Origin of the sequence: Chryseobacterium pyrolae, from assembly GCF_025153485.1 — a bacterium.
Taxonomy (GTDB): Bacteria; Bacteroidota; Bacteroidia; order Flavobacteriales; family Weeksellaceae; genus Chryseobacterium; species Chryseobacterium antibioticum.
Genome location: NZ_JANZQH010000002.1, coordinates 692,060 through 749,482, shown reverse-complemented (window position 1 = coordinate 749,482; position 57,423 = coordinate 692,060). Strand labels below are relative to the sequence as shown.

The following is a 57,423-nucleotide window of genomic DNA, read 5'->3' as shown; positions in this document are numbered from 1 at the left end:
CGAAAGCGGGAGAGTAGGCCGCCGCCAGTTTTTATTAAAAAGTCTCATACATGTATTTGTATGAGACTTTTTTTGTTATATATCAAACCAAACCAAGGGAATAGGGAATAGGGAATGAAGAACGAAGAATGAAGAATGAAAAATAGGGCGAGGCCACAAATCATTCATCATTCACCATTCATCAATAATCTCTTATCATTTATAACAGGAATAGTGTTTTGGTATAGATGAAAAAAATCGCCTCTAATGAGACGATTTTAGTTTATTATATGCAGATCCATTAAACCTGAATAACTCCCAGATTAAATTTCTCTGTAATAGGAGAATGATTAGCTGCCTCAATACCCATAGAGATCCATTTTCTTGTATCTGTCGGGTTGATGATAGCATCTGTCCAAAGCCTTGCCGCCGCATAGGTAGCTTCTGTCTGCTTTTGGTATCTTTTCGTGATTGTATCTAGAATTTCATTATGCTCTTCTTCAGAAATCTCTTTACCCTGTTTTTTTAAAGTAGATTCCTGAATCTGCACTAAAACTTTTGCGGCTTGTGATCCACCCATTACAGCAAGATCTGCCCAAGGCCATGCCACAATTAATCTGGGATCATAAGCTTTACCACACATAGCATAATTTCCGGCACCGTAAGAATTTCCAGTAATGATGGTGAATTTCGGAACCACAGAATTAGCAACAGCATTCACCATTTTAGCTCCATCCTTAATAATCCCACCGTGTTCTGACTTTGAGCCTACCATAAATCCTGTAACATCCTGAAGGAAAATCAAAGGAATTTTTCTCTGGTTACAGTTGGCAATAAATCTTGTCGATTTATCTGCAGAATCTGAATAGATGACGCCGCCAAACTGCATTTCTCCTTTTCCACTCTTTACAAGTTTTCTCTGGTTAGCTACAATTCCTACAGACCAGCCATCAATTCTGGCTGTCGCACAGATGATACTTTTTCCGTAATCCGGTTTATATTCTTCGTATTCTGAATTATCAACCAGGCATTTGATGATTTCATAGGTGTCATATTGCTCTGCTCTTGAAACAGGTACGATTCCGAAAATATTATCGGGATTTTCCTTTGGGGGAAAACTTTCAATTCTGTCAAATCCTGCTTTTTCAGTACTTCCCAGAGATTTCATGATGTTTTTGATTCTATTTAATGCATCCTTATCATCTTTAGCTTTGTAATCAGTAACTCCTGAAATTGAGCAGTGCGTAGTAGCTCCTCCCAAAGTTTCATTGTCAATACTCTCACCAATTGCTGCTTTAACAAGATAACTTCCTGCAAGGAAAATAGAACCTGTTTTGTCTACAATCATGGCCTCGTCACTCATAATAGGAAGATAAGCGCCTCCAGCAACGCAGCTGCCCATCACTGCGGAGATCTGAACAATTCCCATAGAGCTCATTTTAGCATTGTTTCTAAAAATTCGTCCAAAATGTTCTTTATCGGGGAATATTTCATCCTGCATAGGAAGATAAACACCCGCAGAATCTACCAGATAAATGATCGGAAGCTTATTTTCCATAGCAATTTCCTGAGCTCTCAGGTTTTTCTTTCCGGTAATCGGAAACCAGGCACCTGCTTTTACAGAAGCATCATTAGCGACAACCAGGCATTGTCTTCCTGAAACATAACCCATTACAACAACCACCCCTCCACTTGGACATCCTCCATGTTCCTTGTACATTTCGTAGCCAGCAAATGTGCCGATTTCAATGGAATCTGAACCTTTATCGAGAAGATATTCAACTCTTTCTCTTGCTGTCATTTTTCCTTCGTCACGAAGCTTTTGAAGCCTCTTTTCACCGCCTCCTTTTTTTATTTCAGCGAGCAATTGATTGATATCGGATAATTTTAATCTATTTTGATCTTCCCGTTTGTTGAATTCAAGGTCCATAAAATTTCAATTTTTTACGGCTAAAGATACTATTTTTAAAATGAATCCCAACGGAAGTAAAACAAGTGTTTAATATATTGGTTCTCAGAAATTTGTGAAACTTTTAACAGAAAAATGTTTTTAAATTATTAATATTTTTTCTAACTTTACTAGAGAGTTAAAGGGATAATATTCCCTGTAAAATACTCTAAGTTCCTAGTTTATTTTTTTAATAGTTTATTATTTGAAGGCCCTGAACGTTGAACAAATTTTCAGGGTTTTTTGTGCTTACATCATTAGAAACTCGAAGATCATGATAAAAAAATTAATCTGAGTAATATTTCCTGTATTCGACCATATTGAGAAATGACGATTGAGTTTTATTTTTCTGATACTTTTTATAAGGGATAAAACCTAATTTTTCCGGGATTTTCCTACTGGCCATATTTTCCTGATCAACAGGATAGAGGATATACTTAAAAATGAAATTAGTTTCTAAAAATTCAATAAGGCCCATTATTATTTCTGTTCCGAACCCCATACCCTGTGCTCCCTTTTTCAACCATAAGCCGAGTTCTACCGATTCTTCTGTTATATTATGGATACCGCAACAACCCATGAAGTTGTTTTTAGAGTCAATCGCAACCATTACCAGGTCGGTATTGTTTGAAAGCGACTTTTTTGATTCTTCCACGAAACTTAGAATATCATTTCTATCTCCTTCCGGGTTGAAAGGCATATATCTTGTAATTTCTTCGGTGAAATATGTATTGATATCATCAACATACAATTCTTCTACAGGTCGTAATAACAGTCGATCTGTTTTAATTCTAATATCTTTGTGTAAGGTCATTACTCAAATCTATGATTTTTTTATTTAGAGGAGTGTAATCTCTATCAATTACACGATGAAATAACAACTCCATTTGTTTGGTCTAAAGTTTTGTAAGATCTATATTTTCTATTTTTAACTGATTGTGAGAATTTATTCAGGAAAAATAAGATGAACACGCATTAATTATTTTTTTATTAAAGTAAAATTTATATTTTTTATGAGATTTGTAAAAGCCTATTTGTAAATTTGCCTGTTAAAAATTTATAGAAGTTAGGATATGCAAAAATTAGCACTTTTCAGACTGCATTTGATTGTTTTTTTGTGGGGGTTCACTGCAATTTTGGGAAAACTAATTCATGCCAATGCTCAGATTCTTGTGTTTTACAGAATGTTGTTTGCTGCCATATTTTTATTTGTATTCATCAGAATTTATAAAAAAGAGAGCATCAAAGTATCCTGGAAAATATTTTTTCAACTGGCTGCGATAGGTTGTGCTATGGCGCTTCACTGGTATTGTTTTTTTTATTCTATTAAAGTTTCGAATGTTTCAATAGCATTAAGCTGTCTGTCTCTTTCTACCTTATTTGCATCCATATTAGAGCCTGTTATTTTTAAAAGGAAGATCGATATATCAGAAGTGGTCATGGGTGTGGTGATTGTTGCCTGTATATTAATGATCTTTAAAACGGAGTTTCATTTTAAGGAAGGTATAATTTATGGGATACTTTGTGCTGTGTTTGGGACTATTTTCTCTGTTTTTAACGGGAAAATGTTTGGAAAAACGAGTTCCGGAAATATTATATTTTATGAAATTTTCTGCGGATGGCTGGTTCTATCGATATTTTATATGATTACAGGACAGATTTTTCAGATGGATGAAATAAACTACAGAGATCTGGCGTTAATATGCTTGTTGGCAAGTGTTTTTACAGCTTTTCCAATGCTGGAATCGGTGAACCTGATGAAATATATTTCGCCTTTTACCCTAATTTTAACAGTTAATTTAGAACCTGTCTACGGAATTATACTAGCTTTTTTTATCTTTGGGGAATCAGAAGAGATGAGCCCGATATTTTATGCCGCTTCAGGTGTTATGATACTGGCTATCATTGTGAATGGATTGATGAAATCCAGAAAAATAAAAAAACAAAAAAACTTTAACTAAGCATCAAATTTATATGATGAAGAAATATTTTTTAATTGCATTTTCACTGCTGTTTGGGCTGTCTCAATCTCAGATCATAAGAAAATACTCCAATGAATTTTTAAATATCGGAGCTGGAGCCAGAGGGCTCGCTATGGGAGGTGCCGTGGTATCTAACCAGGACGATGTGTATTCCCCGATGTGGAACCCGGCCGGCTTAATGGCTATTGAAAGAGATTGGCAGGGAGCAGCAATGCACGCAGAATATTTTGAATCTATTGCGAAATATGATTATCTGGCTTATGCAAAAGTATTGGAGGAAGGCGTATTCGGAGTTTCTATAGTACGATTAGGGGTAGACAATATCCTGAACACAACTCAGATGATTGATGCTGAAGGAAATATTGATTATGATAAAATCACTAAATTTTCCCAGTCAGACTATGCAGCCATCCTTTCTTATGCCTTTCATCCTGCCGGAAATACCAAACTGGATGTAGGGGTGAACGCTAAAATTGTTTACAGAAATGTAGGGAAATTTGCCAGCGGCTATGGTTTCGGTTTTGACATTGGAGCCATCTATAAAGCTGACAACGGTTGGAAATTCGGAGGTATGCTACGTGATGCGACTACTACGGTCAACTTTTGGAGCATCAACCAAAAAGAGCTTTCAACAGTCGTTAATGGTGAAGAATTTAACCCTGCACCAAAAGATAAAATGGAACTTACTATGCCTAAACTGAATGTGGGGGCAAGTAAAGTATTCAATATTAACAACAGCCTTTATGTATTACCGGAAGCGGGGATCAATGTGGATTTTGCTAAAACAGCGGCTTTGGTATCTACAGATTTCGCAAGTTTAACGCCATATGCTGGTGCTGAACTTGGATACCAGAAAATGATCTTTGTAAGGCTTGGGGTCAACAGATTCCAGTCTATTACAGATATTGAGGACCTTAAGAGAAAAGTTTCTTTTCAGCCAAGTGCCGGTATAGGAATTAAATACAGAGGACTGACATTAGATTATGCGATCACGAATTCAGGAATCGGAGGATCTAATTTCTATTCTAATTTTTTCTCTCTTAAACTGGATATGGGGCAGTTCAGAAATGATTAACTTTGAAATGTAATTTAAAGACAATGAAAAAGATTTCGATAATTATATTGACGGTTTGTTCAACATTTGTTTTCGGGCAAAGGGTTTCAGATTATAAATATATTTCCGTTCCTCAGACATTTAAAGATTTCGAAAAGGAGTCTTATGATCTTGACAATTCTTTGGCAAAAGCTCTGAAGTCAAAAGGATATGTAGTTATCCAGGAAGGTAAAGACCAGTGGCCGTCGGAGATTGAAAAAAATTCTTGCAGCTTTGCAGTAAGTAATATAAGCAATAAAAGCAGTTTTCTAAGAAACAAAATAGAATTAGAATTCAAGGATTGCAACGGGAAAGTGGTATTTTCATCAAAAGGAAATTCAAATCTTAAAGAATATAAAGAAGGCTATCAGGATGCTCTTAAATTGTCTCTGGTTTCACTTCCAGCTTCAAAACCTGTAGAAAATCTTCCAGTTACAAAAGCTGAAAACGCCAATACTCAGCCTGTCAAAAGGAATGATGAACCTTTATCTTTACCTGTTTCAGAAAGTAAATCTGGAAAATATACAAATGGTAAGCTGAATCTTCAGAAGATACAGGTTGATACCAATCAGTTTATTCTGGCAGACAGCGGTAGTTCTGTGCCATTCGCTGTTTTTAAAACGTCTTCCAAGAAAGAGGTTTTCAGAGTAAAATTGGCAGACGGAACTTATACCATCGGATATTTTGAAAATGGAAATATCGTTATTGATATCCCGCAAGCGAATGGAGACTTTGCCAAAGAAGTATTTTCTTCAAAATAAAATATACATTTAAATAAACCATATATGATCCTTAATTCAAACGCAAGAATGAGTTAAGGATTAATTGTAATATCTATGAAAAAGATTTATGTTTCTGTATTGATAGCACTATCAATATATTCCAGTGCACAAAATGTGTTCAATGCTAAGCTGAATGAAATTAATTTTGGCTCTTCCAGTACCCCTGGCGATTTAATTAAACTGAATGATTTTATCATTTTTCCAGCCACAAGATTTAGTGATGAAGGAAGGGAATTGTGGAGCTTTAATTCTGTGACTCAAAAATCTTCACTGCTGAAAGATATTTTTCCGGGGCACAACAGTGGCCTGTCCGGTTCGCCATCTTTTGTAAACGTAAATGGCAAGATATATTTTGTGGCTCAGCAGAGTTTTTCTGGGTATCAGATTTGGTCAACGGATGGAACTGCTGCAGGAACGGTGAAAGAAAAAGATCTCATCTCAGATTATTCTATCGGGAACCTTGTTGTCGCCGGAAATAAGATTTTCTATTATGTACAGAATGAATTATGGTCATTTGACACCGTATCAAAGGATCTGCTGAAAGTGAAAACCTTTGTGTATTCCGGAGATGTAAAAATGTATTCATTTAATAACGAACTGATTTTGGGTGCAGATGACGGAGTCCATGGAAAAGAGATTTGGAAATCAGATGGAACTTTAGCCGGAACCGTTTTGCTGAAAGATATTATACCTAATCAGTACGGGAGTGTTTCGGGAGATTTTAATATATTACCTCTTCATAATAAGTTTTACTTTATTGCTAGTCTGGGAACCGGATATGGACTTTATGAAAGTGATGGAACAGAAGCCGGAACAGTTTCAGTAAAACCGTTACGTGCACCCCGTTTGAATGGAATTTCAGCAGATAATTATTTTGTATTTGAAGGATTTGATCCTGACGCAGGAGGAATGGAACCTTGGATCTCCGACGGAACTGCTGCGGGAACCAGGATGCTTAAAAATATAATGCCTGGAAATACAAGTTCTATGGCTAACAGTAAATTTATAAAACTTAATAATAAAATATACTTTGATAGCAATGCCAATGGAGTAAGTCCTGCTTACGGCGATTATGTTTGGGAAACAGACGGTACTGAAGCAGGGACCGTTTTATTCAATACCCCACCTGAAACCGAATTGTATGGAAAAAGTTCAGATGGTACACATTTAATCCTTACGAAACCAAACTATGGGAACAGGTATTGGATAACGAACGGAAACCCATCTCAGACATTTGAAATTACGGATATTGGAATGCCTTATAACAATAGCTTTATTGATCTGAATTCTAAAATTTATCTCACCGGATATAATCCAAAGAATGGAACAGAACTATTCTCAGTAAATCCCGTTTCTCAAACTTCTTCTTTAGCTACCGATATCAGCAGGTTTGAAAGCTCTGCGCCGCATTCTTTTGAGGTTCTGAATAATGAACTCATTTTTATTGCTGCAGACCGCCAGTATAACAACCAGCTTTACAAAAGAAATAAAAATACACAACAGCTTGAAAGACTTTCCTCTTTTGGAAACACTTCATTTATGGGAATGTTTTCTGATAATAAAGACACTTTCTTTAAAGTAGGAAATTATCTTTATACTAAAAACGGAACTCCAAATCCAAGGAGTGGTATGTACAGAACAGCTGGTACAGAGATATATTCAGAAGGATTGTCTACATCTCCTGGTACAGTAATCTATGATAATTCTTTTTATGTCAACCTCAATGACAATACCCTTTTATTTTCCGGCTATAATAACGTAATAGGAACAGAATTATGGAAAATTGACAACGATACAGACACAGCGGTTCTGGTAAAAGATATTTCGACGGATAATATGGGAAGTATGTATAATACAGACTCTCAAACGGCGGTTCTGAACGGTTTTGCCTATTTTGTAGCCAAAGAAAATGGAAAGCTGGGAATCTGGAAATCTGACGGGACATCTGCCGGAACTTCAAAAGCCGTTCAGTTTAGTTATCAGGACGGAGGAGATGGTGACATCAAAGTATTGAAAAGTTTCAATAACAAACTTTTTTTCACAAAAAGAAAGGAAAATAATTCAAGTTATTCACAAAATGAACTATGGGCTTCAGATGGAGATCAGGCATCTGCGGTTTTATTAAAAGATCATACGATACCTTTTGGTGATGCTAACATTTCCAGAGAAACCGAAGTTTTAAATAATAAACTCTTGTATATTACTACAGGATATTTCGCAGGTCTTCACTCAACAGATGGAACTGTGGCGGGAACTACTGAGATCTTAAGCAGTAATTTTTTTAGCGAGACTAAATTTAAAAAATGCGGAAGTCAGTTGTTTTTTACCAATAACAATGGTACTCAGCTTTGGAGAACAGATGGAACAACTAGCGGGACGTTCAGTTTAACATCCAATTTATCTTCTGTGAAAGACATGATCTGTGCCAATAACTATCTGTACTTCCTGAATGGAGACTCCCAGAAAGTATGGAAAACCAATGGGACGGTCTCCAACACAATGGCAATGGATATTTTTGTAACCAATGATGACAGTCAGCTGCTTGCGAATGAAAATATAGAAAAATTGGCAACGGACGGGGAAAGATTATATCTATCCATCGCAACAAAAAATCACGGTAGCGAATTGTATGAAATTACGGATGCCCTGCCAGTGTATTTAGCCACTAATGATATTCGTCAAACAGACGGGAAGAATGCCAATGCTGATATTCAGATTTATCCCAATCCCGTTACAGAATATTTCTCTGTGAAGACGAAAGGAGATGATAAGATCCAAACTGTGAAGATATATGATGCTGCAGGAAAATTGATCAGAAATATAACGAACACTACAGAAAAAATTAATGTATCAGATATCTCTTCCGGAATTTATTTCATTAGAATAAAAACTGATAAAGGAGAACATCTTGCTAAGATCATTAAAAAATAACTAGACAAAAGGCTCTTTTTTAAGAGCCTTTTTATTTGCTTTATGTGGTTATGAATTACCGTTAAAATAATCGTAAATCACCTTCGCCTTACTTTTCCCAAGGATCTCTTCCAAAGTTTCCATACTTGATTCTTTGATACGTTTAACAGATTTCAACTTAGAAAGTAACAGCTCAATTGTTTTTTCTCCTACGCCCGGAATCTCTTCCAATTCAGATTTTATGGTTGAATTTTTTCTTCTCGTCCTGTGATGTTTTACCCCAAAACGGTGAGCTTCGTCTCTTACCCGTTGCAGAATCTTCAGTGTTTCAGATTTTTTATCCAGATACAGCGGAATGGAATCTTCAGGGAAGAAAATTTCCTCAAGTCTTTTCGCAATTCCTACAATGGTAATTTTGCCGTAGAGACCGAGCAGTTTTAAACTTTTTACAGCAGAAGAAAGCTGTCCTTTCCCTCCGTCTATAAGGATCAGTTGTGGCAGATCTTCTCCTTCGTCCAGCATTCTTTTATAACGGCGGTAGATCACTTCTTCCATCGTGGCAAAGTCATTAGCGCCTTCTACCGTTTTCGGGTGAAAAATTCTGTAATCGGCCTTGCTTGGTTTTCCGTCTTTGAAAACGACACATGCAGAAACAGGATTAGTTCCCTGAATATTCGAGTTATCAAAACCTTCAATATGTCTTGGTTCTACCGGCATTCTCAGCAATTTCTGCATTTCAGCCATGATTCTGGTGGTATGTCTTTCCGGATCTACGATTTGTACCTGCTTTAATTTTTCTAAACGATATTCCTTGGCATTTTTCTCTGAAAGTTCCACGATCCTTTTTTTATCACCCACTTTTGGAACGATCAGCTTTACATTTGGGATCTCTACAGACAGATGAAAGGGAAGCAGGACTTCTTTGGAATCAGAGCTGAATTTTTGCCGGATTTCAATCAATGCTTCTTCCATAATATCTTCATCAGTTTCCTCAAGGATCTTTTTGATCTCCGTTGTAAAACTTTGGATAATATTTCCGTTTCTGATTTTAAAGAAATTCACATAAGCTGCTGTTTCATCACTGGTCATTCCAAAAACATCCACATCATCAATATTGGGATTCACAACTGTGTTTTTAGCCTGATAATCTTCTAAAATATCCAGTCTCTCCTTGATAATCTGTGCCTCTTCAAACTTAAGATTTTCGGCATGTTTCATCATCTGATTCACCAGATATTCTTTTGCTTTCCGGAAATCTCCTTTGATGATTCCACGGATAGCATCAATCTTTTCATCATAGTCTTCCTTACTTTCCAGATCCTCGCAAGGCCCCTCACAATTTTTAATATGATATTCCAGGCAGACTTTATATTTTCCTTCGTCTATTTTAGCAGGTGCAAGATTAAGATTACAGGTTCTGAGCTTATAAATATGTTTGATGGTATCCAGTAGAATCTTTGCAGGACGTACTTTAGCATACGGCCCATAATATTCAGATCCGTCTTTGATCACATTTCTAGTCAGGAAGATTCTGGGGAAGTTTTCATTTTTAATGCAGATCCACGGGTAGGTTTTGTCATCCTTCAACAATACATTGTAAAAAGGACGGTGCTCCTTGATCAGGTTGTTTTCCAGTAAAAGCGCGTCGTATTCACTGTTGACGATGGTTGTTTCCAGACGGACGATCTTTCCTACCATTATTTTAATACGGTAGCCCGGAAGATTTTTATTGAAGTAGGAGAGAACCCTTTTCTTTAAGTGTTTGGCCTTTCCTACATACAGCAATTGGTCGTTTTTATCATAATAACGATAAACGCCTGGTTCTGATGGTAAAGTTTTAAGCTGCAGTTCTAAAGAAGGATTCATATAACAAAATTACGGAATCCATCCGGGATTTAAAAGAACAAAAAAACTGCAGAAAATTCTGCAGTTTTATTCATATGATGAAATATTTTATCCGTTGGTCATTGCCGTGTATTCATTGATCAGGAAGCTTAAATAATCCCATTCAACAGAATTTTTAGGATATTTTTTCACGAATTCTGCATTGTCACCAAAAAGGAAATCGTAATTATCTTCGAAATCATCCTTGTGAAGCCACAAGACTTTCTCTCCTTTCTTTACATAATAAGATTTGATCACGCCACCTCCAAGCTGAGGGGAACCCATCACAGAGAACCCATTGGTTTCTTTAGCTCTCGGATCATGATATACAGAAATGATATCACTGAATTCAGGATTAATCAGCTGCATCAGGAATTCCTTGTCATCCTTTTTATTTTTCAGAGAAACGGTCTGGTTGACAAAGTGTATCCTGCCACCGGCAGTATTCTTAGTCAGTTTTTTAGTGCCGAAGTTTCTGATGTTTCCCATATACTTCCCAACTTTTGCTATTTTTTCAGCATTGGTAGGGTATACATACATTTCGTTGATCTGTTCAGCATTAAAGACTTCATTTTTCTTTGTAATACTGTCTTTTAAAGAAACCTCATAGATCTGTCCTCTTTTTGTTTCGATCTTACTACAGAAACCTTTGTGAGAGGTTCCGTCCTTTAAAACAATAGTTGATGTTTTCTTGGGAGACGGTGTATTGAAACCCTCGTTGAATAGATAAGTTTCCATTTTTTTGATGTCTTCCTTAGAATATTTTACTTTCTGGGCGAAAGTAGCCGTACCTGCAAGACATAATGTAAGCAGTAGAGTTTTGAGTTTCATAAGTTATTGATAATTGTTTTTAATTTCGGTGGTAAAAATAGCAAATTAATTGGCGTAATGGCAGAAAAATGTAAGACCGTGAAATTTAGCTTTTACAATTATTGTTAAATGCGTAATTTTAAGGAAATTTTTAGAAATGATATACGGTGTAGATGTTTTCACTTTCCATGATGTTCTGGAAATCTGTAAAAAGCCAAGCAAGGCTAAACTTAATAAAGTAGCCAAAGAACAGATCCTAAAATCTCAGAAAAACGTTCAGAAAATAGTAGAATCCGATAGATGTGTCTATGGAATCAATACTGGTTTCGGACCGCTTTGCGATACTAAAATATCAGCTGACGAAACTGCTCAGCTGCAGTACAACCTTATTATTTCCCATGCGGTAGGGGTAGGAAAGCCTATCGATAAGGAATTTTCCAAGATCATGATCATTGCTAAAGTTCATGCATTATCCAAGGGATTTTCAGGAGTTTCCTTGGAAGTGATCGAAAGATTGATCCAGATGCTTGAAAAAGACATCATTCCTGTAGTACCGGAGCAGGGTTCGGTAGGGGCTTCAGGAGATTTAGCTCCTCTTGCCCATCTTGTTCTGCCATTACTTGGATTAGGGCAGGTTTGGGAAGGAGATGAGATCTTTGAAACAATGGACGTTTTGGAAAGACATGATCTGGAGCCATTGGTATTAGGACCGAAAGAAGGTTTGGGGCTAATCAACGGAACTCAGTTTATTCTGGCTCACGCCATCAAAGGCCTGGAGAAATTTGAATATTTACTGAACCTGGCAGATATGACTGCAGCCATGAGTATTGAAGCTTACAGAGGCTCTGAAAGTCCATTCAAAAAAGAACTTCACGAGATCAGACCTTTCGAGGGAAGTAAAAAAGTGGCAGCAAGAATGGTTAAGTTTTTAAAAGGTTCTGAAAATATGAAAGCACATGAAGAATGTGAAAGAGTTCAGGATCCTTATTCTATGAGATGTGTGCCACAGGTGCACGGTGCCAGCAGAAATGCATTTGAACACCTTAAATTGATGGCTGAAACAGAACTGAATTCAGTAACAGACAATCCGATCGTTCTAAGTGCTGAAGAATCTATTTCCGGAGGGAATTTCCACGGACAGCTGATGGCACTTCCATTAGATTATGCGACGCTGGCTGCTGCCGAATTAGGAAACATTTCAGACAGAAGAAGTTATTTATTATTAGAAGGAAAATATGGACTTCCAAGATTATTAACGGAAAGCTCAGGATTGAATTCAGGATTTATGATCCCGCAATATACTTCAGCAGCTTTGGTTACGGAAAATAAAACATTGTGTTTCCCGGCATCAGCAGATTCTATCCCGACCAGCTTAGGACAGGAAGATCATGTTTCTATGGGAAGTATTTCCGGCAGAAAATTCAATCAGGTTTTAGGAAATCTGGTCAATATCTTATCTGTAGAATTGATGTTTGCAGCACAGGGATTAGAATTTAGAAGACCCTCCAAGTGTTCAAAAATCATCGAAGAAAACGTTGCGGTGATCCGTTCCAAAGTTAAAAAACTGGAAGACGACAGACTGATAGGAAAAGATATGCTGGCGATTGCAGAATTAATCAACGAAAGAAAATTCAAAGTTGAAGTTTAATGAAAAAATAATTGTCAAGAGTAGTGGTTAAAATCGCTGCATTAAACAATAAATTCCAAGCTTCCTCTGATAGGGGAAGCTTTTGTATTACAACTTAATCCTTAAATGTTTAAATTGTATTGAATTTTTAAATCAAATAGCGTAAACAATGACTACAAAAAGAACAGACTCCTCCAACATAGATTTTCAGAATTTAGTCAAATTCCTGGATGCCGATCTTGCTGTACGGGATGGGGAAGATCATGAATTTTATCACCAGTTCAACTCAATAGACATGCTTAAAAACTGTGTGGTAGGTTACTCGGATGATCTTGCGGTGGGCTGCGGAGCTTTCAAACCTTTTTCTGAAGATACTGTAGAAATAAAAAGAATGTATACCGATCCTGAAAAAAGGGGGAGGGGATTCGCATCAAAAATATTGAATGAACTGGAAATCTGGGCTAAAGAAGAGGGATATAGCAGATGTGTTTTGGAAACGGGAATTAAACAACCGGAAGCCATTGCATTGTATGAAAAATGTGGCTACATAAGAATTCCCAATTACGGACAGTATATCGGTATTGAAAATAGTGTTTGCTTCGGGAAAGTAGTCTAAGTCTTTAAAAAGTAAAGGAAATGATTCATATTCTTGTAATACTAAATTCACTTTTTCTAAGCTTTTAAGTCACGTTAAAGTGTTATATTGTGGTTCCAAACCATAAAATTATAACTATGAAAAAAAGTGTACTTTACCTATTGGCACTCTTTTTTGTTTTGAATTCTTGTAACAGAGATGAACTTCAAAACGAAAATCCTACAATTGAAAATGTTCAGAAAGATCCTTTAACCGGGAAGCAGATCAATGCTGAAATCAACAGCACGATCAAGAATACCGGGTCTTTCAACTGGAAAAATGCTTCCGATCACTTGCTTTGGAGCGCAATTTTCAGAGGAAACAGAATGGTATCCATCGGATTTGGAGCTTCAAAAGATGATTTTGACCGAAGTCTTTCCGCTGACAGTAAAAGCATGGAAGCTGAAGTTTTAGGTCTGATCAAGCAATACGAAGGGATAGAGCAGACCAGATTTCTGATCTCATCAGATCAGTATCTTAACCAGATGGATGTTATTGTAGAAAAAGAGGAAACTATTACAGCACTGAGAAAGATGAAAAACATCCGGTATGTAGAGCCGGGAGATTATCATTATTTTGAAATTGAAAACAGCCTTAATCCCAATGCAAAGTCCAGCGGTTCCTCATCAGGATGCGGATTTGAATCTACGGCGTTAAATGCTGCAGATTATACCACTACCACCCCCAATGCTAAAGTTCCGTGGGCGTTTACCCAACACAATATTCCCAATGCATGGAGCCACAGCACCGGAGCCGGGGTTACCATAGGACTTATTGATACAGGAGTTTCACCCGAGCAGACGCTATTAGGAAGCAGTTTTAATACCGGAGCTTCTTCAGGAAGAACGATCAACAAATTCGGATCTTACGTCAACGGATCTACCACAGACGGTCCGGCTGACCAGTGCGGCCACGGAACGAAAATGGCTTCCGTGATGGCGGCACCGAAAAATAACGCAGGACTTCCGGTAGGAGTTGCTTACAATGCCAATCTGATCACTTACCGTGCTGCTTCCAATGTTGTATTGGAAACTTCCAGTGAACAAAATGGAGTAAAAACAGCATTTACTGATCTGGCTAATAATACAAGTGTAAAGATTATTTCCATGTCGATGGGGCATGTTTTCTCTGTAGGAAAAATTGAAGATGGTGTGAAATACGCTTATTCAAAAGGGAAACTGATCTTTTGTGCAGGAGGAACTTCCACGAGCTTTACCAATTTCGTAGGCGTTATTTTCCCGGCCAGTATGTCTGAAACACAGGCGGTAACCGGAGTGAAGGAAGGAACCTCCAACCAGAAATGTGATGTCTGCCATTCCGGAAGCCAGATTGATTTTACCTTCCAGATGGAAAGAGCCAATGGAAATACAGTTCCCGTTTTAAGTTATTATAACAATCAGGCTGATTATGTAGGCGGTTCATCAGTAGCTACTGCTGCTACAGCGGGTATTGCAGCTCTGGTTTGGTCTAAAAATCCTTCATGGACAAGAGATCAGGTACTGAATAAAATGAGACAGTCTGCCACCTATTACCCTACAGTAAATTCAAGCTATGGATACGGAAACATCAATGTTCTGAAAGCCGTACAATAGAATATATTTTAATAAAAACCTAAGGGGAATATCTCAGTCTCCAGCTGATAATCCAACGGAAGCATACTTTCAAATTTTATTGTTTGAAAAATTGCCTTCGTTGATGAGCTGGTCCGGGTTGGTGATATTCCCTTTTTTTGAAACCTCAAGTATTTTACCTTCAGGATGCAGAAAAAAAGGAAATCTAGATTATCCTATCCTCACACTTGTCATGCTTAATGACCCACCGATCAGCTCATCATTAAATAATGACAGATTTTCAGCCTGATCTTTTAAACCTAATGTGTAGATCAGTGGAAGATAATGATCCGGTGTAGGAACGGCATATTGCAGGAATGTCCCCTGTTTTTGGTAGTCTATCATATGCTTGAAATTTCCGTCCAGGAGCCAGTTATTGGTCTTTTCCCTTGCTTCCACGGCCCAATCCCAGCCGGCGCCAACAGTATCGATGTTTTTCCAGTCGATCAGGCGTAGATTATGCACAATATTTCCGCTTCCGATAATCAGAATACCTTTTTCACGAAGCTTATTCAGTCTTTTGGCCAGATCGAAATGATACTGTGGAGGTTTTGTATAATCTATGCTTAGCTGGATAACGGGAATGTCAGCTTTTGGATACATATGCTTAATAACCGACCATGCACCGTGGTCAAGTCCCCAGTTGTGATCTTCTTCCACCAAAGCAGGCGCTAAAAGGTCAACCGTTTCTCTCGCCAGTTCCGGACTTCCCGGAGCAGGATATTGTACATCAAACAGAGCCTTTGGAAAACCGCCGAAATCATGGATCGTTCTCGGCATCTCCATTGCGGTAACAAAAGTTCCCTGTGTATACCAATGTGCAGAAATACACAGAATGGCATTAGGTTTCGGGATTTCCTGCGCTGCTTTTCTGAATCCCTGTACAAACTGGTTTTCTTCAATAGCATTCATCGGCGAACCGTGCCCGAGAAATAAGACGGGCATTCTTTGGGTATTTCCAAAACTGTTGCTGATGTTTTGCAGATCGTTTAGATTCATAAATAGGAGGTCATTAAAAAAGGTTCAAGGCTTTTAGAAAATCCCTGAACCTTTTATGTTATGAATTGGATCATTTTTTGTTTAATAGGATTGCGTCCTATTTTGGGCTAAGTCGCCATTTCATGGCTCCTTTTTACACCAAAAATCCGTTTTTATTATGCCTGCTTTACAAACTGTAATTCTCCGGCAATTTTTACTTCGTCGCTTACCATTACACCTCCTGCTTCAAGAGCGGCGTTCCAGTTCAGTCCGAAATCTTTTCTGTTGATCTTTCCTTCAAAAGAAAAACCAGCTTTTGTATTTCCCCAAGGGTCAACATTGATTCCACCGAAGTCCACATCTAAAGTGATAGGCTTAGTAATCCCGTTTACAGTAAGGTTTCCTGTTACTTTATCATTTAAAGCCTGAGATTCAAATGTAATAGAAGGATGTTCTTCTGCGTTGAAAAATTCACCGGACTTTAAGTGATTGTCTCTGTCTGTATTATTGGTGAATACAGAATCAGTCTGGATCGTAGCGGTTGTTTTAGCGTTGCTAAAAGTATCATCTTCAGCCTCAATTTCTGCATTGAACGTTCTGAAGTTACCTTTTATATTAGAAATCATCATGTGTTTTACTTTGAAAGTAATTTCACTATGTGTTGGGTCTAGGTTCCATTTTGTTGCCATTGTATTGTATTTTTTGTTTGTTATTGATACTGCAAATGTAGGACAGAGAACATATACCAGTCATTGATTTAGGATAAGAAATGAAATAACCCGTATTTTTTATAGGTGAATAGTCCATTTTGCTTCGTAAGTGAATAGTGAATGATCGATTGGAACAAAATTCACAATTGACGATTTACAATTCACTGTAGATTTCATGTGAATGGTCAATTTTGCTTCGCAAGTCAATAGTCAATTATTGGTGCTGGTAAAATTGACAATTGACGATTCACAAATTCACCCTAATTTATAGCTGATTTTTCCTATGATTAAGTTAAGAATTTATTTTTATCAATACATTAATCCTATTTTATGAATGTTTTAATTTAACATTTATTAACGAATGATTTTTATTTCTTATTTTTGAAGGATTCAATTTTATACAATGAAATTACATAAATTTTCTTTATTGATGCTGGTTTTGGGCAGTTCTGCAATGGCACAGACCCAAAAATTCACAATGGCGGAGGCAGTAAACGGACTGAGAACGAATCTTGCCGTGAAAAATATTTCCCAATTTTCATGGGCTGCGGACGGTAAATCTTATATTCAGGCTGTAAAAGGCGGGTATCTGATGACCGATCTTAAAACCAATAAGCAGGATACGCTTGTGTCTTTGACCCAGTTAAACAAATCATTCTCTGATGCTAAACTGAAAGCTGTTCCGCAGATTAAATTCATCAGTGGTTCAAACGGTTATTTCAACGCGAACGACAAAATGTTCTGGATTGAAAAATCAGGAAACGACTGGAAAGTAAAAACTTCTGCTGCAGTTGAAGGAAATGCGTCCAACGTGAAAATGTTTGGAGACAACCAGACTTTTGCTTTTACGGTGAAAAATAATTTATTTGTAAACAAAAACGGAAAAACAATCGCTGTAACCAATGATTCCGATGAAAATATCATCAATGGAGGGGCAACGGTTCATAGAAATGAATTTGGAATTGATACCGGAATTTTTCCAGCTCCTAACTCTGAAGCGGTAGCATTTTACAGAATGGATCAGACGATGGTAGCAGATTATCCGGTTATTGACTGGTCTGTAACGCCAGCTGTCAACCACAACATCAAGTATCCGATGGCGGGACAAAAGTCTCATGAAGTTACGTTGGGTGTTTACAATATCAAAAATCAGTCAACCACTTTCCTGAAAATTGAAGGTGAAAAAGATCAGTATTTAACAGCCGTTACCTGGAGTCCGGATTCAAAATATATTTTTGTAGGTGTTCTGAACCGTGGACAGAATCATGTAAAAATGAATCAGTATGATGCGGCGACAGGAAATTTAGTAAAAACTTTATTTGAAGAAACCAACGACAAATATGTAGAGCCTCAGCATCCGCTTACTTTCTTCCCCAATTCTAATACAGATTTTATCTGGCAGAGTCAGAGAACAGGATATAATCACCTGTTCCATTACAGCCTTGAAAAAGGACTGGTAGCCCAAATTACAAAAGGAGATTGGCTGGTGACCGATATTTTAGGTTTTAATGAAAAGAGAAAGGAAATTTATTTCACTTCTACGAAAGAAACTCCTTTGGAGAAACACTTATATAAGATCAACTGGACGAACTTCAAAATGCAGCGTTTAGACGATGCAGCGGGAGTACATACAGGTGTTTTAAGCAGCGACGGAAATTATTTATATGATATTTACAGCAATGCAGGAACACCAAGATCTGCCAATATTATTAATACAAGCACTGCAAAATCAACGAATATTCTTACGGCTGAGAATACATTGAAAAATTATCAGAGACCTGAAATTAAAAATGTAGAATTAAAAGCAGATGACGGAACACCTCTTTACGGAAAGATCATTCTTCCTACAGATTTTGATGCCAATAAAAAATATCCGGTGATCGTTTACCTTTATAACGGACCACACCTTCAGTTGGTGACCAATACATTCCCGGCATCAGGAAACCTTTGGTATGAATATATGGCGCAAAACGGATACATCATTTTCACAATGGATGGAAGAGGTTCTGCCAACCGTGGAATGAAATTTGAGCAGGCTGTTTTCAGAAACCTTGGAACAACTGAAATGAACGATCAGATGAAGGGAGTAGACTACTTAAAATCTCTTCCTTACGTTGATGCTCAAAAAATGGGAATTCACGGATGGAGTTTCGGTGGATTTATGACAACAAGCTTCATGCTTCGTAAACCGGATGTATTTAAAGTAGGCGTTGCCGGAGGACCGGTTATCGACTGGAAAATGTATGAAATCATGTACGGTGAAAGGTATATGGATACACCGGAAGAGAATCCGCAAGGATATGCTACAGCTAATCTTCTAGATAAAGTTCAGAATTTAAAAGGAAAATTACTCATGATCCACGGTGCTCAGGATGATGTGGTGGTATGGCAGCATTCCATTAAATTTATCAAATCTGCGGTAGATAATGGAGTTCAGTTGGATTACTTTGCTTATCCGGGACATCCGCACAATGTGATTGGGAAAGACAGAGTTCACCTGATGCAAAAAGTAACAGATTATTTTGATCAGAATCTAAAGAAATAATAATAAAATCCAGCCACAAGGCTGGATTTCTTGTTTAATATAGAAATATATAAAGTGGATTAATCATAAAATTCCCTGATTAAATATGTGCTTTTATTGATTCTTTTCAATTCTTAATATATAATATCTGTACAGGAAACTTGTCCGAGCGACAATGATCCGTTCTTAACAAACATCAACGTTTTTGACCTTTTTGATCCGTAATTTTGTGTATCTAAAATCTAAAAATATGGAATTAGGAATAGGAATGTTTGGTGACCTGGCTTTTGATCAGGCAACCGGAAAATATAGAGATGCAGGCGTGAAGATCCGAGAAATCCTGGATCAGGTAAAGTTAATGGATGAGGTGGGAATTGATGTTTTTGCGATGGGAGAACATCACCGTCCGGATTATGCAGTTTCGTCACCGGAAATGGTACTGGCTGCTGCTGCAAGCATCACCAAAAATATAAAACTGGCAAGTGGTGTCACCGTTTTAAGTTCTTCAGAACCTGTAAAAGTATATGAAGATTTTTCAACCTTAGACCTGATATCAGACGGAAGAGCTGAAATATTTGTAGGAAGAGGTAGTTTTATTGAATCGTTTCCACTTTACGGATATTCACTGAATGATTATGAAGAACTTTTTGACGAAAAACTGGAATTGCTGCTAAAGATCAATTCAGAAGAAAATGTAACCTGGTCAGGAAAGCTTCGGGCACCGATGCAGAATCAAACCGTTTATCCAAGAGCAAAAAATGATGGAAAACTGTCGATTTGGAGAGCGGTAGGGGGAACTCCCCAGTCTGTTTTAAGTGCTGCGAAATTAGGAATGCCTTTGGTGGTAGCCATCATTGGAGGAATGCCGGTACAGTTTAAAAATTTAATAGAATTTTACAAACAGGAATATCAGAAGGCCGGGCATGATGTATCTAAAATGCAGATCGCGATTCATTCTCACACCTTTGTAAGCGATGATCAGGCTGTTGTGGAAGGATATTTCAATACCTATAAATCTCAGATGGACAGGATCGGGGCATCCAGAGGCTGGGCTCCCTACACGAAAATGCAATATGACGGTGGAAGAGCAAGAGAAGGCGCATTATTCATTGGAAATCCCGCAGAAGTTGCTGATAAAATTGCCTACATGAAAGAGATTTTTGGCATCACAAGATTCATTGGGCATATGGATATTGGCGATCCTGCTCACGATATTATGATGAAATCCATTGAATTATTTGGGGACAAGGTAAAACCGGTTATTCAAAATTTATAAAGGAAACCTCCGCTATTGTTCAGCGGAGGTTTTTTATTTTTCCAGAAATATTCGTCATATAATCATTACTTTTGCAAAAAAAGTATGGAACCGTCCAAAGATCCGCTACACGGAAAAAGACTCGATGCCATTCTTGAAGAACTGGTAGAATACTATGAAGGCTTCGAGAAACTTAGCGAGCAGATCAATATAAGATGTTTTACAGACAATCCAAGTATAAAGTCTTCATTGAAGTTTCTGAGAAAAACAGATTGGGCAAGAACCAAGGTAGAAAGCCTGTATCTTTATGTATTGAGACAGAAAAAACGAAGCGAAACAAAGAACGGAAAGTAAAGAAGACTGGTGTTTTAAGATTTCTGTTTTAATGTGTTTTCCACAATCAATCATTTCAAAAATACTATCTTTGTGCTGTTAATCGTGAAAAATATCACGAAAAAAAAGAAAAAATATGACAATTGAAAACAACCATGTTGTAGCAGTAAGTTACATACTTCACACGATCGAAGAAGATGGAAGTAAGATTCTTGTAGAAGAAACAACAGCTGAAAATCCACTTACATTTTTATATGGTGTAGGAATGATGATTCCAAAGTTTGAACAAAACATCCTAGGCCTGAAAGCCGGTGATAAAGCAGCTTTTGTTATTGAAGCAGAAGAAGCTTACGGAGAGAAAGATCCGAATTCAATCACGCAATTGCCTATCGATATGTTTCAGGAAGCGGGAATTCCTCCTGTAGGAGCTATTTTACCTTTATCAGATGGTCAGGGAAATAATTTCCAGGCATTTGTAATAGACGTAACTCCGGAGGCAGTAATTGCAGACCTTAACCATCCAATGGCTGGGAAAGTTTTAGATTTCCAGGTGGAAATTGTAAATACACGTCCTGCGACAGAAGAAGAATTGGCCCATGGTCACGCTCATGGCGTTGACGGAACTGATGCTCACTAAAACTATAAGAAATGTCCGATTTTTTCGGACATTTTTTTTATTCTAAAAATTTTCCACTCACATAAAACCAACGGTTTTGAATCATTTTGAAGTCTGATAATTCGTGATGGACTTCTTTATCCCTTTCCTCATTGGTATAAAAGGCTTTAAATTCAACTTGGCTGACAGAAGGTGTATCTATAATTTCCAATTTCGTCCACTCATTAATTTCACCCCATTCCTGAAGATCCTTTTTATTGTGAAATTTCCTTTTTGCCGGAAGGGTAGTTTCCATAAGATATTCGCCATTCGGAATGGCAAATGCCGAAAACCGGGAACGCATCAAAGCTTCTGCAGTAGGAGCATGCTTTTCTCCGGTGTGGTAAGGCTTGCAGCATTCTTCATAAGATTTTCCTGAACAGCAGGGACAATTCATTTTTTTATTTTTTTTGAACAACAAAAATAAAGATTTTATTAATAGGAACGGGCTTTAGCCCGTGACACACAACAAACAGTTCAAAATAGAATATCTTTATTCAATAGGAATGGATTTCAACCCATTTAACTATAAAAAAAGAAGCATCCAATCGAATGCTTCTCTGTACAATTTATTTTATAAAACCTCTGTTTCTCAATAAAGGTTTGATATCCGGATCATGTCCCGTGAAATCTCTGAATGCCTGGTTAAGGTCTACAGAATTTCCTACAGAAAGAATATATTTTCTGAAACGGTCACCGTTTTCTCTCGTCAGACCTCCATTGCTTTTGATCCATTCCCATGCATCATTGTCAAGAGTTTCAGACCATAGGTAAGCATAATATCCTGCAGAGTATCCTCCACCCCAGATATGGGCAAAATAAGGAGTATGGTATCTAGGAGGTACCGTAGCTAATGTAAATCCGTGGCTGGCCAGTGATTGTTTTTCAAAATCAAGAACCGGAATCAACTGGCTTTCATTGGTCACGGTGTGCCAGTCCATATCCAGAGCTGCCGCAGAAACAAGTTCTGTCGTCATATATCCCTGGTTAAAAGTAGATGCCTTTTTTATTTTTTCAACTAAAGTTTGAGGGATCGGCTGTTTTGTTTCGTAGTGGATGGCATAATTTTTAAGAACTACAGGATCCAGAGCCCAATGCTCATTGATCTGTGATGGGAATTCCACAAAGTCTCTCGGAACACTGGTTCCTGAAAGCGATGGGTATTTCTGGCTAGCAAACATACCGTGGATAGAATGTCCAAACTCATGGAACATCGTAGACACATCATCATAGCTAATCAGAGATGGTTTTCCTGGAGCCGGCTTCTGGTAATTATAACAGTTGACGATGACAGGTTTTGTTCCTAAAAGATAAGACTGCTCAACGAAGTTACTCATCCATGCTCCTCCGTTTTTAGAATCTCTGGTATAGAAATCAAGATAATAGATTGCGATAGACTTTCCATCGTGGTCAAAAACCTCGTAGGTTACCACGTCAGGATGGTAAACCGGAAGATCAGTCCTCTTTTTGAAAGTAAGTCCGTAGAACTTTTCAGCGGCATAGAAAACTCCTTTTTCCAAAACAGTAGTCACTTCAAAGTAAGGCTTGATCTGGTTTTCATCAAGATCATATTTTGCTTTTCTTACCTGTTCTGCATAGAAATTCCAGTCCCATGGCTCAACTTTGAAACCACCTTTCTGCTGGTCGATCAGATCCTGGATATCTTTTGCTTCACGTCTTGCTGTTTCCACTGCAGGAGTAGCAATTTGGTTCATCAGTTTAGTTGCGGCTTCCGGTGTTTTAGCCATCTGATCCTGAAGCTTCCATTCAGCGAAGCTTGCTTTTCCTAGGGTCTGGGCCTTTTTAAGTCTTAGTTTAGCTAATTTTTCAATCGTTTCACGGGTATCATTTCCATCACCTTTTTCAGCTCTAAGCCATGATGCCTTGAATAGCTTTTCTCTGGCAGCTCTGTTCTTCAAATTCTGAAGAAGAGGCTGTTGGGTTGTATTTTGAAGGGCAAGAAGATATTTTCCCGGTTGTCCCGCTGTTTTAGCATCTGTTGCTGCCGCTTCGATTTCATCAGCAGAAAGACCGTCCAGTTCCTTTGCATCAGAGAAAAATACACCTCCCTGCTTTCTTGCTTCCAATAGTTTATTGGCATATTGCGTAGAAAGTGAAGCTAGTTCCTGATTGATCTGCTTTAGTTTTTCTTTATCTGCTGCAGAAAGATTAGCACCTGCAATCTCAAAATTCTGTTTGTAGTATTGAACAAGTTTTTTACTCTCTGAATCTAAACCGTCTTCTTTGATAGATTTGATTCTTTTATATAAATTTTCATTCAGGTACATTTTATCGGAATGGGCAGCAAAAATAGGAGCAAATTCTTCATCTAAAGTCTGAAGGGTAGGGTTGGTATTGGCGCTTGTAAGATTGGAAAATACAATAGTGGCTCTTTTTAAAACTTCGCCGCTTTTTTCTAAAGCAACAATGGTATTTTCAAAAGTAGGAGCTTCCGGATTATTGGCGATTTTCAGGATCTCAGCATCGTGCTGTTTAAGTCCAAAATCGAAAGCAGGTTTGAAATGTTCATTTTTAATTTTATCGAATTCCGGAGCTTCATACTGAAGCTTGCTTTTCTTCATAAAAGGGTTTGAAGATAAGGATGGATCGGTAACAGGAATCTCCTGTTGAGTATCGGTTTTCTTCATTGTAGTACAAGATTGGTTAAGTGCCAGTGCAGAAATTAACAATACCGATGAAATATTTTTCATAAATTAGTTGTTATTAAAGTATAAAGATATTAAAAACTTAATTTATAAAAGCAGTAAACATGAAATCAACAACTCTTTTTATGCTGTCAGCCTTCGCGCTGATGGCCTCATGCAATGAAAATCATAATAAAAGAAACAATGATAATGACAACAACGGTAACGGCTGGGTAGACAAAGTGATCGACAAAGAAAGCGGCCCGGTCAAAGAGAAAGAATTTAACGGAAATTTTGACGAAATAGAAGTTTCTCAGGCTATCGATGCTGAGGTGATCAAATCTGAAACAGAGAAAGTGGTTATTTCTGCACCAGAAAATATCATCAACGAAATTCTTGTGGATAACGATGGCGGAAAGCTTCATATCCATTACAAAAAAGGAATCAGAGTGATGAACAGCCATAATGTAAAAGCTAAAATTTATACGAAAGATTTCTCAAAACTTACGGCCAATTCTGCGGCAAGCATTACCATAAAAGATAAATTCACACAGGAAAAAGTAAGCATTGATTTATCCAGTGCAGCCAGCGTGAAAGGAGATCTGGAAGCCAATGATTTCGATATCTCAGCAGGAAGCAGCAGCAGCTATAGTGGAAAAGTATGGGCGGTAGATCTTGATATTGAAGCTTCTTCAGCGGCAAGTCTTGATATTTCCGGGAAAAGTAAAAATGCTGATATCACTTCTTCATCGGGGAGTAGTGTTTCTGCCAAAGATCTTATTGCTGACAATGTAAAAGCCGACGCATCCAGCGGAGGTAGTCTTCAGGTTAGCGCTGTTGCTTCAGTTGATGCCGAAGCTTCTTCCGGAGGAAGTGTAGATATTTCTAAAAAAGGAGAACTTAAAAATGTAACCAAACAGGAAAGTAGTGGCGGAAGCGTCAGTATCCAATAAATCAATTCGGAGTTTCCTCGTCATTGTCATCATCTACTGACGAGGAGCCTTCCCAATCTCTATTATCAAAATTAAGATTGTCATAAGCCAATAATTCCTCCTCACGCTGGAGGAATTCTTTTGTGGTGAATGATAAGATTTCATCATCTTCTTTTGCTTTGGACAGCCTTCTTATGGACGCTTTGTCTATTGCCATAAATCTTTGTCCAAGACGTCTGGCCGCATATTTTCGCATTCCGGTTTCATGAAGAACGTCTATCGCCATATCCACAGCGGTTCCTAATGTTTCACGGTAAATATTTTCAATGCCGTTATTGAGGTAGTTATACGCATCGATCCTGTTTTTGGCTCTTACAAAAATTTTAACCTTCGGATAATGTTCACGAACCAGATCTGCAATAAATTTATTATCATCCCGGTCATCAAGACATAGCACTAAAAGTTCAGCATCTTCAATTCCGGCAGCCCTTAAAATAGGAATCCTTGTTGCATCCCCATAATAAACTTTAAAACCATGGCTTCTCAAAAGTTTCACACGATCAGAATCTCTGTCCAGAACTGTTGCCTGGATTTTATTCGCCTTTAAAAGCCGCCCTACCGTACTTCCGAAATGTCCGAAACCAACGATAATGATCTTCTTCTGGCTTACATCATTGTCAAGAATATTGAAATCGTTCTCTGCATCAGGAATTTCCTTTATGAATTTAGGCGTAATGAATTTATCATTAATGATCAGAAGGATAGGGGTAATACACATCGTGATCGCCGTTACAGCCATCATTTGAGCATTAAGCTCAGGAGTTAAAAGATAAAGATCCGAAGCGTAATTAATAAGTACAAAAGCAAACTCTCCTACCTGAGAAAGAGCAAATGCATAAAATAAACTCTGCGAAGTATCCATCTTAAAAAACTTTCCTATAGCATAGAGAACAACAAGTTTTACAGCCAATACGGCAAAAACAGTAGAGAAAATAAATAAAGGATCCTGCTGAATAATATTAAAATTGATGGTAGAGCCTACACTGACAAAGAATACAGCTAAAAGAAGCCCTTTAAAAGGATTGATCTGTGCTTCCAGTTCATGCCTGAATTCACTGTTGGCAAGCATTACCCCGGCAAGGAAAGCTCCCAACGCCGGTGAAAGCCCTATCGCGGCCATAAGCTCAGAAACTCCGATCACAAGGAATAAAGAGGAAGCAGTCAATAGTTCCGTCATTCCTGACTTTGAAACATATCTTAAAAAGGGAACGAATACATATCTTCCCAGTAAAATTAAAATAGCAACACCTAAAATCACGGTTCCGGCCTGTAGCCACTCCGGAAGTTTCTGTATGATAATCTGAATTTCGTTATTGTGATGACTTGATTTATAATTCGCGATGATAGGCAGGATGGCCAAGATGGGGATCACTGCAATATCCTGAAAAAGAAGGGTAGAGAAGGAAGCCTCTCCGGCCATGGTTTTAAAATTGTTTTTTTCCTGTAAAGTCTGCAGTACAATAGCTGTAGAAGAGAGTGCAAAACACATTGCAATAGCAATGGCCTTATCTATTCTCCATCCGGCACTGATGAAAACCAGAAAAAGAAGTGAAATAGAAAGCAGCATCTGCGTAAGCCCGAGGCCCACAATTTTCTTCCGCATTTCCCAGAATTTCCGGGGTTCCAGTTCCAGTCCAACCAGGAAAAGAAGCATGATGACCCCAAATTCACTGGCATGCATAATATCATTAACATCTTTTCCGGTAAGCCGAAGAACATAAGGACCAATGATGATACCGCCTAAAATATAGCCGATCACCGAACTCAGTCCAAATTTTCTAGCCAGCGGAACCATAATAATGGCTACACCTAAGAAAAGTAATGTATTCATCGCTAAGCTGGACTCCATATGTTATTGATTGAGTAGTTCTGTAAATTCTTTTTTATGTAAAATAATATCTTTTTTGCTCAGTTTATTGGCTTCGTAAACGATCTTGATATGTTTGATATCGGCTTTGAAAACCTTTAAAGAAACAATCAGTCCGCTGATCAGTTCTTCGATAGTATACTGATACGTTCCGGTTTTGCTGAATGATCTTTCTTTTCCTCCGGTTGTAATCAGAATATAGATTTCTTTGCCTTCCAGCGGATTGGTTTCGCCTTCCCGGAGCCAGTCTCTGTCGAAAACTTCATCGATCCATAATCTTAATAAAGGAGGCATTCCAAACCAGATGAGGGGGAACTGAAAAATAAAACGGTCATAGTTCCTTAATCTTTTTCTCTCCCTGAATGCCGCAATATGAAAATCCGGATATTCTTCGTAAAGATCTCTGAGGGTAAAGTGCTGGTGACGGACATAGAAATTAAATAGCTCTACGTTGGAATTGGAGTGCTCTAAATAGGGATGTGCAAAAACTACCAGCGTCTTCTTCATGAACCTGTTTTCAGTAAATATAACGAAAAAATATTGATTAAAAGACGGTTTTTGTGTGGTTTTGTTAATTTTTTAATAGGTAAAGTTGAATTTAACATTAAATAAAACAAAGAAGTGATGTATTTGTAGCATATTAAATAAAAAATCGGGCAGTAAGCCCGATTATATTGAATGTTGTTATTTTTTAATTACCATCCGCCGGAAGCACCGCCTCCGCCAAAGCTTCCTCCGCCACCGAAACCGCCGAATCCACCACCGCCTCCGCCGGAACTTCCTCCACCAAAGCCTCCTCCTCCGAAGCTGCCAGGGAAAGGGAAGAACCCACCAGGGTAATTTCTGCGTCCTCGTCTGGTAATGATCACATCATCGTCATCATTATTGCCACCGCCTCCTCCGCCACCTCTGTTCCCAAAGATAATAGCCAGAAGGATGAAAATGACAAATGCAATAAGAATGATCTTAAATGCACTTCCATTGCCGGAAGGTGCTGAGGTTTCCGTAGGCTTGAATTTTCCCTGAACCGCCTCCATAATGGCTGAGGTTCCCCGGTTGATCCCTTCATACCATTGCCCCTGCCTGAAATTAGGAGTGACAATATAATCGAGAATCTGTCCTGCCACGGAAGCCGTAAGATATTGTTCTACGGCTCGTCCCTGCTGGATAGACATGGTTCTGTCTTCAGTCGCAATAAGGAAAACGACGCCATTATCTACTCCCTTTTTTCCGATTTTCCATTGCTCACCGAACATGGTCGCTAGAAAATTGACATCTTCTCCTTTTGTGGAAGGAATAATGATGACTTCAATCTCTGTTGAGGTAGAATCTGCAAATTTGATCAGCTTATTGTTCAGTTCATCTTTTTGCTGTTGGGTAAGCAGTCCTGCTTCATCAAACACAGGATACAGAACCGCAGGTTTTTGCGGAATCGTGTATTGTGCTGATACAAAAGTGTAAAAGCAGAAGAGTATAAATGAAAATACCAGTTTAAGAGAACGTAATTTCATTAGATAGCTGATTGGGATTTTTTCCCTGAACAGGAAAATGTTTTTTTAATTCAAGACCCGTTTCCAGGATGCCGCTTTTTAAAGCTTTATAATAATTTCCTTTGGCAAATTCAGCAGTGATGTAGTCGTGGAGGTGATCCCAATACGACTGGTGTACTTTGTCATGAATTCCGATATCCCCAATGATGGTAAGGTATTTTTGTTCGAAATTCACATGAAAAAGCACAGCATTTCTGTCGGCAGTTTTATTCATACAGAGTTCTTTGAAAACTCCAAATGCAGTTTCCGCATTTTGAGTTTCGGTGTTCGAGTCAATATGTATCCTGATCTCGCCTGTAGAATGTTCTTCTGCCGACTGTATCGCTTCCACCAGGGAAGTGATTTGCTGATTTGTCAGAAAGCGGTTGTTCATTATTTAAATACTTCAGGCGCTTTTTCTGCACCGGCTTCAGCCTTGAAGAAAGGTTTTTCTTTAAAGTTTGTAAAATTCGCCAGAATGTTGTTTGGGAATGTTTTGATCGTTGTATTGTAATCTTTGGCAGCGTCATTATAATAAACCGTTTCGGTTCTGATGCTGTTTTCGATTGCTGTAAACTCTCTCTGGAAGTTGATGTACTGCTGGTCCGCTTTTAAATTCGGATAAGATTCCACCACAGCCATCAATCTGCTTAAGGCTCCGGATAATTCTCCCTGTGCAGCCTGGAATTTTGCCATGTCTGCTTCTGTCATATTCGTAGGGTCGATGTTAATAGAAGTAGCTTTAGAGCGTGCTTCCACAACTTTGGTTAGTGTTTCCTGTTCAAATTTTGAATAGGACTTAACTGTTCTTTCGAGGTTAGGAATAAGGTTGGCCCTTTTCTGATAGACTGTTTCAATATTAGACCATTTGGAATTCACATTCTGTTCTTTTGAAACAAAATTATTATATCCGTTTTTCCCCCAGAAGAATATTACACCTACAATAAGAAGTAGAGCAATACCGATAGTTCCTGCGCTAAGGCAGCCTTTATTTTTCATAGTTTATTTTTTTTAATTTTTTGTGCTAATCAAATATACAAATTATGTGCTAATTTTGTAAAAAATTATTAGAATGACAACAATAGTGGTGGCAATGGGAGAGAAAAACGAGATCGGTTTTGAAAATAAACTGCTGTGGCATCTTCCAACAGACCTGAAACACTTTAAAGATATTACTTCCGGACATCCTATTATTATGGGAAGAAAAACCTATGAAAGTATAGGAAAGGCACTTCCTAACCGTACGAATATTGTTGTTTCCAGAAAGAAAAACTGGTTTGTAGAAGGTATTCTGATCGTGGGAAGCATCAAAGAAGCTGTAAAATTTGCTAAAAAAATTGATGAAAATGTATTCATCATCGGTGGCGGAAATATTTATGAGCAGACTATAGATATGGCTGACAAATTAGAGGTGACTTTAGTAAAGGCTGATCTTGAAGCCGATACATTCTTTCCAAAGATTGACATGAAGATTTGGAAAAAAACTGAAGAGACCTGTCATGAAAAAGATGAAAAGAATCAATATGATTTTTGTTTTCAGACTTTTGAACGGATCAAGACAGAGTAGTTATGAAAATTCTAACCCGTAACCTCTAGCTTCTAACCCGTAAATTTTCTATCTTTGCACTCTTAAAACTGAATAATGAATAAGTACATAAAAATTGTAATTGCAGCAGTTCTTATACTTCTAGGACTTTATATGATGATTTTCACAAGAAATCTAGGCTGGGGAATTGTAGTATTCCTTCTTGCAGCACTGCCTATTTTACTTTTCATCAAAAACGAATATATCCTTCTTGCCTTTTGGCAGCTGAGAAAACAGAATATGGAAAAAGCAGCAAAATGGTTAAATGGAATTACCAATTACCAGGCACAGCTTCATAAATCTCAGTATGGATACTTTCACTATTTAATGGGCCTTACTCAGGCTCAGGAACACCCTGCCAAAGTAGAACCTCTTATGAAAAAAGCTTTGGAATATGGATTAAATATGAAGCATGACAGAGCCATGGCTACATTGAATCTTGCAGCAGTCGCTATTTCCAAAGGAAGAAGACAGGAAGGACAAAAGCTTCTGGAAGAGGCTAAAAGATTAGATAGCGCAGGAATGATGGCGGATCAGATCAAAATGATGAAAGATCAGCTGAAAATGCCTTCTATGCAGAAACACATGCACAACCCGAATATGAGACAGAGAGGGAAATCCTTCTAAGAAAAATAGACGAAAAACGAAAGCACCTCAATTTGAGGTGCTTTTTTATTTTACTGAATCCATAGGTTGTCACATCTCAGAATTCTGATCATACCCATAAAACTTGGGCATCTGCCATTGGTATTTCACGGCAAGCGTTCGGATCGCGACAATCAATATAATAGTGAAGATCTGTATAAAGGTATAGGAAAGTGGGATGAATTTCGTCATCAGAAGAAAGACGGATCCTCCAACGATACATGCTGTAGCATAGATTTCTTTCCTGAAGATCAGCGGAATCCTGTTCAGGAGGATGTCCCGTATAATTCCTCCAAAACAGCCGGTAATGGTTCCCAGTGCGATACATATCAGCGGATGAATTTCGGCATTAAGCCCTTTCTGAACCCCGATAATCGTAAATAATCCCAGTCCGAAGCTGTCGAAAATAAACAGTGTTACTTTAAAGTTCTTTTCAATAGACTTGAAGACCATTGCAAAAATGCTTGTTCCCAGGATGAGGGCACACGTTAAAAGGTCGTGCATCCAGAATACCGGAATGTCAAGCAATAAATCTCTCACAGTTCCTCCCCCTACAGAAGTAACGAACGCAATAATCAGAACCCCAAACGGATCAAGGCGTTTCTGCATAGCTGCAAAACTCCCCGACATCGCAAAGGAAATGGTTCCGAGTACTTCTATGGCAAAATTGAACTGTTCGTGCATATATTATGAGTAATAGGTAATGGGCAATGAGTAATAAAAATTATGCCATTTAAAACTGGGATAATCTAAATTTATACTTAGTCATAACCTTTACAAGTTCTTCACATTCTGATTTTAAATGTATCATTTTTTCAGGGCTTAGGTATTCCAGTTCTTCAATAATTTCAAGCCAAAGTTGAGTCTCATCAATTTCTTCTACAACAATGCATAGTTTAGCAAATTTTTCCTTTTCAGATCTTGCTCTTGAAACGGCTCTGTAATTTGCTGCTACTGATGTGGAAGATCTTATGATTTGCTTTCTTATGATCGAAACATCATCTGAATAAGGTAATGATGAGAGAGATTTGATCACAAGAATAGAAAAGTTTTTAGTTCTTTCCCGAAAAATTTGATTGTAATCCATATTCCCCAAATTACTCATTATCCATTACTCATTACTTATTTTTTTTACCCTGACGGAGTCCGGAACCAACAGTTCATATTCTCCATCGTGGTTGATGATCTCCCTTACAATGCTGCTGCTGATGAAAGATTTTCCTGATGAGGTCAATAAGAATACGGTTTCCAGTTTTTTGTGGGCCAAAGTTCGGTTGGTGTGAGCGATGGCTTTCTCAAATTCAAAATCGGCAGGGTTTCTTAGGCCTCTCAGAATATATTGAGCATTCTTTTCAAAACAATAGTCTACCGTTAATCCTTCGAAAAAGTCAACTTCCACATTGGGAAATTCGGATACGGAATTTTGGATAAATTCCATTCTTTTTTCAAGGGGAAACATATACCTTTTTTGGGAATTCTGTCCGATTGCAATAATCAGTTTGTCAAAAAGCGGAGCCGCTCTTTCAATAATATCATAATGTCCCAGAGTAATAGGATCAAAGGATCCGGGGAAAACAGCAATTTTCATGTTTTACGTGTTATGATGAGTTACGGGGTACGAGTTACAGGTTGAGTGATGATTTTAGGGATAAGGGTTTCTGGTTGTTACCTCTATCTCCTGTCTTCAAACTTCCATCCTCTAACATCTAACCTCTAATTTCTAACTATTATTTATTCAATGCTTTTTCTACCTCATTTCCACATAAGTCTGTGACAGAGATTCCATAATGTCTTGCTTGTTGTGGCAGAATACTGGCCGGGGAGAATCCTGGATTGGTATTCATTTCAAGCATATAGGGAATTCCGTCCATAAGGATAAATTCGCTTCTTGAAAATCCGCTCATTCCCAGAGAATTGTAAGCTCTTTTTGAAATTTCTTCCACTCTGATTCTGGTGGCATCGTCAATTCTTGCCGGGGTAATTTCTTCTGAAGCCCCTTCGTATTTAGCTTCATAATCGAAGAATTCATTGGTAGGTACAATTTCAGTGATTCCTAAAACGATGGTTTCCCCTTTGAAATCTATGACCCCCACGGAAACTTCCATTCCGTTCAGAAAACTTTCGATCAGAATTTCATCATCTTCCTTGAATGCTATTTCTGTAGCAGCGATTAATTCCGACTTCTCTTTTACTTTTGAAATTCCAAGAGATGATCCTGACTGATTCGGCTTAACAAAAACCGGAAGCCCTAGACTTTCTACGATTTCGTCTGTATTGATCTCTTCTCCTTTTCTTAAATAAATGCTTTTAGCAGAAGGGATTCCATATTTTGCCAATACCGCCAATGTATCTTTTTTATTGAAGGTCAAAGCGCTTTCATAAAAACCGCAACCGGTATATTTCTGCCCGATGGCATCCCAATAGGCCTGAAGTATTCCATTTTCACCCGGGGTTCCGTGGATAATGTTGAAACAGGCATCGAATTTCAGTTTTTCATCATGATCTAACGTCACTGAAAAATCTCCGCGGTTGATTTCATATTTCTTATCGTTATCCCCTAAAAAATACCATTCATCTTTAAGGATGACCACTTTATATACATCATATAGATTTCTGTCCAGAGAATCGTAGATCAACTGACCGCTTTTTAAGGAGACCACATATTCGTCTGAATAGCCTCCCATGACAACGGCAACACTTTTTTTGCTCATAACCATTATAGTATCAATTAAGGCAAATTTAATCATTTTATGTAATGCAATAAGGGAAAATCAGAAATTTTAAAATTGAAAATGAATTGTGTTAAATAAAAGTACATTTAAAATTATTAGCTATATTTGCCGTTATAATTAAAGTATTTTTAAGTATGCTTAAATCACTTTTCAATTGGAAAGTTTTACTGAATTTAGTAGTCGCCATCGGTGTTTTTGTGGGATTGGTGTGGCTTACTTTCCGCTGGTTGGAATATCATACCAATCACGGTCAGGAAATTCCTGTACCCAATGTCATCAATAAATCTGTTTATGATGCCGTAAAAATATTGGAGGATACTGGACTGGAGTATGAAGTAGACAGTGCTGAATATAATCCTGTATATAAGCCTTTTCAGGTTTTAAAGATGCATCCTATATCCAGTTCGCGTGTAAAACCAGGATCGCTGGTGAGAATTGTTGTTAATCCAAGAACCTGGGCGCCTATTACGATTCCTGATGTGATCAATAGATATTCAGGACTGGCTTTCCAGAGACTGGATCAGGTTGGTCTTAAGATCGGGGATACCATCTATGAACCAAGTATTCAGAAAGATGCTCTTTTAAGAGTGTTATATAAAGGTAATGCTGTTAATCCAGGATCACGTCTTCCGAGATTCTCTGTGATTGATGTTGTTTTGGGGTCAGGACCTATGAGGAATATTTCAATTCCTAGTGTGGTAGGGCTTTCCGTAAAAGAAGCCAAAGCTGTGATCTTAAAAAGTATGTTTGAGGTTGGATTGGTAGAGCATGAAGATGGAAGTAAAGATGAATCTGATATTATCTATTATCAGGATCCTGCTGCCGGAGATGTAAGAGACCAGGGAATGCAGATCGACCTTTGGGCGAGTAAGAGAACCCCTGCTGAGCTCAGAGCTAAAGTAGAACAACTGAACTCTATCTATCGTATGAAGGTAGACACATCACTGCCTCCGGTACATTATGATGAAGTTCCCAACTATTCGGAACCCAATTATGCCCCACCCGTAGCGGCACCTGTGCCTAAAAAGGAAATTCCAAAACCTGAACCTGCTAAAACAGAACCGGCCAAAACCAGTGCAGCCACTGGAACTAAGCCAGCCGGAACCGGGGCAGAAAAGCCTAAAACCACTGCGACAAGCAGCCAGGGTTCTGGAGGTAGCAGTAAGCCGGCATCAGCTGGAAATACGGCACAACCGCCAGCTCAAAAGCCAAAAGCTAAAAAAGTAGTAGTAGAATAATAACGGTTTATTATATAAAATATAGGCTTCAACTGCAAAATGTTGGGGCCTTTTGCGTAAAAAAATAAAATAATGGCAGAAGATAACGAGGATTTTTTAGATGAAGAATTATTAGATTCCGACAGTATGGAGAATATCGATATTGATGAGGAAAATAAAGGATTGTATGAGCATCTTAATATCAAAGTTGATAAAAAACAGGAGCCGTTGAGAATCGATAAATTCTTATTAATATACAGACAAAACTCTTCACGGAATAAAATTTCGCAGACCTGCAGAGCTGGAAACGTGATCGTAAACGGCACTCCGGTGAAGCAGAACTACCGTGTCAAGCCCGGGGACCAGGTTTCGGTGCTTCTTACCCATCCACCGAGAGAAAATGTGATTATTCCTCAGGATATTCCCGTTAATATCATCTACGAAGATGATGATTTGGTCGTGGTGGATAAAGAACCCGGAATGGTTGTACATCCCGGCCATGGAAACTGGGATAAAACCCTGGTGAATGCATTGGCTTTCCATTTTGAAAAGAACGGACAAAAATCTGATCTGGACAGAGTAGGTCTTGTGCACAGAATTGATAAAGATACTTCCGGACTTTTGGTGGTGGCAAAAAATGAATATGCATTAAGCTTTTTAGCAAAACAGTTTTTCAACAGAACGACAAAAAGATTGTATTGGGCTTTTGTCTGGGGAAATCCTCAGGAAGAGGAAGGCACAATTACAGGGCATATAGGAAGACATCCCAAGAATAGAATGCAGATGTCCGTTTATGAAGATGGAAGCCACGGGAAGCATGCCGTTACGCATTACAAGGTATTGGAGCGCTTCAGATATATGACGTGGGTGGAATGTAAACTTGAAACAGGAAGAACGCATCAAATCAGGGCGCATTTCAAACATATCGGCCATACTTTGTTTAATGACGAAAGATATGAAGGGCATACACCTCTTAGAGGAGTGAATCTACCTAAGTATAAGCAGTTTATAAAAAATGTTTTTGAAATTCTGCCAAGACATGCACTCCATGCCCATACTTTAGGGTTTATACACCCAACCACAAAAAAGGAATTGTATTTTGAGAGCCCAATGCCGAAAGATATGGCGGATGCCGTAAAAAAATGGAGAAATTATTTAGAAAACTAAAAATATATTGAGAATTTTTTTATATTTGTTGAATTGAAATCAAGATTTGTTATGAGAAAACTATATGCTATCGTATGTTTAGCTCTTTTGTCAAATGCATACAAAGCACAAGAATCACTACCATACTATCAGCAATATCTTTTGGATGGTGAATTCCTGTTCAACCCAGCTCAGTACGGTAAGACAGATTACGTACAGCTTAATGCTAATTACCACAAACAATTTGACAAGTTTAGCGATTCTCCAAATACGCAGTCTATAGGAATTAACGGGAACATCTTCGACAGAGTAGGAGCAGGGCTCTCTATTTTTAGAGACAGTAATGGACCTATTTCTGCAGGCGGTATTACAGCGGGAGCTTCATACTTTATTCCACTAAGCAGTGAAGGAGAAAGAAAAGACCAATTCTCTTTCGGTACTAGTGTTTCATTTTATAATATGAACTTTGACTATACTTCAGTGAATGTTGAAGATGGTTACGATCCATTATTGATCGGAAAAGAAGGGAATATTTTTATGGCTTATGCCAACTTTGGTGCAGCAGCTACTTACAGAAATATCTTTGCAGGGATCTCTGTGAACGATATTGCGTTAAGTAACGACAAGGCAATCGTGAACGGAATTGAGCCTTCACCAATTAAATTCTTCTTAAACTTAGGATATAACTGGCATTTTGCTGATAATATCTTTGTAACGCCATCAGCGTTGATCAACCTGAATACCAATTCAACAAGAATGATCGACTATAACTTAATGGCTACTTTCTTTAATGACATCAATTCATTCTCTGCCGGAGTAAGTTACAGAACGGTACAGAACAGATTTGACAGCCAGCAGCTACAGGTGGCACCAGTTGTTAAAGTTAGAATTAATAAATTAATGATCGGAGCTACTTATAACATCGGAATGTCTGATATCCAGACTTATGGTGGAAACAGCTTTATGCTGAGCTTAGGGTATAACTTTGATAACTTTATTAATCATAGAGGATATAGATATTAATCTGATTTAATTTAAATAAATTTGAGCTCTGAAATTTTCAGAGCTTTTTTTATGATATACATTCACATTCCCTTCTGCAAGCAAAAATGCAGCTACTGTAATTTTCACTTTTCTACATCTTTGAACTTTAAAGATGAAATGATCAGTGCTATGAAGACGGAAATCAGACTCCGGAAAAACGAATTAGACAATAAAAGTTTAAAATCACTGTATTTTGGAGGCGGAACCCCTTCCATTCTTTCAGCAGATGAGATCTCCTCAATGATTGATGAAGTGCTGAAGTATTTCAGTTTTGACCCCGATATTGAAGTTACTTTAGAAGCCAATCCCGATGATCTGGATAAAAATTTCCTGAAACAGCTCTCAAAATCTCCCGTTAACAGACTGTCTATTGGTACCCAGAGTTTCTTTAATGAAGATTTAAAGTTAATGAATCGGGCCCATAATGCTTCCGAAGCTGAAGGTTCCATCAAAAGAGCACAGGATTTTGGGTTTGAAAACTTAAGTATAGATTTGATTTATGGCTCGCCGACCTCCAATCTGGAGATCTGGAAAGAGAATTTAAACAAAACCATTGCCCTTGAAGTTCCTCATATCTCGTCTTATGCATTGACTGTTGAACCAAAAACTACGTTGGAGAGCTGGATATCGACAGGTAAAGTCGCCAGTCCCAAAGAAGAAGAACAGAATGAAGAGTTCTATTATCTCTCGGATTTCTTAAAAGACAACGGATTTGAGCATTACGAAGTCTCCAATTTTGCGAAACCCGGCTTTTATTCAAAGCATAATTCCGCTTATTGGAAGTATAAAGAGTATCTGGGAATAGGTCCTTCTGCACATTCATACAATGGTTTTGATGTCCGAAGCTGGAATGTTGCCAACAATCAGCAGTATATTAAGAAACTTTATACCGGAATTCTTGCCAAAGAAGAAGAAATCCTGTCGCAGAACGACCAGTTCAATGAAATGATTATGATCGGTCTGAGGACGATTTGGGGAGTAGATATGGGAAGCCTCAATGATAAATTCAGTGCTCAGGTTCATGAACATTTTCAAAACGAGATAAGATCAAAAATTGAAGAAGGCATTTTGGTGATTGAAAATAATCATCTTAAAATTCCTGAAAAGCATTGGTTCATGGCAGACGGAATTGCATCGGATCTATTTATTGTATAAGCATTAATTTAATAAAGATACTTCGACTACGCTCAGCATGATATATCTAATACTTTAAACTTTATTAAAATATCATGTTTAACAATGTATGTTGAACGAGGTTGAAACATAATAGTTTAATCATAATAATAGCTTAATTGTTATAAAATCATCCTGTAGAAATAAAGTCCGGAATCTGGAATACAGAATCTAAAAATCTTCGTATTTTTGTGTAAAATTTCAGCTCACTTGAAAACTAAAAAACAAGATTATTCACATCTTTCGCCAAGCCAGCCTATCGGTATTTTCGATAGTGGAGTGGGAGGACTTACTGTAGCCAAAGAGATCAAAAGACTTCTTCCACACGAAGATCTGATCTATTTCGGGGATACGAAACACCTTCCGTACGGGGAAAAGTCGAAAGATGCGATTATAGAATACTCTACCAAAATCACCAATTTTCTGCTTCAGCAGAACTGCAAAGCTATTGTTATTGCCTGTAATACGGCTACAGCGAATGCTTTGAATGAGGTCATGCAGTCTGTGAATGGAAAAGTTCCCGTTATAGACGTTATTAATCCGGTTGCTGAAAAAGTAGCTTACGAGATTCACAATAACGTTGGAGTGATTGCTACAAAAGCAACGGTGAATTCGGGATTGTATAAAAAGAGTATCAGAAAGCAGAATAAATGGATCAAAGTAGATGAACTTGCCACACCTTTGCTGGTTCCTGCCATTGAAGAAGGGTTTAAGAACCATCCGATTACGCATGCGATCATTTATAATTACTTAAGCAATAACAAGCTGAAAAATATTGAAACGTTGATTCTCGGTTGTACGCATTATCCACTGTTGATTGATGAAATCAAGCAATATTATGGAAACAGAGTCCGAGTGATTGACTCTCCCAATATTGTAGCCAATCATCTGAAGATCATTCTGGATAAGTACCATCTTTTGAATGACAATAATCCAAAACCCAACTATCACTTCTATCTTTCAGATCTGACGAAAAACTTCGAGAAGATCTCTAAAAAATTCTTTGGAAAGACCATCGATTTAGAATTGAAAGTATTATAATATAAAAGCTGTTTCTTTTGGAACAGCTTTTATTTTTAAAGGAAAATCCTGAAATATTAATGTTCTAAGATCACCATTTCACTTTTCAGCCTTCTTTTTGGAGTTACTTCCGGATGGTTGCTGTCATTGTCAGCTCTTTTTCCTATAGCAACGGCAAAAAGTGTTTCATAAGAATCATTTTTCAGAATTCCGTCATATTTATCCGTTTCAATACCTTCCATGGGAGTAGAGTCAATTCCCATCGCAGCACACGCAGAAAGAAGAACGCCCAGCGACAGATAAACCTGATGTCCCATCCATGAACGGACCGCAGCTTCACCATTCGGTTTTACCATGGTTCTGTAATAATTAACAGAGCCTTCCGGAAGGTTTTCTTCGATCTGCTTTTCAAATTCTTCCAGATTTTTCATCACCTGGAATACAATCACATGACTGCTCTCCAGTACTTTTTCCTTATTAAGATAAGACGCTTCCGCCAATTGTTCCCTGATTTCAGGATGATTAATAAAAATAAAATTCCATGGTTGGCTGTTGATGGAAGATGGACTTAAATTAAGGATCTCTTTCAGTTCGGCAATCTGTTCTGCACTGATTTTGCCTTGAGGATTATACTTTTTTACAGTATACCTGTTTTTCATTTGTTCTAAAAAGCTCATAAATCATTATACTATCATTTTTATAGTTACAAAAGTAATTTAAGTTTGTTACCTTTGCAATAACGGTAAAAAATGATAGTATAAAATGTATACAATAGATAACAAAGAATATCCGTGCTGTACCAGCGTAACGATGAAGTTTATAGGGGGAAAATGGAAGGCTGTGATTTTAGTTCATTTGACGAAAGGTGCCAAAAGATATAATGAATTAAGAAAACTAATTCCGACGATCACGGAAAGAACCTTAAGCCTTCAGCTTAAACAACTTGAGGACGACCATATCGTCAACAGGAAGGTCTATACGGAAAAACCTCCTTTAATGGTAGAATATACATTGACAGATTTCGGAAAAACACTGCTGCCTGTAATTGAAGCAATTACGAATTGGGGCATTGCGGCACCGGATCTTTCCGTAAAAAAAATAATCAGGAATTAAATTTCCTGATTATCTTCTTTATTCGCTTCGAAAAAACTGAAACTTACATTTCCGTATTTTCGGGTGTCTATTAAATTCGGGTGATCAAGTTTCATCCTGCTCTGATGTTCTATGATCATAAAACCGTTCTGTTTAAGGTATTTATTGTTCAGAACTAAAGACAGTAACTCATAATATTTCTTCTCTTCCATTTCGAAAGGAGCATCAGAAAATACAATCTCGAAACTTTTCTTATTTCTGAACTTTTTAAGCCAATCGAAAACATCACCTCTCTGAACACTGATCTGTTTTGACATATCCAGCTCTGAAGCGGTAGAATTGATGAAACTTGTATGTTTTGGGTTCAGTTCCACTGAAGTAACATCCTGGCATCCTCGGGAAGCAAATTCGAAAGTAATAGAGCCAATGCCTGCAAAAAGATCAAGCACTGAAATCGACTGCATATCATATTTATTTTCCAGGATGCTGAATAGCGCTTCCTTCGCAAAATCTGTAGTAGGTCTTACATCAAAATTTTTAGGAGCGGCTATTTTTTTGGCTTTCCACCTGCCTGAGATTATTCTGAACATATTTATTTAGTTGTTAGGTCGCAGATTACAGGCGGCAGGTAGTCGTATTGGGGAAATTACTCCCTGTTACCTGCTGCCTGAAATCTAGTTTAATATAAAATTCTTATTGGGAACATTGTCAAAGACAATCCTCATATTCTTAACGAATTTCTGAAGTTCAGAAATAAAAGTTTCATTTTCTGTTGTCTCGCCATAAGCATAAAAGTTGGTTTCATTGATTCCGAAACCTATTTTGCTCAGCGTAAACATGACGAAATAAAGAAAATCTACCTCAGAATTCACATCCAGATTGTTGTATAAAATGACTTTCTTGTTATCGATGGCAAAAAACTCACACTGGTTATGATACAGATTGATATGGATTTCCTTATTGTTCTTATTATTGATAGAGTTTAAAAACTTTTCTCCTGAAAAATTAAAATGAACGGGGATGGCCAGTTCTTTTATTTTTTTATAAAAGTTTTTAGGGAACGTATAATAAAACTGTACCCCGAATCTTTTGTTGACAGAAAGCATCAGTTCTTCTTTTTCTCTGTCCGCCGGAGCATTAAAAGCAATCAGTTCAAATCCTGCATCATGTTCTGAAAATCCTTCCGGCATCAGGGTAAAATGATTCAGTGCAGAGATTACATGAATCTCTTCAAACCTTTGCTTCAGCAGAATTTCATCAAGTTTATCCCCGATAAGATTCTCCGGTGTTTCTTCAGTAACGAAATAAGACTTTTCCTCCAGAATGCTTTTGTTTTTTGCAATCTGGTAGATTAATCCGTCTTTGGTAAAAAGTAAATTAAGTACGTTCATATTTCAATTGAGGCAAATTTAGTGAAATTCTATCATAACGGCACCTGATTGATGATGAAGTATTTCTTTATTGTAAAAATCGATATCTGACTGGCTTTCTAAAACATCCATAACCATTCTCTGCAGTGTTCCGTCGCCGATCCCATGAACGATCTCTAGCCTTTTCAAATTGTGTTTTCTGCAGAAGTCCAGAACTTCTATCAACTTTGCTTTTTGAATAAAAAGTCTTTCGAAACTGTCATAATCACTGGGGTTTTTAACCATATGATGAAAGTGCAGGTCCAGGACCATGTGATTTTTCTGGTGCTTTTTAGAAACTACTTTCTTCGGTTCTGCTTTTTTGACTACCCGGATGTTTTCATAAAGATTGACATCTTTCGGAACCAGCTTCTCTTTTGGATACTGATAGGTAAACCCATATTCATCTTTGAAAACAACAATATTGCCTTTCACAGAAGTAATCATCCCGCTTAAATCCTCATCTACCACAGAAACTTTGTCTCCGATTTTCATGTACTGTACTGTTTCTTTTATTGTTTTCAAAATTAGCTTTTCTGTCCCAGTTCAATGATTTCCAGATCTTTAATTTCTTCCCCTTCCACCACAAAGCGCATCATTGTTCTCATCTTATGCCATCCCTGCATACCACAGGCTCCCGGATTCAGATGCAGAAGTTGATTTTTTTGGTCATACATCGCTTTTAGAATATGAGAATGTCCTGAAATAAATAATTTGGGTACCTTTTCAGAAATTTCCTTGTTCGTGATGGGCGTATATTTTCCGGGATATCCACCAATATGGATCATTAAAACCTCTAAATCTTCACAGAAAAAACGGTTTACTTCCGGAAATTCGGCTCTGATCTTCGCGTTGTCTATATTTCCGTAAACTCCTTTTAAAGGTTTTATTTTTTCAAGTTCTTCAATAACTTCGATACTTCCAAAATCTCCGCAATGCCAGATTTCATCGGCCTGAGACGCATATTCTAAAATGCGGTCATCTATATAGGAATGGGAATCGGATAGAAGGAGAATTTTTGTCATGAAGATCTGAATGTTTTTGCAAAGTTAGGAAAGATTTATTTTTTATTAAGTTTTAGATACTTTTTAAATAAACAAAGTTGTACAACGGAAGCCTGCATCGCCTAATATTTATTAAATTTGAGAAAATTAAAAAAAATGAAGAAGAAATTCTCTCTTTTACTTTTTCTTGCAGCGGTAGGGCTCTTTAATGCTCAGGTTGAGGAAAAAAAATTGGATGAACTGATCCAGAATACTTTAAAAACTTTCGACGTTCCCGGAATGTCCGTAGGTATTATAAAAGATGGAAAAGTGATCTATTCTAAAGGTTTCGGACAGCGTTCTTTAGCAACAAAACAGCCAATGGATGACAGCACATTGGTAGGAATCGCTTCAAACTCGAAAGGCTTTACCTGTACTGCCTTAGCTATCTTGGCGGATGAAGGAAAACTGAACTGGGACGATAAAGTTTCAAAATATATTCCTGAATTTCAGATGTATGATCCGTATGTTTCTCAAAATGTAACCATCAAAGATCTTATCACGCACAGAGCCGGATTAGGATTAGGACAGGGCGACCTGATGTTTTTTCCTGAAGGCGGAGGTATGACGGTTAATGATATTGTTCACAATGTAAGATATCTGAAGCCTGAAAATCCTTTCAGAACGACCTTAGATTATAATAACGTTATGTTTATCGTAGCCGGAGAAGTGATCCACAGGATTTCCGGATTAAGCTGGGCTGAATTTATTGAGCAGAGGATTATGAAACCGGTTGGGATGATTTCAAGTTTTGGGAGTTACAATAGGGCTAAAGCGGTGTCTAATAAGATCGATGCCCACGCTCCTGTAGATGGGAAAGCTGTTGCTGTTCCACATGACTGGAATGAAACGGGAAATGCAGCAGGCGGAATTATGAGTAATATTAAAGATATGACCGTTTGGGCAGAGTTTCTTTTAAATAATTTCACGACAAAAGACGGTAAAAAACTGGTTTCAGATAGAAATGTACAGCAGTTATGGAGCCTGCAGATTCCTGATAGAGTGGCCATGAAAAATCCTTACGATACAAGTTTTTATGGCTATGGATTAGGATGGTTTCTAAGTGATGTTAAAGGGCATAAGCAAGTTCAGCATACCGGTGGATTAATTGGGACTGTGACGCAGTTTACCCTGATTCCGGATATGAAACTGGGAATAGTGGTGCTTACCAACCAGCAGTCCGGAGCAGCTTTCAATACGATTACAAACACGGTGAAAGATTCTTACCTGGGCGTGGCAGATAGAAACTGGCTGAAAACATATGGAGAAAGAATGTCAAAAGTAAATGCAGAATATGACAAGCAGAAAAAAGAAGCTTTTGCAAAATCTGAAGCCTTTAAAAAAGAAAAAAATACGCAGCTGAAAGCAGAGCAGTTTGTAGGAAAATACAACGATCAATGGTTTGGTGAAGTAGAAATTTCGCAACAGGGAAGCTCCTACAAAATTTCCTGTAAAAACTCTCCAAGACTGAAAGGGGAGCTGTTGCCATATTCCAACAATTCATTCATCATCAAATGGGACGACAGAAGTTATGATGCCGATGCCTACATTATTTTTAATTATGATGAGACAGGAAAAGCAGAATCTGCGAAACTGAAACCCATTTCAGATGTGACAGATTTCAGCTTTGATTTTGATGACCTGGATCTTAAAAAGCAGAAAAGCTAAATAAAGAAAATTAAAATATTCAACAGGAACGGGCTTTAGCCCGTTTTTTTATTAATCATTTTCAAATTGGCTTTAGCCAAAACCTATTTATGATGTTTTTTGGAGACGAAAATTATTTCAATAGATTAAGATCCTTCTCAGCACGGGAAAGCTCAGAATTAAAATGCTGTTTTTCAAAGAAATGTTTAAGATCAGCAAGTCGTTTTTTATGATCATACAGAATGCTTGAATTTAATTTCTGCTGGCAGAGTGAGCACGCCCTTGCAAAATGAAAATCAGTTTCGGTAAGTGTATTGGTTCCATTCATCACGCAGTTGGCGTTCAGGCAGTGGCTGAGTCCGAACATATGTCCGATTTCATGTGAACTTATTTTGATCAGCCTTTCAAGACTTTCATTAAAATTGGATTCAGATAGATCGCCGTTAGAAAATCTGTATAGGGAAGTGACACCCACAGCGTCTATATAAGAAGCCTGTCCGAAAACATAATTCCATTCTGGTCTCGGAAAAAGATCTTTTTCTGTGATTCCCATGACGGCCACGGCATCTTTAGGTTTTCTTTTGATCAGAATGCTGTCCAGCACATAGCCTGCCAGAATCTGTTCCTGGCCTTCTTTGAAAATTCTTCTCGCCGTTTTTGGGAAAACAGTATTGGGTAAAGCTGGGAGGATTTTTGTTTCCAGCTGGAAATATATGTTTAAATATTCTTTCGTAAGTTTTATTTCCTTCTTTTGGAGTTCACTGAATGCTCCGATTGGCTGAAGGTAAATCGTATTTTTCCCCGGTTCCGGCCTTATTTTATTCAGTTTCTGAAAATCTTCAAAAGTCTGGAATTGCTCATCCCGGGAATATCTCCAGTCACCAGGTGTTGCTTTTGGGAGCTGAACATCATTGAGAGCAATGGTTTCAATATAAGTCTTCTCCTTTTTATGACATGAAAAAAAGAGTAGGAGGGTCAGAAGATAAAAAAAGATAAAATTATATTTTCCCGGGCTCATAAAAGAACAGGAGTTTCTTTTTGGCACCGTCAAATTCAGACCATGAATTGCAGTCTATTTCAAAACCGGCTACACCGCAGGTCGGGAAGTGAAAAATATCTTCGGAAATGGAATTCGCAAAATTGGAAATTCCATTGTTATGAGAAAAAAGAGCTACAGAGCTCACGCTGTCATCCAGGTCGTAGATCACAGATTCAAAATTTCTTTCTGAGGGATTATAAAGCTGCTCTTCCGTAGAGACATTAAGCTGATAGGTTTGGTTGAAAATTTTGCATGTATTCAGCGCACGTACCGCCGGGCTTGAAACAAAATGATCAATGGAAATATCATTGCTTTTCATGAATCTGGACATGTTCATTGCATCTTTCAATCCTTTGTCTGCCAAAGGTCTGTCGAAATCCTCCGTTTCTTCCGGCCAGTCGCTTTTCGCATGTCTTACGAGGATGAGTTTCTTCATATTTTCGTTTTTTGGAAGATTAAAATTATAAAAAAAATAATGGAATAAAACATGATTTTTATAAAAAAACTGCGTTATGAATAAAATCATTAAATTTTACTAAATTTGCACACTTATGGGACAGATCCTTGCAATAGACTATGGAAAGGCACGCTGCGGTATCGCTGCAACAGATGATATGCAGATTATTGCAAGCGGCCTGGATACCGTTGAGACCCGGTTTTTGATGGAATTTCTGAAAAAATATTTCACCGACAACAAAGTGGATGATGTGGTAGTAGGCCTTCCTACAGATTTGAAAGGAAATGTTTCCGCAGTGGAGACGGATATTTTAAAATTCATTGAAGAATTTCAGAAAGAATTTTCCGGTATTCCGGTCCACCGCCTGGATGAGAGATTTACCTCTAAAATGGCTTCTTTTTTTATTTCCCAAAGTGGAAAAAGCAAAAAAAAGAGACAGGAAAAGGGGTTAATTGATAAAGTAAGTGCAACTATCATACTGCAGAATTTTTTAGAACAAAGAATAAGATGATTTTACCGATAAGAGCTTTTGGGGATCCTGTTTTGAGAAAAGTAGGGAAAGATATAGAAAAAGATTATCCCGGTTTACAGGAACTTATAGATAATATGTTCGAAACGATGTACAGTGCCAATGGCATTGGCCTAGCTGCACCGCAGATCGGGCTGGACTTGCGCCTGTTTGTAATCGACGTTACTCCTCTTGCAGAAGACGAAGATTATGAAGACATCAAAGACGAACTGGCTAACTTTAAGAAAGTTTTCATTAATGCTACGATTCTTGAAGAATCCGGCGAAGAATGGAAATTCAATGAAGGGTGTCTTTCTATTCCGGATGTAAGAGAAGATGTGAAAAGAAAGGGAACTATCGTTATTGAATATTATGACGAAAATTTTGTGAAACATACAGAAACTTTTTCCGATATTAGAGCCCGCGTAATTCAGCATGAATATGATCATATTGAAGGGGTGCTGTTTACAGACCATTTGAGTGTATTAAAGAAAAAATTAGTAAAAGGAAAACTGACGAAAATCTCCAATGGAGAGGTAAGCATCAGTTACAAAATGAGATTTCCAAAGTAATTTAAACAAGGATTAAAAAACAAAATAATAAACAGCAAAAAGCCTCGTGCCGATTGCAGAATTTACAAAAAATAAAATTATGCTGTTAGAAAAAATAATTTCAATTTCTGGAAAGCCAGGACTTTTCAAATTAGTTTCTCAATTAAGAAACGGTTTTATCATTGAAGATGTTACGACTAAGAAAAAAGTAAGCATCGGGAACTCCAGCCAGGTGAGTTTATTAGATAATATCGCCATGTTTACATTTGATAAAGAAGTTCCTTTATTCGAGGTTTTTGAAAATATTGCTAAAAATTACGATTATAAAGAAGCTATTTCTCACAAATCTTCTGATGATGATCTGAAAGTTTTTATGACGGCTTCTCTTCCTGATTATGATACAGAAAGAGTATATGCTTCAGATATCAAGAAACTGGCTCAGTGGTACAATATCCTTCAGAAAGCTGGATATGTTACTCCTGAAAGCTTCGTAAAAGCAGAATCTGAAACATTAGATGGAGCACAGGAAGAAGTTAGCATTGATAAAGATGCTCCTAAAAAAGCAGCTCCAAAAGCAGAAAAGCCTGCACAGCCAAAAGTAAAAGCTACTTCTGCAGCGAAAGCAGCTCCAAAAAGTACACATACTAAGAAAGGATAATTCATCCTGATTTGTAAATACAAATCCCTGTCAAGGTTTCCTGACAGGGATTTTTGTTTTTATTACTGTCTTTTTACCTTGAAACAAATGGGCTTAATTAAAGATTTACCCTAAATTTGCATCACTTGAATTTTCAAAGACCTATGAATACCAGACAAGAAAAATTAGAAGCTTTCGGAAGATTATTAGACATCATGGATGATCTGCGTGAAAAATGCCCCTGGGATCAGAAGCAGACCCTTCAATCGCTTCGCCATTTGACGCTTGAAGAAACGTATGAGCTTTCAGATGCTATTCTGCAGGAAGATTTACAGGAAATCAAAAAAGAGCTGGGCGATGTTTTGCTTCACCTGGTCTTTTATTCTAAAATAGGATCGGAAAAAGAAAGTTTCGATATTGCTGATGTCATCAATTCTTTAAATGAAAAACTGATCTTCCGTCATCCCCACATTTATGGCGATACAGAAGTGAAAGATGAAGAAGAAGTAAAACAGAACTGGGAAAAGCTGAAACTGAAAGAAGGAAATACATCTATTTTGGGTGGTGTTCCGAAAAGTCTTCCAAGTTTAGTAAAAGCCTACAGGATTCAGGATAAAGTAAAAGGAATCGGATTTGAATTCCACGATGCAGAAGACGCCTGGAAAAAAGTAGATGAAGAGATTCAGGAATTCCATGAAGAAACCGATTTAGATAAAAAAGAACTGGAACTGGGCGATGTATTTTTCTCGCTCATCAATTATGCAAGGATTTCAGGACTGAACCCGGACTCTGCACTGGAAAGAACCAATTTAAAATTTATCTCAAGATTCCAGAAAATGGAAAAACTGGCTGAAGAATCCAATATCAGTCTGGTGGATCTTTCTTTGGAAGAGATGGATGTCTTGTGGGAACAAGCAAAACTACTGTCATAAAGTGAAGGTAGAACGTCCCGTACACCATAGATTTCAGTATCTGCTGGAATTCAAAAAAACAGAAAGGAAATGGCACTTTCCGTTTCTTGCGGCACTCTGTATTGGAACTTGCCTGTTTATAGGGTATTTTTTAGGAAAACCTAATTACGGTAGCTTGTCGAGTTTGGGAGCTTTGACTATTTTGTATTTTACATCAGCGCCTATCACGCAGCGGATGGTTCATCTGGCGGTATGTGCATTCGGGATGGTTTTTTCTTTTACCATCAGCCTGTTTTTTAGCTTTAATGCTTATGCGGCAGGTTTGTCTTTGGGAATCGTTTCTTTTCTGGCTCATTTTATTACGTCGTATTTTAAAGTTCCCCCACCCGGAAATTTTTTCTTTATTATGCTGGCAGCAATGGCGAGCACGTATCAGTTTGACCTCGAAATGATTCCGGTAAGAGTAGGGCTTGTGGCTATGGGGGCGATTTTATCGTGTACATTGGCTTTTCTGTACTCTGTTTTTATAGAAAAAGGAGAGGTCTTATCTCTTCCAAGAAGGAGAAGTTTTAATAAAAGAAGATATACCAAATTTGTAGAAAGCAGCATTATCGGCTTCTTTATGATGCTGACGCTGATCGCAGGACATCTTCTGAAATTTGAAAATACCTACTGGATCTCCATTGCCACAATAGCCATTATACAGGGCCGGAATTTTGAACACGTCCGCCAAAGGAATATGCACAGAATCCTGGGAACCTTTATTGGAATAGGTTTTGCATGGCTGATCCTGCTGTTTGATCCTGCAAAAATAGAAATGATCATCATGATCACGGTTTTGCAGTTTATTATAGAACTTCTGATCGTAAGGAATTATGGTTTTGCAGTGATATTCATAACACCATTAACGATCCTTTTGACGGAAACCGGAAGCCTGATTCATCATGATGTAGAAAATCTGATGCATGCAAGACTTCTGGACACCATTATCGGAAGTTTAATAGGACTTGCCGCTGGTTTTTTTCTTTACCATCAGCAGATTATTAATAACTTAGAGAAAAATATACGGTACTCGTATTTTCAGTTTAAAAAATTAAAAAAATAGCTATGTTGCGTATTCTTACCTTATCCGCCTTTTTATTGTGGAGCTGTAATCCAAAAGCTCAGGATTCTCCTAAAACTGATGAATTGAAAGTAGAATTTCCATTGCCTAAAAAACTGAAAGAAGTTTCCGGGATCGTATTGTCTCAGGATAAAAATACCATTTGGGCTATAGAAGATCAGGGAAATAAAAATGTTGTGTATGGTTTGGATATGCAGGGGAAACTGGTAACTGATGTTCTGGTTGAAAATGCTGAAAATAATGATTGGGAGGATATCACAAAAGATGGACAGGGAAATATTTACATTGGTGATTTTGGGAATAACGACAATATGAGACAGAATCTGGCTATTTTAAAATTAGACTTAAAAGATGCTTCCCAAAAGACAACAAAAGCCATCCAGACAACAAAATTTCATTACGAAGGGCAAACAGAGTTTCCACCGAAAAAGTCCAACTGGCTGTATGACTGTGAAGCTTTCGTAGAGATGAATGGAAATTTCTACCTTTTCACCAAAAACAGAAGCAAAGGTTTTGACGGAACTTTCCTGGTATTCCAGGTTCCTAATAAAGAAGGTGATTTTGAAGCCAAATTAATCGGAAAATTAAAGCTTGACGGGAAGTACAGTGATGCGGCCATTACTTCAGCAGCAGTGAGCAGTACAAATGATAAAATCGTTTTGCTTACCCATAAAAATATTCATGTACTTTCAGGATTTACAGCGGATAATTTCAATACGTCCAAAATTGAAAAAATAACGTTAAATCATGACTCACAGAAAGAAGCGGTTGTTTTCCTAGATGATAAAACACTTTTGATTGCTGATGAAAAAGATAAAAGTACAGGAGGAAATGTATATAGATTTGAATTTAACCCTCAGGCTAAATAATAGCAAAAGGGTTAAACTCAAAAATATCTTTACGGAGTCAGATAAGAAATGTGAATATTTCCGGCTGACAATCTGAAACTTTGGGTATAAACACATCGAATCCTGAAGGTATCATCCTTGTTAAAATAGGTAATAGAAGACAGGTTATGGTTTACAGCCAGGGTACGTTCGCCGTGTCCTGTAGATGTAGACGCCAGTGTTTCTGTGGCCGGAGAAACCTTTTGAATGGATGACTTGGCTGTTCCTGCCGTATATCCATTACCGTTCAGGCTCAGATCATACGTAATGTAAGGGACAATGTTATAAAATCCGGGCTTCACGACTGTGAATAATCCTGTACCGGAATCATACTTCAGATATGTATTGTCTATTTTATTACTTACGTTATAGACATAGCTCTTTGCGTAGCTGTCATGCGTACTTACCGGGCTACTGCCGGTACCGGTATAGCTACCGGAACTAGGGTTAGTATCGGTTTTATTACCGACAAATACGACCTTTAAAAAATTCTGAGATTCAATAGTGCTCCAGGTTGGTGCAGCTCCTGCTCCGTTGGACATCAAAACTTCACCCCGGTTTCCCGAATTTCCTCTTGTTTTGGCATTACCGCCTACATTAAAGTCTTTGACGACCTGAAGGCTTCCGTTGACGTGTAGTGTACTTTGTGGTGTTGGGGTTTCTATACCCACTTGTGCATTTGCGTTTAAAGACATGACAAATAATGCCATGTGTAATAGCGTTTTCTTCATCCAATAGTTTGTTTTTGTTGAAATAATTTAAAACAAATATAGATTCTTTTTAAAACATCGAATTTTTAAAAGAAGTACAAACATATTGATCTATGGATGTGTATGTTTAAGGCTGAAGAAAATATGAATTGGTTTTCCTGATCGTATTTACTTTATCTGTAGTGATTTACAAATGAATAGAGCGGGTTTTTAAATTTCTATTTTATTGAGATTTAATGAGTACAGCTAATCTTTCTACACCGTTGAGTGTAGAATTTAAAGTCTACACGCGAAAACGGATCCATCTAAAATCTAAAAAGTCATTCCAACGCCTGCGGAGATCCTGCCTCCATCAGAGCCATAGAAGTAATTCAGTCTTGCGGAGAACATGTCTACAACGCTCAGCCAGAAGCCAGCTCCTATAGATTGGTGCCACTTTTTAGACTCTTCGTTGTCATTCCATACTCGGCCCAAGTCATAGCCTACCAGAACACCCATATTCGCTGGGATGATATTGTTTCTGACCCTTCCGAAATCCCAACGGATCTCAGAATTGTTGGTAAAATAAGATTTCCCTGAAAATCTGTCATTTCTGAAGGCTCTCATTCCGTTATTACCGCCAATACTTGCTGCCTGATAGAACTCAAAATTGTTGTTACTGATCCACATGGCATTACTGGAGTTCGCAAAAACGAAGTTTCCTCTTTTGTCCAGTCTGTGGTCTATAGTCAGTGTTCCGTTAAGAGTGAAGAAATTCTTTTCCGTATTGGAAAGATTCGTTCTCCAATCCGCGTTCATTAAGAGTTCCAGTCCTAAAGTAGGAAATGCTTTATTATCCAAATTTTTGAAACTGAAGGTATAGTTGGCTCCGGCAAACTGCTGACTTCTGAAAACTTCAGGTCTTACATCCGGCGACTGGTCTACAAAGCGGTCTCCTTTCTGCTGAACCTTATTGTCCTCAAACGTCAGCTGAACCTTATGTTCAAGGTTCATCCAGCTTTTTTTAGAGATCGATGGTGCGAAATTAAGCTTAGAGATCCTGGCTCTGTTGTATTCTCTTTCTGTATTTTCTTTGTCGTATATACTTTCATTGGACAGTCCGAAAAAGTTTTCGGAGAATTTCGGGGTCGTATACGCTGCATCAAGATTGAAATCCCATCCCCATATTGCTTTTTTGAAAATTCCTTTATAAGCAACGTTAAACCCACCGGTAGCCGTGTAAAAATTAGCCTTAAGACTGTGTTTTTGAGTATAAGGATCACGGATGAAATTATTGACTGTGTAATTAGCCAAAACGCCTAAGATCACACCGTCATCAGGATTGTAATCGGCGTTCGGATATCCTGCAAAGAAATTATATTTCGGATGCTTATAATTGTAGGTGTTGATATCGTAATCATCAGAAATATTTTTTGTGGCAGAACCGTTGTAGGTGTTTTTCTGAGATTTAAAATCATAAATTTTCACACTTTTCCCGTCCGCAATATTGTACACATCGTGGTTGTAGCCTCCAATAAGCCTGATGTTCATCTTTGGTCTTCCTTCTCCTGAAACATTATAAATGTCATCGTCTTCAAGACCGTAGATCCAAAGTTCTTTCGTTTTTGAATCGTCGTAGGTTTTTTCGAAAACCAATTCAGGATTTTCCTTGTTTTTGTCTAATTTATATTGTTTTACATTCACGGAATGTCCGTTTTTTGTAATAACAAATTGATCAGGATTCACCGTTCCTGCCAGAGAAACTTTTTCCTGCAGTACATCATAATACTGGGCAGCATAATCCTGCAGTTTTGTTTTTCTTATTTTTAATTTTCTCTGAATATCAGCGATGGTTTCATCTTTTACTTCTTGGGGAAGATTGTTGAATGCCTCATCAATATCAGCATCCGTAAGATGTTCCTGAATATATTTGGCCTGTGCATTCCATTCCTCCTGTGTGGCACCCTTTAAAAAGATAAGATCTAACGGATAGGGCTCCATATTGATCCATTTCACGTTTTTGATCTCTTCTTTGAACGTTTTCATGTGGCGGATAGCCGGAACATTCATAATAATCTTGAAAGCAGCGCCATCATATTTACTGAAAGCCTGATCTCTGTCTTTCGGGATAGGTTTGTAAATAACTTTGTCACCGTCCTGATATTCTGCCCATTTCCACTGATCCGAATGTCTGTCCCAGTCACCGATCAGCATATCAAAGATCCTTGCCCGGATATAGGATTCACGGTCTACAGAATATTTGTAATTTTTGGTGAAATTTTTCAGAACATCATCCGTAGAAACAATATCCTTAGCGTTATCAAGGGAAGCTAAAGTTTTAGGATCAGAAGAAAAACGCTCTTCGATCATATACATTTCGTTACCGTAATTTTCATTGTATTCTCCTAAAGCATATTGCTTGGGAATATAATATAATTTCGGATTGCTGTGGAAGATATTCAGTTTATCTGCCATATTTCCTACTGAAAATGGTGTAAACGGATGGTTGGTTGTATAAAAATCAAGCAGGAACTTTTCAGGAAACGTGTTGTTCAGCTCATTTCCAAAAGTGCTTTTTTTGAAAGCCATATTATTAAGGAAACGTACAGCACTCTTTTTCACGCCACGCATAACAAATTCCTGTCCGTCTGCTGCTTTCAGTCTTAAACTGTTGGACTGGTTTCCTCCTCCTTCTCTGAAAGGGGTAAATCCGCCATTCAATGAAGCCAGATCGGCTGTAGGCGTCTCAATAGGGATACCATAATATTTTCTGTAATGTTCTCCCCATAACCAGCGGTACACTTTTCCTTTTTTGGTAAGCTCTACAGGATAAACGCTGGATTGGACTGTACCCGGAAATGATTTTGGATAGTTGTTTACAAATACATCGGGTTTTGAAATCACCGAAATATGGGTGAGCTTTTTCAGGGTGCTATCTTTTGTAGAGAAATACTCCACGTCTGTGCTTTGGTCTTTTCTGATATTCAGAACGGCAAAACCACTGCCTCCGTAAGAAAAATCGGTCTTTTCAGCAATGGTGGAAGGATCTGTTTTGGAACCTGCACCGCTGATGATCTGCCTGATGTTTCTGTCTTCATGATACTGCAGATTGTGATCATGTCCGGACACAAAAATAATATTTTCTTTATCCTGAACAATGCTCTTCAGCCTGTTGGCCAGATCTGCATAATGCTGATTATTGATGTCTTCAAGACTTGCTCCGGAAGAAGTTCTCAGTACATTGATCACACTGGCTACTACCGGAACCGGAATTTTGCTTTTCAACGGATAAAGATGTGATTTCGCAGAGTTGAACCCTGCATGTGTTCCGCTGCTGATCACAGGATGATGCATGGCAACAATGATTCTTTTATCCTGGTTTTTAGTCACAAGATCTTTAAACTCTGTGAAGAAATCTTCGCGGGTTTTGATCGTACAGTTTTTGTTGACACCCGGATATTGATCCCAGTTGACCAATGCCCATTCGGTATCTATAACGATAAGTTTAATGTCTTTGGAGAGATTGATATCATCGATGCCACATGAATTTTTAGGAAGGAAAGCTTTTTTGTCGTTGAAATAAGCCTTTACAAGATCTTCCTGGGCTTTTAATCCTTCCAGACCATTATTCCAGTCATGATTTCCCGGAATGACCAATGTTTTTCCTTTGAAATTTTTGGTGATGGAAAACTGGTTTTCCAGTTTCTGCTTCGCTAATGCATAATCTTTATCTGATTCTTTTGGAAGCCCGTTGGGATAAATATTATCGCCAAGGAAGATCAGCATAGAGTTGCTGTCCGCAGAATCCAATTTGTTTTTGAGTAAATTTAAGGTATTCTGTGCCTGAGGTTCATCCGAATTTCCGGCATCTCCTATCAGGAAAACTTTAAAATCAGTATCAGATTTTATATCAGAATTTTCAACTTCAAATAAGTTTTTACCCTTTTTTACGTTATATGTTGCGCAGGAATATAGAACTCCTGCAGACAATACTGCTCGAAAGGCAATAGAAGTATTTTTTAAATGAGTTTTAAAGGATAAATTCATAAATTTACATTAACAAAAAATCAGGAATGAGCATTTTACACAAAGCTAAAGATTATGTCGAAATCTTATTCAAAGATAAGTTATCTTCTGTATACTTTTATCATAATTTTATTCACACGACCTATACTGTAAATAAGGCCGAGGAGATCATGCGAAGTACACCCGTGTCCAAAGAAGATCAGGAAAAGGTTCTGCTTGCGCTGTGGTTCCATGATACGGGCTATATAGAGTGTGCCCAGAACCATGAAGAAAAAGGGGTGAGCATTCTTGTCAATTTTCTGAAGCAGGAAAATTATCCTGAAAGTTATATCGAAGATGTTTCCCGATTAATTCTGGCGACAAAGATCACCTACGAACCGCAGAATCTTCTGGAGAAGATCGTGAAAGATGCAGACTGCAGCCATTTTGCGAGCCATGATTATAACGATATTTCAGATGCACTGAGAAAAGAGTGGGAGCTTACCAACGTAAGATGCTTCTCTAATGAAGAATGGAATGCCGGAAACCTTGATATGCTGAAAAATAAGCATCATTATTATACAGACTATGCCAGGGAAAACTGGGAGCCTCTGAAAAAGAAAAATATCAAGAAAATAGAAAAGAAACTGGAAAAAGAGGAGGATAAAAAAGAAGAAAAAAAGGAAAGTCTAGAGAGTAAAAAAGAACCTAAAGAGGCAAAATCTGACCGTAGCGTTGATACCCTGTTCAGAGTCACTCTTAATAATCATACAAGATTGAGTGATATTGCAGACAGCAAGGCGAATATTCTCCTTTCGGTCAATGCAATCATTATTTCAGTTTGTCTTTCTGTACTGGTTCCAAAACTGGATACGCCTAAGAATGCTCACCTGATTATTCCAAGCTTTGTATTGTTGCTTTCAAGTGTTTTGACCATTATATTTGCGATCTTATCTACTAAGCCGAATGTCACAAAGACTAATTTTACCGCTCAGGATATCGCAGACAGAAAAGTGAATCTTCTGTTTTTTGGAAATTTTCACCAGATGATGTTCAATGATTTTAACGATGCGATGAAAGATCTCATCAAGGACAGGGATTATATCTACGATTCTATGGTGAAAGATCTTTACTTCCTTGGAAAAGTTCTGGATAGAAAATACAAGCTTTTATCGATAACATATAAGATTTTTATGGCAGGAATTATTATTTCCGTACTTTCTTTTGCCTATGCTTTTCTTTCCCTTTAATTAAAAAATAAATACAGATGATTATCAGACAGCGGACCAATTGGCTGAAAATGTTGTTTATATGGAGAGGTTCCGTGTTGAAGAAAATTGTTGTCCAGCTAAGTGTTATTTTATTATTTTCACTGTCTATCTATTTTTTTAAAGGAAAGATCTTCGATTATAAAGTACATCTTAATCCTACCATTTTTACTTTGCTCGGTCTCGCACTGGCTATTTTCATGGGATTCTGTAATTCTGCAAGTTATGACCGTTTTTGGGAAGGGCGTAAACTCTGGGGATCATTGGTCATTGAAACCAGGTCTTTTACGAGACAGATCCTTTCACTGGTGAATGATCCTTCACAGGGAGCAAAAGAAGAAAAAGAAAAAATTATAAAATTGATATCTGCATTCTGCTGGTCCCTGAATAACCAGTTGAGGGATAAATCCGGGACGGAACATTTAACAAGGCTTCTTTCTCCGGAGCAGGCGGAACAACTGAAGGGTAAAAAATTTATTCCAAGCATTATTCTGGGCTTTATTGCAGACTGGCTGAATGAACAACAGCGGAAAGGAAATATTGACACGATTGTGATGACCTCTATGGACCATCAGCTGAATCAGTTTTCTAATATTTCAGGAGGGTGTGAGAGGATTTATAATACACCACTGCCTTTTGCCTATAGCGTTTTGCTTCACCGTACGGTGTATCTGTACTGTTTCTGGCTGCCTTTTGGGTTGGTGGACAGTCTGGGCTGGATGATGCCTTTGATCGTTCTTTTGATCAGCTATACATTCATTGCCCTGGATGCCATTATCCAGGAGATTGGAGAACCGTTTGGGGAAGAGGAGAATGATCTTGCCCTGAACAGTATATGCAGAACCATT

The 57,423-nt window shown here is 37.8% G+C and carries 55 protein-coding genes (1 of these 55 running past the window's edge); 29 read left to right on the top strand and 26 right to left on the bottom strand.

Features of this window, described 5'->3' with window-relative positions:
- Nucleotides 1-280 precede the first annotated feature (280 nt).
- Nucleotides 281-1,909 (bottom strand): acyl-CoA carboxylase subunit beta, encoded by a 1,629-nt coding sequence (locus NZD88_RS06805; RefSeq protein WP_259828371.1) that lies wholly within the window; start codon nucleotides 1,907-1,909, stop codon nucleotides 281-283.
- A gap of 304 nt (nucleotides 1,910-2,213) precedes the next feature.
- Nucleotides 2,214-2,741, bottom strand: a complete 528-nt coding sequence (locus tag NZD88_RS06800) for a GNAT family N-acetyltransferase (RefSeq protein ID WP_259828370.1) — start codon at nucleotides 2,739-2,741, stop codon at nucleotides 2,214-2,216.
- Nucleotides 2,742-3,000: 259 nt separating this feature from the next.
- Here NZD88_RS06800 and NZD88_RS06795 point away from each other — a divergent pair, with 259 nt between their 5' ends.
- The 4 genes from NZD88_RS06795 (at nucleotide 3,001) to NZD88_RS06780 (ending at nucleotide 8,715) form a co-directional block, all read left to right on the top strand.
- A complete protein-coding gene (locus tag NZD88_RS06795) occupies nucleotides 3,001-3,888 on the top strand; it encodes a DMT family transporter (protein ID WP_259828369.1) in 888 nt (295 codons plus the stop codon).
- Nucleotides 3,889-3,901: 13 nt separating this feature from the next.
- Entirely contained in the window at nucleotides 3,902-4,984 is a 1,083-nt protein-coding gene (locus NZD88_RS06790; protein WP_259828368.1) for a putative type IX sorting system protein PorV2, read from the top strand.
- A gap of 23 nt (nucleotides 4,985-5,007) precedes the next feature.
- Complete coding sequence (locus NZD88_RS06785; protein WP_259828367.1) at nucleotides 5,008-5,763, top strand: hypothetical protein; 756 nt, start codon at nucleotides 5,008-5,010, stop codon at nucleotides 5,761-5,763.
- Between the two features lie 75 nt (nucleotides 5,764-5,838).
- Entirely contained in the window at nucleotides 5,839-8,715 is a 2,877-nt protein-coding gene (locus NZD88_RS06780; RefSeq protein WP_259828366.1) for a T9SS type A sorting domain-containing protein, read from the top strand.
- A gap of 48 nt (nucleotides 8,716-8,763) precedes the next feature.
- Here the strand turns inward: NZD88_RS06780 and uvrC are convergent, their stop codons facing one another.
- On the bottom strand, nucleotides 8,764-10,560 hold the full coding sequence (uvrC, locus tag NZD88_RS06775; protein WP_259828365.1) for an excinuclease ABC subunit UvrC: 1,797 nt from the start codon (nucleotides 10,558-10,560) through the stop codon (nucleotides 8,764-8,766).
- A gap of 87 nt (nucleotides 10,561-10,647) precedes the next feature.
- Nucleotides 10,648-11,409, bottom strand: a complete 762-nt coding sequence (locus NZD88_RS06770; RefSeq protein WP_259828364.1) for a hypothetical protein — start codon at nucleotides 11,407-11,409, stop codon at nucleotides 10,648-10,650.
- A 136-nt stretch (nucleotides 11,410-11,545) separates the two neighbouring features.
- Between NZD88_RS06770 and hutH the strand changes: the two genes are divergently transcribed.
- The 3 genes from hutH to NZD88_RS06755 all read left to right on the top strand — a co-directional run bounded on the left by hutH (nucleotide 11,546) and on the right by NZD88_RS06755 (nucleotide 15,241).
- Nucleotides 11,546-13,036, top strand: coding sequence for a histidine ammonia-lyase (gene hutH, locus NZD88_RS06765; RefSeq protein ID WP_259828363.1), 1,491 nt, complete (start codon nucleotides 11,546-11,548; stop codon nucleotides 13,034-13,036).
- A gap of 148 nt (nucleotides 13,037-13,184) precedes the next feature.
- On the top strand, nucleotides 13,185-13,631 hold the full coding sequence (locus NZD88_RS06760) for a GNAT family N-acetyltransferase (RefSeq protein ID WP_259828362.1): 447 nt from the start codon (nucleotides 13,185-13,187) through the stop codon (nucleotides 13,629-13,631).
- 116 nt (nucleotides 13,632-13,747) lie between these two features.
- Complete coding sequence (locus NZD88_RS06755) at nucleotides 13,748-15,241, top strand: S8 family peptidase (RefSeq protein ID WP_259828361.1); 1,494 nt, start codon at nucleotides 13,748-13,750, stop codon at nucleotides 15,239-15,241.
- A gap of 189 nt (nucleotides 15,242-15,430) precedes the next feature.
- Here the strand turns inward: NZD88_RS06755 and ygiD are convergent, their stop codons facing one another.
- Nucleotides 15,431-16,258, bottom strand: coding sequence for a 4,5-DOPA-extradiol-dioxygenase (gene ygiD, locus NZD88_RS06750; RefSeq protein WP_259828360.1), 828 nt, complete (start codon nucleotides 16,256-16,258; stop codon nucleotides 15,431-15,433).
- A 155-nt stretch (nucleotides 16,259-16,413) separates the two neighbouring features.
- Nucleotides 16,414-16,926, bottom strand: coding sequence for a YceI family protein (locus tag NZD88_RS06745; RefSeq protein WP_259828359.1), 513 nt, complete (start codon nucleotides 16,924-16,926; stop codon nucleotides 16,414-16,416).
- A 424-nt stretch (nucleotides 16,927-17,350) separates the two neighbouring features.
- Between NZD88_RS06745 and NZD88_RS06740 the strand changes: the two genes are divergently transcribed.
- The 4 genes from NZD88_RS06740 (at nucleotide 17,351) to NZD88_RS06725 (ending at nucleotide 21,696) form a co-directional block, all read left to right on the top strand.
- Nucleotides 17,351-19,492 carry a S9 family peptidase gene (locus NZD88_RS06740; RefSeq protein WP_259828358.1) on the top strand — a complete coding sequence of 714 codons (2,142 nt, stop codon included), beginning with the start codon at nucleotides 17,351-17,353 and terminating at the stop codon, nucleotides 19,490-19,492.
- Nucleotides 19,493-19,721: 229 nt separating this feature from the next.
- Nucleotides 19,722-20,747: an LLM class flavin-dependent oxidoreductase gene (locus tag NZD88_RS06735; protein ID WP_259828357.1), complete on the top strand. Its 1,026-nt coding sequence runs from the start codon at nucleotides 19,722-19,724 to the stop codon at nucleotides 20,745-20,747.
- 84 nt (nucleotides 20,748-20,831) lie between these two features.
- Nucleotides 20,832-21,080, top strand: coding sequence for a VF530 family protein (locus tag NZD88_RS06730; protein WP_259828355.1), 249 nt, complete (start codon nucleotides 20,832-20,834; stop codon nucleotides 21,078-21,080).
- A gap of 115 nt (nucleotides 21,081-21,195) precedes the next feature.
- The gene (locus tag NZD88_RS06725; RefSeq protein WP_169235238.1) at nucleotides 21,196-21,696 is read left to right on the top strand and encodes an FKBP-type peptidyl-prolyl cis-trans isomerase; all 501 of its coding nucleotides are present in this window, start codon (nucleotides 21,196-21,198) and stop codon (nucleotides 21,694-21,696) included.
- 37 nt (nucleotides 21,697-21,733) lie between these two features.
- On the opposite strand, the gene NZD88_RS06720 is transcribed toward NZD88_RS06725, so the two are convergent.
- Nucleotides 21,734-22,111 carry a YchJ family protein gene (locus NZD88_RS06720; RefSeq protein ID WP_259828354.1) on the bottom strand — a complete coding sequence of 126 codons (378 nt, stop codon included), beginning with the start codon at nucleotides 22,109-22,111 and terminating at the stop codon, nucleotides 21,734-21,736.
- 172 nt (nucleotides 22,112-22,283) lie between these two features.
- Nucleotides 22,284-24,425, bottom strand: a complete 2,142-nt coding sequence (locus NZD88_RS06715) for a M3 family metallopeptidase (protein WP_259828353.1) — start codon at nucleotides 24,423-24,425, stop codon at nucleotides 22,284-22,286.
- A 59-nt stretch (nucleotides 24,426-24,484) separates the two neighbouring features.
- On the opposite strand from NZD88_RS06715, the gene NZD88_RS06710 reads away from it, so the two are divergent.
- Complete coding sequence (locus NZD88_RS06710; protein ID WP_259828352.1) at nucleotides 24,485-25,312, top strand: head GIN domain-containing protein; 828 nt, start codon at nucleotides 24,485-24,487, stop codon at nucleotides 25,310-25,312.
- 1 nt (nucleotide 25,313) lies between these two features.
- Here NZD88_RS06710 and NZD88_RS06705 read toward each other — a convergent pair whose 3' ends face one another.
- The 5 genes from NZD88_RS06705 to NZD88_RS06685 form a co-directional block, all read right to left on the bottom strand.
- A complete protein-coding gene (locus NZD88_RS06705; RefSeq protein ID WP_259828351.1) occupies nucleotides 25,314-27,200 on the bottom strand; it encodes a monovalent cation:proton antiporter-2 (CPA2) family protein in 1,887 nt (628 codons plus the stop codon).
- Nucleotides 27,201-27,203: 3 nt separating this feature from the next.
- Nucleotides 27,204-27,725, bottom strand: a complete 522-nt coding sequence (locus NZD88_RS06700) for an NAD(P)H-dependent oxidoreductase (RefSeq protein WP_169235233.1) — start codon at nucleotides 27,723-27,725, stop codon at nucleotides 27,204-27,206.
- A 188-nt stretch (nucleotides 27,726-27,913) separates the two neighbouring features.
- Nucleotides 27,914-28,729 carry a TPM domain-containing protein gene (locus NZD88_RS06695; RefSeq protein ID WP_169235232.1) on the bottom strand — a complete coding sequence of 272 codons (816 nt, stop codon included), beginning with the start codon at nucleotides 28,727-28,729 and terminating at the stop codon, nucleotides 27,914-27,916.
- Nucleotides 28,710-29,141 (bottom strand): TPM domain-containing protein, encoded by a 432-nt coding sequence (locus tag NZD88_RS06690; protein WP_259828350.1) that lies wholly within the window; start codon nucleotides 29,139-29,141, stop codon nucleotides 28,710-28,712. Before NZD88_RS06690 ends, NZD88_RS06695 begins: the two co-directional genes overlap by 20 nt.
- Nucleotides 29,141-29,746: a LemA family protein gene (locus tag NZD88_RS06685; RefSeq protein ID WP_169235230.1), complete on the bottom strand. Its 606-nt coding sequence runs from the start codon at nucleotides 29,744-29,746 to the stop codon at nucleotides 29,141-29,143. Before NZD88_RS06685 ends, NZD88_RS06690 begins: the two co-directional genes overlap by 1 nt.
- Nucleotides 29,747-29,819: 73 nt before the next feature.
- Between NZD88_RS06685 and NZD88_RS06680 the strand changes: the two genes are divergently transcribed.
- Nucleotides 29,820-30,314: a dihydrofolate reductase gene (locus tag NZD88_RS06680; protein WP_259828349.1), complete on the top strand. Its 495-nt coding sequence runs from the start codon at nucleotides 29,820-29,822 to the stop codon at nucleotides 30,312-30,314.
- A 75-nt stretch (nucleotides 30,315-30,389) separates the two neighbouring features.
- Complete coding sequence (locus tag NZD88_RS06675; RefSeq protein WP_169235228.1) at nucleotides 30,390-30,959, top strand: DUF2892 domain-containing protein; 570 nt, start codon at nucleotides 30,390-30,392, stop codon at nucleotides 30,957-30,959.
- Between the two features lie 69 nt (nucleotides 30,960-31,028).
- On the opposite strand, the gene NZD88_RS06670 is transcribed toward NZD88_RS06675, so the two are convergent.
- The 4 genes from NZD88_RS06670 to NZD88_RS06655 all read right to left on the bottom strand — a co-directional run bounded on the left by NZD88_RS06670 (nucleotide 31,029) and on the right by NZD88_RS06655 (nucleotide 33,688).
- Complete coding sequence (locus NZD88_RS06670; RefSeq protein ID WP_259828348.1) at nucleotides 31,029-31,661, bottom strand: trimeric intracellular cation channel family protein; 633 nt, start codon at nucleotides 31,659-31,661, stop codon at nucleotides 31,029-31,031.
- Nucleotides 31,662-31,710: 49 nt separating this feature from the next.
- Nucleotides 31,711-32,064: a four helix bundle protein gene (locus NZD88_RS06665; RefSeq protein WP_259828347.1), complete on the bottom strand. Its 354-nt coding sequence runs from the start codon at nucleotides 32,062-32,064 to the stop codon at nucleotides 31,711-31,713.
- A 24-nt stretch (nucleotides 32,065-32,088) separates the two neighbouring features.
- A complete protein-coding gene (coaD, locus tag NZD88_RS06660) occupies nucleotides 32,089-32,565 on the bottom strand; it encodes a pantetheine-phosphate adenylyltransferase (RefSeq protein ID WP_259828346.1) in 477 nt (158 codons plus the stop codon).
- Between the two features lie 139 nt (nucleotides 32,566-32,704).
- Nucleotides 32,705-33,688: a D-alanine--D-alanine ligase gene (locus tag NZD88_RS06655; protein ID WP_259828345.1), complete on the bottom strand. Its 984-nt coding sequence runs from the start codon at nucleotides 33,686-33,688 to the stop codon at nucleotides 32,705-32,707.
- A 155-nt stretch (nucleotides 33,689-33,843) separates the two neighbouring features.
- Between NZD88_RS06655 and NZD88_RS06650 the strand changes: the two genes are divergently transcribed.
- The 5 genes from NZD88_RS06650 (at nucleotide 33,844) to murI (ending at nucleotide 39,330) form a co-directional block, all read left to right on the top strand.
- The gene (locus NZD88_RS06650; RefSeq protein WP_259828344.1) at nucleotides 33,844-34,947 is read left to right on the top strand and encodes a PASTA domain-containing protein; all 1,104 of its coding nucleotides are present in this window, start codon (nucleotides 33,844-33,846) and stop codon (nucleotides 34,945-34,947) included.
- Nucleotides 34,948-35,019: 72 nt separating this feature from the next.
- On the top strand, nucleotides 35,020-36,093 hold the full coding sequence (locus tag NZD88_RS06645) for an RluA family pseudouridine synthase (RefSeq protein ID WP_259828342.1): 1,074 nt from the start codon (nucleotides 35,020-35,022) through the stop codon (nucleotides 36,091-36,093).
- Nucleotides 36,094-36,144: 51 nt separating this feature from the next.
- Nucleotides 36,145-37,095: a PorP/SprF family type IX secretion system membrane protein gene (locus NZD88_RS06640; RefSeq protein ID WP_169235223.1), complete on the top strand. Its 951-nt coding sequence runs from the start codon at nucleotides 36,145-36,147 to the stop codon at nucleotides 37,093-37,095.
- A gap of 51 nt (nucleotides 37,096-37,146) precedes the next feature.
- Nucleotides 37,147-38,271 carry a radical SAM family heme chaperone HemW gene (gene hemW, locus NZD88_RS06635; RefSeq protein ID WP_259828341.1) on the top strand — a complete coding sequence of 375 codons (1,125 nt, stop codon included), beginning with the start codon at nucleotides 37,147-37,149 and terminating at the stop codon, nucleotides 38,269-38,271.
- 228 nt (nucleotides 38,272-38,499) lie between these two features.
- Nucleotides 38,500-39,330, top strand: a complete 831-nt coding sequence (murI, locus tag NZD88_RS06630) for a glutamate racemase (protein ID WP_048502928.1) — start codon at nucleotides 38,500-38,502, stop codon at nucleotides 39,328-39,330.
- Nucleotides 39,331-39,386: 56 nt separating this feature from the next.
- On the opposite strand, the gene NZD88_RS06625 is transcribed toward murI, so the two are convergent.
- A complete protein-coding gene (locus NZD88_RS06625) occupies nucleotides 39,387-39,986 on the bottom strand; it encodes a nitroreductase family protein (protein WP_259828340.1) in 600 nt (199 codons plus the stop codon).
- 85 nt (nucleotides 39,987-40,071) lie between these two features.
- On the opposite strand from NZD88_RS06625, the gene NZD88_RS06620 reads away from it, so the two are divergent.
- Entirely contained in the window at nucleotides 40,072-40,422 is a 351-nt protein-coding gene (locus tag NZD88_RS06620) for a winged helix-turn-helix transcriptional regulator (RefSeq protein ID WP_169235220.1), read from the top strand.
- Here NZD88_RS06620 and NZD88_RS06615 read toward each other — a convergent pair.
- The 4 genes from NZD88_RS06615 to NZD88_RS06600 all read right to left on the bottom strand — a co-directional run bounded on the left by NZD88_RS06615 (nucleotide 40,419) and on the right by NZD88_RS06600 (nucleotide 42,835).
- Nucleotides 40,419-40,991: an RsmD family RNA methyltransferase gene (locus NZD88_RS06615; protein WP_169235219.1), complete on the bottom strand. Its 573-nt coding sequence runs from the start codon at nucleotides 40,989-40,991 to the stop codon at nucleotides 40,419-40,421. The genes NZD88_RS06620 and NZD88_RS06615 overlap by 4 nt on opposite strands.
- An 84-nt stretch (nucleotides 40,992-41,075) precedes the next feature.
- Nucleotides 41,076-41,792: a DUF3822 family protein gene (locus tag NZD88_RS06610; protein WP_169235218.1), complete on the bottom strand. Its 717-nt coding sequence runs from the start codon at nucleotides 41,790-41,792 to the stop codon at nucleotides 41,076-41,078.
- An 18-nt stretch (nucleotides 41,793-41,810) separates the two neighbouring features.
- Nucleotides 41,811-42,335, bottom strand: a complete 525-nt coding sequence (locus NZD88_RS06605) for a Smr/MutS family protein (protein WP_394354156.1) — start codon at nucleotides 42,333-42,335, stop codon at nucleotides 41,811-41,813.
- A 2-nt stretch (nucleotides 42,336-42,337) separates the two neighbouring features.
- On the bottom strand, nucleotides 42,338-42,835 hold the full coding sequence (locus tag NZD88_RS06600) for a metallophosphoesterase family protein (protein WP_259828339.1): 498 nt from the start codon (nucleotides 42,833-42,835) through the stop codon (nucleotides 42,338-42,340).
- Nucleotides 42,836-42,970: 135 nt separating this feature from the next.
- On the opposite strand from NZD88_RS06600, the gene NZD88_RS06595 reads away from it, so the two are divergent.
- Nucleotides 42,971-44,521, top strand: coding sequence for a serine hydrolase (locus NZD88_RS06595; RefSeq protein ID WP_259828338.1), 1,551 nt, complete (start codon nucleotides 42,971-42,973; stop codon nucleotides 44,519-44,521).
- 112 nt (nucleotides 44,522-44,633) lie between these two features.
- On the opposite strand, the gene NZD88_RS06590 is transcribed toward NZD88_RS06595, so the two are convergent.
- Together NZD88_RS06590 and NZD88_RS06585 are read right to left on the bottom strand one after the other, a co-directional pair.
- Nucleotides 44,634-45,518, bottom strand: a complete 885-nt coding sequence (locus tag NZD88_RS06590) for an archaemetzincin (protein ID WP_259828337.1) — start codon at nucleotides 45,516-45,518, stop codon at nucleotides 44,634-44,636.
- Nucleotides 45,499-45,975 carry a SixA phosphatase family protein gene (locus NZD88_RS06585; protein ID WP_259828335.1) on the bottom strand — a complete coding sequence of 159 codons (477 nt, stop codon included), beginning with the start codon at nucleotides 45,973-45,975 and terminating at the stop codon, nucleotides 45,499-45,501. The genes NZD88_RS06590 and NZD88_RS06585 overlap by 20 nt, the downstream gene beginning before the upstream one ends.
- 115 nt (nucleotides 45,976-46,090) lie before the next feature.
- Between NZD88_RS06585 and ruvX the strand changes: the two genes are divergently transcribed.
- From ruvX to NZD88_RS06555, 6 genes are all read left to right on the top strand, one after another.
- The gene (gene ruvX, locus NZD88_RS06580) at nucleotides 46,091-46,507 is read left to right on the top strand and encodes a Holliday junction resolvase RuvX (RefSeq protein ID WP_259828334.1); all 417 of its coding nucleotides are present in this window, start codon (nucleotides 46,091-46,093) and stop codon (nucleotides 46,505-46,507) included.
- On the top strand, nucleotides 46,504-47,076 hold the full coding sequence (gene def, locus NZD88_RS06575) for a peptide deformylase (RefSeq protein WP_073331991.1): 573 nt from the start codon (nucleotides 46,504-46,506) through the stop codon (nucleotides 47,074-47,076). The genes ruvX and def overlap by 4 nt, the downstream gene beginning before the upstream one ends.
- 79 nt (nucleotides 47,077-47,155) lie before the next feature.
- Nucleotides 47,156-47,713 (top strand): DUF5606 family protein, encoded by a 558-nt coding sequence (locus NZD88_RS06570; protein ID WP_169235213.1) that lies wholly within the window; start codon nucleotides 47,156-47,158, stop codon nucleotides 47,711-47,713.
- Between the two features lie 143 nt (nucleotides 47,714-47,856).
- Nucleotides 47,857-48,624: a nucleoside triphosphate pyrophosphohydrolase gene (mazG, locus tag NZD88_RS06565; RefSeq protein WP_259828333.1), complete on the top strand. Its 768-nt coding sequence runs from the start codon at nucleotides 47,857-47,859 to the stop codon at nucleotides 48,622-48,624.
- A 1-nt stretch (nucleotide 48,625) separates the two neighbouring features.
- On the top strand, nucleotides 48,626-49,708 hold the full coding sequence (locus tag NZD88_RS21295) for an FUSC family protein (protein ID WP_259828332.1): 1,083 nt from the start codon (nucleotides 48,626-48,628) through the stop codon (nucleotides 49,706-49,708).
- Nucleotides 49,709-49,710: 2 nt separating this feature from the next.
- Nucleotides 49,711-50,595, top strand: a complete 885-nt coding sequence (locus NZD88_RS06555) for a hypothetical protein (RefSeq protein ID WP_259828331.1) — start codon at nucleotides 49,711-49,713, stop codon at nucleotides 50,593-50,595.
- Between the two features lie 29 nt (nucleotides 50,596-50,624).
- On the opposite strand, the gene NZD88_RS06550 is transcribed toward NZD88_RS06555, so the two are convergent.
- Together NZD88_RS06550 and NZD88_RS06545 are read right to left on the bottom strand one after the other, a co-directional pair.
- Nucleotides 50,625-51,344, bottom strand: coding sequence for a hypothetical protein (locus NZD88_RS06550; protein WP_259828330.1), 720 nt, complete (start codon nucleotides 51,342-51,344; stop codon nucleotides 50,625-50,627).
- Nucleotides 51,345-51,635: 291 nt separating this feature from the next.
- A complete protein-coding gene (locus tag NZD88_RS06545; RefSeq protein ID WP_259828329.1) occupies nucleotides 51,636-55,349 on the bottom strand; it encodes a metallophosphoesterase in 3,714 nt (1,237 codons plus the stop codon).
- Between the two features lie 26 nt (nucleotides 55,350-55,375).
- Here NZD88_RS06545 and NZD88_RS06540 point away from each other — a divergent pair, with 26 nt between their 5' ends.
- Together NZD88_RS06540 and NZD88_RS06535 are read left to right on the top strand one after the other, a co-directional pair.
- Entirely contained in the window at nucleotides 55,376-56,557 is a 1,182-nt protein-coding gene (locus tag NZD88_RS06540) for a Pycsar system effector family protein (protein WP_259828328.1), read from the top strand.
- 17 nt (nucleotides 56,558-56,574) lie between these two features.
- Nucleotides 56,575-57,423, top strand: partial view of a bestrophin family protein gene (locus NZD88_RS06535; RefSeq protein ID WP_259828327.1) — the 5' portion only. The gene runs 75 nt beyond the window's last position; only the first 849 of its 924 coding nucleotides appear in the window; it begins with the start codon at nucleotides 56,575-56,577; the stop codon falls past the right edge of the window.

Bases quoted from the DNA above. Each gene is read 5' to 3' on its own strand.
- NZD88_RS06805 (WP_259828371.1), bottom strand. From the start codon at position 1,909: ATGGACCTTGAATTCAACAAACGGGAAGATCAAAATAGATTAAAATTA.
- NZD88_RS06800 (WP_259828370.1), bottom strand. From the start codon at position 2,741: ATGACCTTACACAAAGATATTAGAATTAAAACAGATCGACTGTTATTA.
- NZD88_RS06795 (WP_259828369.1), top strand. From the start codon at position 3,001: ATGCAAAAATTAGCACTTTTCAGACTGCATTTGATTGTTTTTTTGTGG.
- NZD88_RS06790 (WP_259828368.1), top strand. From the start codon at position 3,902: ATGATGAAGAAATATTTTTTAATTGCATTTTCACTGCTGTTTGGGCTG.
- NZD88_RS06785 (WP_259828367.1), top strand. From the start codon at position 5,008: ATGAAAAAGATTTCGATAATTATATTGACGGTTTGTTCAACATTTGTT.
- NZD88_RS06780 (WP_259828366.1), top strand. From the start codon at position 5,839: ATGAAAAAGATTTATGTTTCTGTATTGATAGCACTATCAATATATTCC.
- uvrC (WP_259828365.1), bottom strand. From the start codon at position 10,560: ATGAATCCTTCTTTAGAACTGCAGCTTAAAACTTTACCATCAGAACCA.
- NZD88_RS06770 (WP_259828364.1), bottom strand. From the start codon at position 11,409: ATGAAACTCAAAACTCTACTGCTTACATTATGTCTTGCAGGTACGGCT.
- hutH (WP_259828363.1), top strand. From the start codon at position 11,546: ATGATATACGGTGTAGATGTTTTCACTTTCCATGATGTTCTGGAAATC.
- NZD88_RS06760 (WP_259828362.1), top strand. From the start codon at position 13,185: ATGACTACAAAAAGAACAGACTCCTCCAACATAGATTTTCAGAATTTA.
- NZD88_RS06755 (WP_259828361.1), top strand. From the start codon at position 13,748: ATGAAAAAAAGTGTACTTTACCTATTGGCACTCTTTTTTGTTTTGAAT.
- ygiD (WP_259828360.1), bottom strand. From the start codon at position 16,258: ATGAATCTAAACGATCTGCAAAACATCAGCAACAGTTTTGGAAATACC.
- NZD88_RS06745 (WP_259828359.1), bottom strand. From the start codon at position 16,926: ATGGCAACAAAATGGAACCTAGACCCAACACATAGTGAAATTACTTTC.
- NZD88_RS06740 (WP_259828358.1), top strand. From the start codon at position 17,351: ATGAAATTACATAAATTTTCTTTATTGATGCTGGTTTTGGGCAGTTCT.
- NZD88_RS06735 (WP_259828357.1), top strand. From the start codon at position 19,722: ATGGAATTAGGAATAGGAATGTTTGGTGACCTGGCTTTTGATCAGGCA.
- NZD88_RS06730 (WP_259828355.1), top strand. From the start codon at position 20,832: ATGGAACCGTCCAAAGATCCGCTACACGGAAAAAGACTCGATGCCATT.
- NZD88_RS06725 (WP_169235238.1), top strand. From the start codon at position 21,196: ATGACAATTGAAAACAACCATGTTGTAGCAGTAAGTTACATACTTCAC.
- NZD88_RS06720 (WP_259828354.1), bottom strand. From the start codon at position 22,111: ATGAATTGTCCCTGCTGTTCAGGAAAATCTTATGAAGAATGCTGCAAG.
- NZD88_RS06715 (WP_259828353.1), bottom strand. From the start codon at position 24,425: ATGAAAAATATTTCATCGGTATTGTTAATTTCTGCACTGGCACTTAAC.
- NZD88_RS06710 (WP_259828352.1), top strand. From the start codon at position 24,485: ATGAAATCAACAACTCTTTTTATGCTGTCAGCCTTCGCGCTGATGGCC.
- NZD88_RS06705 (WP_259828351.1), bottom strand. From the start codon at position 27,200: ATGGAGTCCAGCTTAGCGATGAATACATTACTTTTCTTAGGTGTAGCC.
- NZD88_RS06700 (WP_169235233.1), bottom strand. From the start codon at position 27,725: ATGAAGAAGACGCTGGTAGTTTTTGCACATCCCTATTTAGAGCACTCC.
- NZD88_RS06695 (WP_169235232.1), bottom strand. From the start codon at position 28,729: ATGAAATTACGTTCTCTTAAACTGGTATTTTCATTTATACTCTTCTGC.
- NZD88_RS06690 (WP_259828350.1), bottom strand. From the start codon at position 29,141: ATGAACAACCGCTTTCTGACAAATCAGCAAATCACTTCCCTGGTGGAA.
- NZD88_RS06685 (WP_169235230.1), bottom strand. From the start codon at position 29,746: ATGAAAAATAAAGGCTGCCTTAGCGCAGGAACTATCGGTATTGCTCTA.
- NZD88_RS06680 (WP_259828349.1), top strand. From the start codon at position 29,820: ATGACAACAATAGTGGTGGCAATGGGAGAGAAAAACGAGATCGGTTTT.
- NZD88_RS06675 (WP_169235228.1), top strand. From the start codon at position 30,390: ATGAATAAGTACATAAAAATTGTAATTGCAGCAGTTCTTATACTTCTA.
- NZD88_RS06670 (WP_259828348.1), bottom strand. From the start codon at position 31,661: ATGCACGAACAGTTCAATTTTGCCATAGAAGTACTCGGAACCATTTCC.
- NZD88_RS06665 (WP_259828347.1), bottom strand. From the start codon at position 32,064: ATGGATTACAATCAAATTTTTCGGGAAAGAACTAAAAACTTTTCTATT.
- coaD (WP_259828346.1), bottom strand. From the start codon at position 32,565: ATGAAAATTGCTGTTTTCCCCGGATCCTTTGATCCTATTACTCTGGGA.
- NZD88_RS06655 (WP_259828345.1), bottom strand. From the start codon at position 33,688: ATGAGCAAAAAAAGTGTTGCCGTTGTCATGGGAGGCTATTCAGACGAA.
- NZD88_RS06650 (WP_259828344.1), top strand. From the start codon at position 33,844: ATGCTTAAATCACTTTTCAATTGGAAAGTTTTACTGAATTTAGTAGTC.
- NZD88_RS06645 (WP_259828342.1), top strand. From the start codon at position 35,020: ATGGCAGAAGATAACGAGGATTTTTTAGATGAAGAATTATTAGATTCC.
- NZD88_RS06640 (WP_169235223.1), top strand. From the start codon at position 36,145: ATGAGAAAACTATATGCTATCGTATGTTTAGCTCTTTTGTCAAATGCA.
- hemW (WP_259828341.1), top strand. From the start codon at position 37,147: ATGATATACATTCACATTCCCTTCTGCAAGCAAAAATGCAGCTACTGT.
- NZD88_RS06625 (WP_259828340.1), bottom strand. From the start codon at position 39,986: ATGAGCTTTTTAGAACAAATGAAAAACAGGTATACTGTAAAAAAGTAT.
- NZD88_RS06620 (WP_169235220.1), top strand. From the start codon at position 40,072: ATGTATACAATAGATAACAAAGAATATCCGTGCTGTACCAGCGTAACG.
- NZD88_RS06615 (WP_169235219.1), bottom strand. From the start codon at position 40,991: ATGTTCAGAATAATCTCAGGCAGGTGGAAAGCCAAAAAAATAGCCGCT.
- NZD88_RS06610 (WP_169235218.1), bottom strand. From the start codon at position 41,792: ATGAACGTACTTAATTTACTTTTTACCAAAGACGGATTAATCTACCAG.
- NZD88_RS06600 (WP_259828339.1), bottom strand. From the start codon at position 42,835: ATGACAAAAATTCTCCTTCTATCCGATTCCCATTCCTATATAGATGAC.
- NZD88_RS06595 (WP_259828338.1), top strand. From the start codon at position 42,971: ATGAAGAAGAAATTCTCTCTTTTACTTTTTCTTGCAGCGGTAGGGCTC.
- NZD88_RS06590 (WP_259828337.1), bottom strand. From the start codon at position 45,518: ATGAGCCCGGGAAAATATAATTTTATCTTTTTTTATCTTCTGACCCTC.
- NZD88_RS06585 (WP_259828335.1), bottom strand. From the start codon at position 45,975: ATGAAGAAACTCATCCTCGTAAGACATGCGAAAAGCGACTGGCCGGAA.
- ruvX (WP_259828334.1), top strand. From the start codon at position 46,091: ATGGGACAGATCCTTGCAATAGACTATGGAAAGGCACGCTGCGGTATC.
- def (WP_073331991.1), top strand. From the start codon at position 46,504: ATGATTTTACCGATAAGAGCTTTTGGGGATCCTGTTTTGAGAAAAGTA.
- NZD88_RS06570 (WP_169235213.1), top strand. From the start codon at position 47,156: ATGCTGTTAGAAAAAATAATTTCAATTTCTGGAAAGCCAGGACTTTTC.
- mazG (WP_259828333.1), top strand. From the start codon at position 47,857: ATGAATACCAGACAAGAAAAATTAGAAGCTTTCGGAAGATTATTAGAC.
- NZD88_RS06555 (WP_259828331.1), top strand. From the start codon at position 49,711: ATGTTGCGTATTCTTACCTTATCCGCCTTTTTATTGTGGAGCTGTAAT.
- NZD88_RS06550 (WP_259828330.1), bottom strand. From the start codon at position 51,344: ATGAAGAAAACGCTATTACACATGGCATTATTTGTCATGTCTTTAAAC.
- NZD88_RS06545 (WP_259828329.1), bottom strand. From the start codon at position 55,349: ATGAATTTATCCTTTAAAACTCATTTAAAAAATACTTCTATTGCCTTT.
- NZD88_RS06540 (WP_259828328.1), top strand. From the start codon at position 55,376: ATGAGCATTTTACACAAAGCTAAAGATTATGTCGAAATCTTATTCAAA.